Origin of the sequence: Brevibacillus sp. WF146, assembly GCF_001673705.2 — a bacterium.
Classification (GTDB): domain Bacteria; phylum Bacillota; class Bacilli; order Brevibacillales; family Brevibacillaceae; genus Brevibacillus; species Brevibacillus thermoruber.
The window spans coordinates 17,501-71,771 of sequence record NZ_CP109943.1 but is presented as its reverse complement, the minus strand read 5'-3'; the positions used below and the strand labels follow the sequence as shown (position 1 = coordinate 71,771).

General features: G+C 55.9%; 73 protein-coding genes and 1 other annotated feature (2 of these 74 cut by a window edge). Of the genes, 69 read left to right on the top strand and 4 right to left on the bottom strand.

The annotated features are described in order from the left end of the window. A protein-coding gene (gene disA / locus A6764_RS00500; RefSeq protein ID WP_029101100.1) for a DNA integrity scanning diadenylate cyclase DisA crosses the window boundary here: on the top strand, positions 1–816 show its 3' portion. Its footprint begins 261 nt before the window's first position; 816 of the gene's 1,077 nt are visible here — the last part of the coding sequence; the start codon falls outside the window, past its left edge; it ends in the stop codon at positions 814–816. Between the two features lie 107 nt (positions 817–923). Beyond that, positions 924–1,652 (top strand): CDP-diacylglycerol--serine O-phosphatidyltransferase, encoded by a 729-nt coding sequence (gene pssA / locus A6764_RS00495; protein ID WP_035296713.1) that lies wholly within the window; start codon positions 924–926, stop codon positions 1,650–1,652. 157 nt (positions 1,653–1,809) lie between these two features. Here pssA and A6764_RS00490 read toward each other — a convergent pair whose 3' ends face one another. Further along, the gene (locus tag A6764_RS00490) at positions 1,810–2,205 is read right to left on the bottom strand and encodes a nucleoside triphosphate pyrophosphohydrolase family protein (protein WP_029101098.1); all 396 of its coding nucleotides are present in this window, start codon (positions 2,203–2,205) and stop codon (positions 1,810–1,812) included. A gap of 291 nt (positions 2,206–2,496) precedes the next feature. On the opposite strand from A6764_RS00490, the gene A6764_RS00485 reads away from it, so the two are divergent. The 27 genes from A6764_RS00485 (at position 2,497) to A6764_RS00355 (ending at position 29,236) form a co-directional block, all read left to right on the top strand. Next, entirely contained in the window at positions 2,497–3,588 is a 1,092-nt protein-coding gene (locus tag A6764_RS00485; protein ID WP_029101097.1) for a PIN/TRAM domain-containing protein, read from the top strand. Positions 3,589–3,609: 21 nt separating this feature from the next. Beyond that, positions 3,610–4,302 (top strand): 2-C-methyl-D-erythritol 4-phosphate cytidylyltransferase, encoded by a 693-nt coding sequence (gene ispD / locus A6764_RS00480; RefSeq protein ID WP_029101096.1) that lies wholly within the window; start codon positions 3,610–3,612, stop codon positions 4,300–4,302. After that, positions 4,299–4,787 (top strand): 2-C-methyl-D-erythritol 2,4-cyclodiphosphate synthase, encoded by a 489-nt coding sequence (ispF, locus tag A6764_RS00475; protein ID WP_035296714.1) that lies wholly within the window; start codon positions 4,299–4,301, stop codon positions 4,785–4,787. Before ispD ends, ispF begins: the two co-directional genes overlap by 4 nt. Before the next feature lie 113 nt (positions 4,788–4,900). Continuing rightward, positions 4,901–6,367 carry a glutamate--tRNA ligase gene (gene gltX / locus A6764_RS00470; RefSeq protein ID WP_065067630.1) on the top strand — a complete coding sequence of 489 codons (1,467 nt, stop codon included), beginning with the start codon at positions 4,901–4,903 and terminating at the stop codon, positions 6,365–6,367. A 3-nt stretch (positions 6,368–6,370) separates the two neighbouring features. Then, complete coding sequence (locus tag A6764_RS00465; protein WP_156110390.1) at positions 6,371–6,523, top strand: hypothetical protein; 153 nt, start codon at positions 6,371–6,373, stop codon at positions 6,521–6,523. A gap of 189 nt (positions 6,524–6,712) precedes the next feature. Continuing rightward, the gene (gene cysE / locus A6764_RS00460) at positions 6,713–7,378 is read left to right on the top strand and encodes a serine O-acetyltransferase (protein ID WP_029101093.1); all 666 of its coding nucleotides are present in this window, start codon (positions 6,713–6,715) and stop codon (positions 7,376–7,378) included. After that, positions 7,359–8,765: a cysteine--tRNA ligase gene (gene cysS, locus A6764_RS00455; RefSeq protein WP_029101092.1), complete on the top strand. Its 1,407-nt coding sequence runs from the start codon at positions 7,359–7,361 to the stop codon at positions 8,763–8,765. The genes cysE and cysS overlap by 20 nt, the downstream gene beginning before the upstream one ends. 15 nt (positions 8,766–8,780) lie before the next feature. Beyond that, positions 8,781–9,194: a Mini-ribonuclease 3 gene (locus tag A6764_RS00450; RefSeq protein WP_029101091.1), complete on the top strand. Its 414-nt coding sequence runs from the start codon at positions 8,781–8,783 to the stop codon at positions 9,192–9,194. Then, positions 9,187–9,942, top strand: a complete 756-nt coding sequence (rlmB, locus tag A6764_RS00445; protein WP_143864075.1) for a 23S rRNA (guanosine(2251)-2'-O)-methyltransferase RlmB — start codon at positions 9,187–9,189, stop codon at positions 9,940–9,942. The genes A6764_RS00450 and rlmB overlap by 8 nt, the downstream gene beginning before the upstream one ends. A 1-nt stretch (position 9,943) precedes the next feature. Beyond that, entirely contained in the window at positions 9,944–10,468 is a 525-nt protein-coding gene (locus tag A6764_RS00440) for an NYN domain-containing protein (protein ID WP_029101089.1), read from the top strand. A gap of 80 nt (positions 10,469–10,548) precedes the next feature. After that, positions 10,549–11,199 carry an RNA polymerase sporulation sigma factor SigH gene (gene sigH, locus A6764_RS00435; RefSeq protein ID WP_065067631.1) on the top strand — a complete coding sequence of 217 codons (651 nt, stop codon included), beginning with the start codon at positions 10,549–10,551 and terminating at the stop codon, positions 11,197–11,199. A gap of 234 nt (positions 11,200–11,433) precedes the next feature. Then, on the top strand, positions 11,434–11,583 hold the full coding sequence (gene rpmG / locus A6764_RS00430) for a 50S ribosomal protein L33 (protein WP_029101087.1): 150 nt from the start codon (positions 11,434–11,436) through the stop codon (positions 11,581–11,583). Between the two features lie 33 nt (positions 11,584–11,616). Next, positions 11,617–11,832 (top strand): preprotein translocase subunit SecE, encoded by a 216-nt coding sequence (secE, locus tag A6764_RS00425; protein ID WP_029101086.1) that lies wholly within the window; start codon positions 11,617–11,619, stop codon positions 11,830–11,832. A gap of 43 nt (positions 11,833–11,875) precedes the next feature. After that, positions 11,876–12,412, top strand: coding sequence for a transcription termination/antitermination protein NusG (nusG, locus tag A6764_RS00420; RefSeq protein WP_029101085.1), 537 nt, complete (start codon positions 11,876–11,878; stop codon positions 12,410–12,412). Between the two features lie 254 nt (positions 12,413–12,666). Then, a complete protein-coding gene (gene rplK / locus A6764_RS00415) occupies positions 12,667–13,092 on the top strand; it encodes a 50S ribosomal protein L11 (protein WP_029101084.1) in 426 nt (141 codons plus the stop codon). A gap of 89 nt (positions 13,093–13,181) precedes the next feature. Continuing rightward, positions 13,182–13,865, top strand: a complete 684-nt coding sequence (gene rplA, locus A6764_RS00410) for a 50S ribosomal protein L1 (RefSeq protein ID WP_029101083.1) — start codon at positions 13,182–13,184, stop codon at positions 13,863–13,865. Between the two features lie 47 nt (positions 13,866–13,912). Beyond that, positions 13,913–14,081: a sequence feature (ribosomal protein L10 leader region), on the top strand. A gap of 25 nt (positions 14,082–14,106) precedes the next feature. After that, on the top strand, positions 14,107–14,622 hold the full coding sequence (rplJ, locus tag A6764_RS00405; protein ID WP_029101082.1) for a 50S ribosomal protein L10: 516 nt from the start codon (positions 14,107–14,109) through the stop codon (positions 14,620–14,622). A gap of 81 nt (positions 14,623–14,703) precedes the next feature. Then, positions 14,704–15,072, top strand: a complete 369-nt coding sequence (rplL, locus tag A6764_RS00400) for a 50S ribosomal protein L7/L12 (RefSeq protein WP_029101081.1) — start codon at positions 14,704–14,706, stop codon at positions 15,070–15,072. A 95-nt stretch (positions 15,073–15,167) separates the two neighbouring features. Beyond that, positions 15,168–15,764 (top strand): class I SAM-dependent methyltransferase, encoded by a 597-nt coding sequence (locus A6764_RS00395; protein WP_029101080.1) that lies wholly within the window; start codon positions 15,168–15,170, stop codon positions 15,762–15,764. Between the two features lie 244 nt (positions 15,765–16,008). Continuing rightward, positions 16,009–19,548 (top strand): DNA-directed RNA polymerase subunit beta, encoded by a 3,540-nt coding sequence (gene rpoB, locus A6764_RS00390; protein WP_065067632.1) that lies wholly within the window; start codon positions 16,009–16,011, stop codon positions 19,546–19,548. Positions 19,549–19,577: 29 nt separating this feature from the next. After that, positions 19,578–23,204 carry a DNA-directed RNA polymerase subunit beta' gene (gene rpoC, locus A6764_RS00385; protein ID WP_029101078.1) on the top strand — a complete coding sequence of 1,209 codons (3,627 nt, stop codon included), beginning with the start codon at positions 19,578–19,580 and terminating at the stop codon, positions 23,202–23,204. A 149-nt stretch (positions 23,205–23,353) separates the two neighbouring features. Further along, entirely contained in the window at positions 23,354–23,608 is a 255-nt protein-coding gene (locus A6764_RS00380; protein ID WP_029101077.1) for a 50S ribosomal protein L7ae-like protein, read from the top strand. A gap of 117 nt (positions 23,609–23,725) precedes the next feature. Beyond that, entirely contained in the window at positions 23,726–24,160 is a 435-nt protein-coding gene (gene rpsL / locus A6764_RS00375; protein ID WP_029101076.1) for a 30S ribosomal protein S12, read from the top strand. 58 nt (positions 24,161–24,218) lie between these two features. Continuing rightward, complete coding sequence (gene rpsG, locus A6764_RS00370) at positions 24,219–24,689, top strand: 30S ribosomal protein S7 (protein WP_029101075.1); 471 nt, start codon at positions 24,219–24,221, stop codon at positions 24,687–24,689. A 69-nt stretch (positions 24,690–24,758) separates the two neighbouring features. Further along, entirely contained in the window at positions 24,759–26,837 is a 2,079-nt protein-coding gene (fusA, locus tag A6764_RS00365; protein ID WP_029101074.1) for an elongation factor G, read from the top strand. A gap of 122 nt (positions 26,838–26,959) precedes the next feature. Continuing rightward, positions 26,960–28,150, top strand: a complete 1,191-nt coding sequence (gene tuf / locus A6764_RS00360) for an elongation factor Tu (protein ID WP_029101073.1) — start codon at positions 26,960–26,962, stop codon at positions 28,148–28,150. A 165-nt stretch (positions 28,151–28,315) separates the two neighbouring features. Then, a complete protein-coding gene (locus A6764_RS00355) occupies positions 28,316–29,236 on the top strand; it encodes a DMT family transporter (protein ID WP_065067633.1) in 921 nt (306 codons plus the stop codon). Between the two features lie 34 nt (positions 29,237–29,270). On the opposite strand, the gene A6764_RS00350 is transcribed toward A6764_RS00355, so the two are convergent. Then, positions 29,271–29,672 carry a globin domain-containing protein gene (locus tag A6764_RS00350; RefSeq protein WP_065067634.1) on the bottom strand — a complete coding sequence of 134 codons (402 nt, stop codon included), beginning with the start codon at positions 29,670–29,672 and terminating at the stop codon, positions 29,271–29,273. A 435-nt stretch (positions 29,673–30,107) separates the two neighbouring features. On the opposite strand from A6764_RS00350, the gene rpsJ reads away from it, so the two are divergent. The 38 genes from rpsJ to A6764_RS00160 all read left to right on the top strand — a co-directional run bounded on the left by rpsJ (position 30,108) and on the right by A6764_RS00160 (position 51,592). Next, the gene (gene rpsJ / locus A6764_RS00345) at positions 30,108–30,416 is read left to right on the top strand and encodes a 30S ribosomal protein S10 (protein ID WP_029101070.1); all 309 of its coding nucleotides are present in this window, start codon (positions 30,108–30,110) and stop codon (positions 30,414–30,416) included. A gap of 147 nt (positions 30,417–30,563) precedes the next feature. Continuing rightward, positions 30,564–31,196: a 50S ribosomal protein L3 gene (gene rplC, locus A6764_RS00340; RefSeq protein ID WP_029101069.1), complete on the top strand. Its 633-nt coding sequence runs from the start codon at positions 30,564–30,566 to the stop codon at positions 31,194–31,196. A gap of 17 nt (positions 31,197–31,213) precedes the next feature. After that, on the top strand, positions 31,214–31,837 hold the full coding sequence (gene rplD, locus A6764_RS00335; protein ID WP_029101068.1) for a 50S ribosomal protein L4: 624 nt from the start codon (positions 31,214–31,216) through the stop codon (positions 31,835–31,837). Continuing rightward, on the top strand, positions 31,837–32,127 hold the full coding sequence (rplW, locus tag A6764_RS00330; RefSeq protein ID WP_029101067.1) for a 50S ribosomal protein L23: 291 nt from the start codon (positions 31,837–31,839) through the stop codon (positions 32,125–32,127). The genes rplD and rplW overlap by 1 nt, the downstream gene beginning before the upstream one ends. A gap of 32 nt (positions 32,128–32,159) precedes the next feature. Continuing rightward, positions 32,160–32,990, top strand: a complete 831-nt coding sequence (rplB, locus tag A6764_RS00325; protein WP_029101066.1) for a 50S ribosomal protein L2 — start codon at positions 32,160–32,162, stop codon at positions 32,988–32,990. Between the two features lie 51 nt (positions 32,991–33,041). Further along, the gene (gene rpsS, locus A6764_RS00320) at positions 33,042–33,323 is read left to right on the top strand and encodes a 30S ribosomal protein S19 (RefSeq protein ID WP_029101065.1); all 282 of its coding nucleotides are present in this window, start codon (positions 33,042–33,044) and stop codon (positions 33,321–33,323) included. A 29-nt stretch (positions 33,324–33,352) separates the two neighbouring features. After that, entirely contained in the window at positions 33,353–33,685 is a 333-nt protein-coding gene (gene rplV, locus A6764_RS00315) for a 50S ribosomal protein L22 (protein ID WP_029101064.1), read from the top strand. 13 nt (positions 33,686–33,698) lie between these two features. Then, positions 33,699–34,361, top strand: a complete 663-nt coding sequence (gene rpsC / locus A6764_RS00310; RefSeq protein ID WP_029101063.1) for a 30S ribosomal protein S3 — start codon at positions 33,699–33,701, stop codon at positions 34,359–34,361. Positions 34,362–34,363: 2 nt separating this feature from the next. Then, a complete protein-coding gene (gene rplP / locus A6764_RS00305) occupies positions 34,364–34,798 on the top strand; it encodes a 50S ribosomal protein L16 (protein WP_029101062.1) in 435 nt (144 codons plus the stop codon). Then, complete coding sequence (rpmC, locus tag A6764_RS00300) at positions 34,788–34,985, top strand: 50S ribosomal protein L29 (RefSeq protein WP_029101061.1); 198 nt, start codon at positions 34,788–34,790, stop codon at positions 34,983–34,985. The genes rplP and rpmC overlap by 11 nt, the downstream gene beginning before the upstream one ends. 22 nt (positions 34,986–35,007) lie before the next feature. Then, positions 35,008–35,274 (top strand): 30S ribosomal protein S17, encoded by a 267-nt coding sequence (gene rpsQ / locus A6764_RS00295; RefSeq protein WP_029101060.1) that lies wholly within the window; start codon positions 35,008–35,010, stop codon positions 35,272–35,274. Positions 35,275–35,316: 42 nt separating this feature from the next. Then, entirely contained in the window at positions 35,317–35,685 is a 369-nt protein-coding gene (rplN, locus tag A6764_RS00290; protein ID WP_029101059.1) for a 50S ribosomal protein L14, read from the top strand. A 50-nt stretch (positions 35,686–35,735) separates the two neighbouring features. Then, positions 35,736–36,050 carry a 50S ribosomal protein L24 gene (rplX, locus tag A6764_RS00285; protein WP_065067635.1) on the top strand — a complete coding sequence of 105 codons (315 nt, stop codon included), beginning with the start codon at positions 35,736–35,738 and terminating at the stop codon, positions 36,048–36,050. A 26-nt stretch (positions 36,051–36,076) separates the two neighbouring features. Next, positions 36,077–36,619, top strand: a complete 543-nt coding sequence (gene rplE, locus A6764_RS00280; protein ID WP_029101057.1) for a 50S ribosomal protein L5 — start codon at positions 36,077–36,079, stop codon at positions 36,617–36,619. A gap of 24 nt (positions 36,620–36,643) precedes the next feature. Continuing rightward, positions 36,644–36,829, top strand: a complete 186-nt coding sequence (locus A6764_RS00275; RefSeq protein WP_019123526.1) for a type Z 30S ribosomal protein S14 — start codon at positions 36,644–36,646, stop codon at positions 36,827–36,829. Between the two features lie 27 nt (positions 36,830–36,856). Further along, entirely contained in the window at positions 36,857–37,255 is a 399-nt protein-coding gene (gene rpsH / locus A6764_RS00270; protein WP_029101056.1) for a 30S ribosomal protein S8, read from the top strand. A gap of 32 nt (positions 37,256–37,287) precedes the next feature. Further along, entirely contained in the window at positions 37,288–37,824 is a 537-nt protein-coding gene (gene rplF / locus A6764_RS00265) for a 50S ribosomal protein L6 (RefSeq protein ID WP_065067636.1), read from the top strand. Positions 37,825–37,857: 33 nt separating this feature from the next. Beyond that, positions 37,858–38,220 carry a 50S ribosomal protein L18 gene (rplR, locus tag A6764_RS00260; protein WP_065067637.1) on the top strand — a complete coding sequence of 121 codons (363 nt, stop codon included), beginning with the start codon at positions 37,858–37,860 and terminating at the stop codon, positions 38,218–38,220. An 18-nt stretch (positions 38,221–38,238) separates the two neighbouring features. Further along, positions 38,239–38,736 carry a 30S ribosomal protein S5 gene (gene rpsE / locus A6764_RS00255; protein ID WP_065067638.1) on the top strand — a complete coding sequence of 166 codons (498 nt, stop codon included), beginning with the start codon at positions 38,239–38,241 and terminating at the stop codon, positions 38,734–38,736. Between the two features lie 16 nt (positions 38,737–38,752). Continuing rightward, on the top strand, positions 38,753–38,938 hold the full coding sequence (rpmD, locus tag A6764_RS00250; protein ID WP_029101052.1) for a 50S ribosomal protein L30: 186 nt from the start codon (positions 38,753–38,755) through the stop codon (positions 38,936–38,938). 33 nt (positions 38,939–38,971) lie between these two features. Then, positions 38,972–39,412, top strand: coding sequence for a 50S ribosomal protein L15 (rplO, locus tag A6764_RS00245; protein WP_029101051.1), 441 nt, complete (start codon positions 38,972–38,974; stop codon positions 39,410–39,412). Beyond that, a complete protein-coding gene (secY, locus tag A6764_RS00240) occupies positions 39,412–40,707 on the top strand; it encodes a preprotein translocase subunit SecY (RefSeq protein ID WP_029101050.1) in 1,296 nt (431 codons plus the stop codon). The genes rplO and secY overlap by 1 nt, the downstream gene beginning before the upstream one ends. Positions 40,708–40,792: 85 nt before the next feature. Further along, the gene (locus tag A6764_RS00235) at positions 40,793–41,437 is read left to right on the top strand and encodes an adenylate kinase (protein WP_065067644.1); all 645 of its coding nucleotides are present in this window, start codon (positions 40,793–40,795) and stop codon (positions 41,435–41,437) included. A gap of 6 nt (positions 41,438–41,443) precedes the next feature. Continuing rightward, positions 41,444–42,190: a type I methionyl aminopeptidase gene (gene map / locus A6764_RS00230; protein WP_029101048.1), complete on the top strand. Its 747-nt coding sequence runs from the start codon at positions 41,444–41,446 to the stop codon at positions 42,188–42,190. Positions 42,191–42,306: 116 nt separating this feature from the next. Beyond that, positions 42,307–42,525: a translation initiation factor IF-1 gene (infA, locus tag A6764_RS00225; RefSeq protein WP_003333772.1), complete on the top strand. Its 219-nt coding sequence runs from the start codon at positions 42,307–42,309 to the stop codon at positions 42,523–42,525. Between the two features lie 31 nt (positions 42,526–42,556). Then, positions 42,557–42,670: a 50S ribosomal protein L36 gene (gene rpmJ / locus A6764_RS00220; RefSeq protein ID WP_003333770.1), complete on the top strand. Its 114-nt coding sequence runs from the start codon at positions 42,557–42,559 to the stop codon at positions 42,668–42,670. Between the two features lie 21 nt (positions 42,671–42,691). Beyond that, positions 42,692–43,060: a 30S ribosomal protein S13 gene (gene rpsM / locus A6764_RS00215; protein ID WP_029101047.1), complete on the top strand. Its 369-nt coding sequence runs from the start codon at positions 42,692–42,694 to the stop codon at positions 43,058–43,060. 16 nt (positions 43,061–43,076) lie between these two features. Next, positions 43,077–43,478, top strand: coding sequence for a 30S ribosomal protein S11 (rpsK, locus tag A6764_RS00210; RefSeq protein WP_029101046.1), 402 nt, complete (start codon positions 43,077–43,079; stop codon positions 43,476–43,478). A 155-nt stretch (positions 43,479–43,633) separates the two neighbouring features. Next, positions 43,634–44,578, top strand: a complete 945-nt coding sequence (locus A6764_RS00205; protein WP_029101045.1) for a DNA-directed RNA polymerase subunit alpha — start codon at positions 43,634–43,636, stop codon at positions 44,576–44,578. Between the two features lie 121 nt (positions 44,579–44,699). Next, positions 44,700–45,059 carry a 50S ribosomal protein L17 gene (gene rplQ, locus A6764_RS00200; RefSeq protein WP_029101044.1) on the top strand — a complete coding sequence of 120 codons (360 nt, stop codon included), beginning with the start codon at positions 44,700–44,702 and terminating at the stop codon, positions 45,057–45,059. Positions 45,060–45,179: 120 nt separating this feature from the next. Beyond that, complete coding sequence (locus A6764_RS00195) at positions 45,180–46,031, top strand: energy-coupling factor transporter ATPase (protein ID WP_065067645.1); 852 nt, start codon at positions 45,180–45,182, stop codon at positions 46,029–46,031. Beyond that, complete coding sequence (locus tag A6764_RS00190; protein WP_044899137.1) at positions 46,007–46,879, top strand: energy-coupling factor transporter ATPase; 873 nt, start codon at positions 46,007–46,009, stop codon at positions 46,877–46,879. Before A6764_RS00195 ends, A6764_RS00190 begins: the two co-directional genes overlap by 25 nt. A 3-nt stretch (positions 46,880–46,882) precedes the next feature. Then, the gene (locus A6764_RS00185) at positions 46,883–47,680 is read left to right on the top strand and encodes an energy-coupling factor transporter transmembrane component T family protein (RefSeq protein ID WP_065067639.1); all 798 of its coding nucleotides are present in this window, start codon (positions 46,883–46,885) and stop codon (positions 47,678–47,680) included. Then, positions 47,677–48,411 (top strand): tRNA pseudouridine(38-40) synthase TruA, encoded by a 735-nt coding sequence (gene truA, locus A6764_RS00180; protein WP_065067640.1) that lies wholly within the window; start codon positions 47,677–47,679, stop codon positions 48,409–48,411. Before A6764_RS00185 ends, truA begins: the two co-directional genes overlap by 4 nt. A 265-nt stretch (positions 48,412–48,676) precedes the next feature. Then, on the top strand, positions 48,677–49,114 hold the full coding sequence (rplM, locus tag A6764_RS00175; protein ID WP_029101039.1) for a 50S ribosomal protein L13: 438 nt from the start codon (positions 48,677–48,679) through the stop codon (positions 49,112–49,114). Between the two features lie 20 nt (positions 49,115–49,134). Further along, positions 49,135–49,527, top strand: a complete 393-nt coding sequence (rpsI, locus tag A6764_RS00170) for a 30S ribosomal protein S9 (RefSeq protein ID WP_029101038.1) — start codon at positions 49,135–49,137, stop codon at positions 49,525–49,527. 130 nt (positions 49,528–49,657) lie between these two features. After that, on the top strand, positions 49,658–50,374 hold the full coding sequence (gene cwlD / locus A6764_RS00165) for an N-acetylmuramoyl-L-alanine amidase CwlD (RefSeq protein ID WP_319800796.1): 717 nt from the start codon (positions 49,658–49,660) through the stop codon (positions 50,372–50,374). A 114-nt stretch (positions 50,375–50,488) separates the two neighbouring features. Beyond that, complete coding sequence (locus A6764_RS00160; RefSeq protein WP_029101036.1) at positions 50,489–51,592, top strand: Mrp/NBP35 family ATP-binding protein; 1,104 nt, start codon at positions 50,489–50,491, stop codon at positions 51,590–51,592. Positions 51,593–51,638: 46 nt separating this feature from the next. Here the strand turns inward: A6764_RS00160 and gerD are convergent, their stop codons facing one another. Then, positions 51,639–52,262, bottom strand: a complete 624-nt coding sequence (gene gerD / locus A6764_RS00155) for a spore germination lipoprotein GerD (RefSeq protein ID WP_065067641.1) — start codon at positions 52,260–52,262, stop codon at positions 51,639–51,641. Between the two features lie 119 nt (positions 52,263–52,381). Between gerD and A6764_RS00150 the strand changes: the two genes are divergently transcribed. Beyond that, positions 52,382–52,969, top strand: a complete 588-nt coding sequence (locus A6764_RS00150; protein ID WP_065067642.1) for a KinB-signaling pathway activation protein — start codon at positions 52,382–52,384, stop codon at positions 52,967–52,969. 27 nt (positions 52,970–52,996) lie between these two features. Here A6764_RS00150 and pdaB read toward each other — a convergent pair whose 3' ends face one another. Then, the gene (pdaB, locus tag A6764_RS00145) at positions 52,997–53,761 is read right to left on the bottom strand and encodes a polysaccharide deacetylase family sporulation protein PdaB (protein ID WP_065067643.1); all 765 of its coding nucleotides are present in this window, start codon (positions 53,759–53,761) and stop codon (positions 52,997–52,999) included. 124 nt (positions 53,762–53,885) lie between these two features. Here pdaB and A6764_RS00140 point away from each other — a divergent pair, with 124 nt between their 5' ends. Then, positions 53,886–54,271, top strand: partial view of a stage II sporulation protein M gene (locus tag A6764_RS00140; RefSeq protein WP_035296733.1) — the 5' portion only. 268 nt of this gene lie beyond the right edge of the window; the window shows 386 of its 654 coding nt (coding positions 1–386); the start codon lies at positions 53,886–53,888; the stop codon falls past the right edge of the window.

Genomic DNA, 54,271 nt, shown 5'->3' with positions numbered 1-54,271 from the left:
TACGCCAACGCTCAGTTGTTTCCCCCCGCCTCCATCCCTTCGAGCGAGACGGGAACGCGCCATCGCACGGCGCAGCGGACGGCCATTCAGACCAACCACCTGGTCATCGCCATCTCCCAGCGGCGCAACGTGATCACGCTGTATCAAGGCCATTTCCGCTACGTCTTGAACGACATCAGCGTGATTTTGGCCAAGGCCAATCAGGCCCTCTCCACGCTGGAAAAGTACAAGGCCGTGCTGGACCAGACGCTGACCAACCTGGGCGCGATGGAGTTTGAAGAATTGGTGACGCTGCACGAAGTCACCTCCGTTTTGCAGCGGATCGAGATGGTTTTACGCATCAAAGCGGAGATTACCAAGTATATTTATGAACTGGGGACGGAAGGGCGGCTTGTCAGCATGCAGGTGGATGAGCTGGTCGCCAATATCGAAGAGGAAGCCCGCATGCTGATTCGCGATTACAGCCGCGACCCCAACCTGCCGGCGGAACAGGTGCTCAAGGAAATGAAGAAACTGACCGCCGATGAAATGTTGGAAATCAGTTCATTTTTGCGAATTCTTGGCTATCCCGCCAACGCCAGCATGCTGGAGGAGTCGGTGTCGCCGCGCGGATACCGCATCCTCAACAAGATTCCCCGCCTGCCGATGACGATCATATCCAACCTGGTGGATCATTTTCACAATCTGCCGCGGATCATGATGGCCACCATCGAGGAACTGGACGAGGTGGACGGCATCGGCGAAGTGCGGGCGCGGGCGATCAAGGAAGGGTTGAAACGGATCCAGGAGCAGGTGTTCATTGACAGGCACATTTGAGGTAGAATAGGATACAGGCATGATTGCATTGATCTTTGCCAAGGGGACTTGCCGGCAATGGACAGATTTTTCGCGTCTCCTTTGCGAACCAAACCAGGAGGTAGTCTATGTTCGTGAAATCGTTGCCGAACATGCTAACCATAAGTAACTTGTTTTTGGGGATCGTCGCCATCATTCTCGCGTTTCAGGGCGACCAGTACGTGGATTACGCGGCGATTACCGTTATCGTCGGGATGCTGATGGACGGACTGGATGGACGGGTGGCCCGCATGCTGAACGTGCAGAGCGAGTTTGGCAAAGAGCTGGATTCCCTTTCCGACGTCATTACGTTCGGGGTGGCCCCGGCGTTTATCATGTATGTGGTGGCATTGAAGGATCTGCACCTGTTCGGCATTGTGGTGACGGCCATCTTCCCGATTTGCGGGGCGCTCAGGCTGGCGCGCTTCAACGTCCAGGCAGGCGTGCCCGGCTACTTCGTCGGTCTGCCGATCACGGCTGCGGGCGGGGTGCTTGCGACGCTGGCCCTGTACCACCAGGTGTTCAACGTGGCGATGCTGGCGGTCGGCATGCTGCTGCTGGCCTTTTTGATGGTGTCCACCATCAAGTATCCGAACTTCAAAAAGGTGGGCATCCCGAAATCGGCGTTTTGGATCACGCCCCTCATCGTGGCGCTTGTGGTCGTCGTGGCGATCAAGTACCCGCAGCAGTTTCCCAAAATCGTCTTCCTGCCGCTCGCCTTTTACGCCCTGTACGGAATAAAAAAAAACGTTGACCTTTTGGTGAAAAAACTGCGCAAGAAAAAGGAAAGCGAAGAAGAGTCACTGCCGTTTGAATAACGCCTCACGGACGCATGCCGGTACCGTTCGGATGCGGTCCCGCCTGGCCTGTCGGATATCCGGTCCGGCTGTCGAGAGAAAACCCGCTCGCGAAAGCGGGTTTTTTCTTTGAACATGCAACTTTTCTTTGCGTACAATCGTAATACCAAATGGGAGTCTATGACAGGTTGAATACCCCGAGGGTATTGAGGCGCTCCGACTCCTGCCGGATGACGTCTTCCAGCCTGATGTCGGTAATGTTGCACAGCGCGGTGAGGTAGAAGAGGTTTTTGCCCAGCTCCGCCGTCAATACGTCGCGGCAATGTTCGCACAAGGGGCCGGAAAAATGAGTGTCCAAGAGCGATTGGTTTTCCTGCAAACTTTTACGGGGATCGTAGGACTGCTTCTTGGCAACCACTTCGACACAGCCGCATTCGGTGATGGCTTTGGTCAGTGAACGGTTGATACGGGCCGCTGTTTCCTGAATTTTTGACATGACGTCCAGTACGCTGCGGTGTCTGAGCAGCAGCTCCGAGACCTGCGTTTGAAAGTCGTCCACGTTTCGATGGTCCATGTGAGTCACCTCTGCTTCAGGCTGTTGATATCGTCAGAATTTTTCATTCAATTTGCTACTGTCATTATAAGAAGGGAATCCGTCCCCTGTCAATTTGGGAACGGAGGAAAACGGGCGTTCTCCATTGACGGAAATTTAACATGTATGTTAAAATTTTTGGCTATTTGACACTGAGTTTTCATCTTTGATATAGTGGGGGAGAAATGCCGCCATGAAATGTGTGAGCCATGTTAAGGAAGCAGGGTTTTTCCTGCGGACTTCTGTCTATATTAAGTAAGAGGAGGTGAAGGCATGGTTCGCCGATTAGGAAAAAGCTTTTTTGTGCTGGTCGGGGGCGGCCTGGGTTACAAATTTGGTCCCGACCTGTTTGACTTGCTGGATACGCTGCTCAATTTCGGTGACGTGCATTACAAGAGTTATATCGGAGCCGTTTTAGGTGCCGTGATTTTCTTCTTCCTCGCCAACTGGCTGGTCGATTACACGCTGCGCATCGTCCGCTGGGGAGAAGAGACGCTGATCAAGCTGCCGATTGTGGATGTCATGTTCGGCGCGATGGGGTTGATTATTGGTCTAATTGTTGCCTTTTTATTATTCCTTCCCATCAGCAACATCCCGATTCCGGTGATAGGCGATCTGCTGCCGTTGATGGTGTCGTGTCTGCTCGGATACCTGGGCTTCCAGGTGGGCTTCCGCAAACGTGATGAGATCATGGCCGTCTTTTCCATCGGACGCAGGGAAAAGGGCAAAAAGGAAAACAGCGGAACGCCGTCCAACGTGGAGTACAAGATTTTGGACACCAGCGTGATTATTGACGGGCGGATTGCCGACATCTGCCGGACGGGTTTCCTGGAAGGAGTGCTGGTGATTCCCGGCTTCGTGCTGGAAGAGCTGCAGCACATTGCCGACTCGTCCGACGTGTTGAAGCGCAACCGCGGCCGCCGCGGACTGGACATCCTGAACAAGATCCAGAAAGAGATGAAGGTCAAGGTGCAGATCTACGAAGGAGACTTTGAAGAGGTCTCCGAAGTGGACAGCAAGCTGATCAAGCTGGCGAAGGTGATGAACGGCAAGGTCGTCACCAACGATTTCAACCTGAACAAGGTGTGCGAACTGCAGGGCGTGTCGGTGCTGAACATCAACGATTTGGCCAATGCGGTCAAGCCGGTGGTTCTCCCCGGTGAAGAGCTGACCGTCCAGGTGATCAAGGACGGCAAGGAGCACGGCCAAGGGGTGGCGTACCTGGACGACGGCACGATGATCGTCGTCGAAGGGGGACGCGAATACATCGGCAACGACGTCGACGTGCTGGTCACCAGCGTGCTGCAAACCTCGGCGGGGCGGATGATCTTCGCCAAGCCCAAGCTGTTGGAAAAAGCGTTGTAGAGACTGGAGAGGAATGGGGACGTGAACACGGGAGTCGTGATAGTCGCAGCCGGTTCCGGCAGGCGAATGGGAGCGGAGCGCAACAAGGTGTGGCTGCCGCTGGGCGGGGAGCCGATTTTGGCCCATACCGTCCGCCTGTTTGCCGCTCACCCGGAGATCGGTGAAGTGGTTCTGGTGGTCAGCGAGCGCGACCACGCCGATGTGCTCGCCTGGCTCAAACGGGAGAAGCTGAAGCTGACCGTCGCGCTGGGGGGTGCCGAACGGCAGGACAGCGTCCGCAGCGGGCTGGCCGCACTTTCCCCGAACTGCTCGTACGTACTTGTGCACGACGCCGCCCGTCCTTTCGTGACCAGGGAACAGATCAGCGAGTTGATTCGGCAGGTTCGGCGGGATCAGGCGACGATCATGGCCGTTCCTGTCAAGGATACCATCAAAGTGGTAGGGGCGAACGGCAAGGTCCAGTCGACCCCGGCGCGCGAGAGCTTGTGGGCGGTGCAAACCCCACAAGCTTTTCGTGTTTCCTTGTTGCGGGAGGCGCATCAGGCGGCCCTCGAGGCGGGCAAAACGGGGACGGACGACGCCATGTTGGTGGAGTGGCTGGGCCATCCCGTCACCGTCATGCCGGGAAGCTATGAAAACATTAAAATCACCACGCCGGACGATTTGTGGCTGGGCGAGGAGATTTTGCGCAGAAGAAGGGGAGAGCAGCGATGAGAATTGGACAGGGATTTGACGTGCATCAACTGGTGGAAGGCCGCCCCTGCATTATCGGGGGCGTGACCATTCCCTACGAAAAAGGGCTGTTGGGCCACTCCGACGCGGACGTGCTCCTGCACGCGATCAGCGACGCACTGCTCGGGGCGATCGGCGAAGGGGACATCGGCCGCCATTTTCCCGATACCGATCCGGCGTTCAAGGACGCGGACAGCGTCAAGCTGATGGAACACGTCTGGAAGCTGGTCAAGGAGCGGGGATACCGCCTGGGCAACGTAGACGCTACGATTATCGCCCAGGCGCCGAAAATGGCGCCGTACATTCCGCAGATGCGGGAAATCATTGCCCGCGTGCTGGAAGCGGACGAGCTGTCCCAGGTGAACGTGAAGGCAACCACCACCGAAAAGCTGGGCTTTACCGGCCGCGGAGAGGGAATTGCTGCACAGGCCGTCTGCTTGCTTGTCAAGCAGCGGGGAGAGGTGTAAGATAAGACCTTAGAAACGAAAAAGACAGTGATGCAGACCCGGAAACATGGGCGCCGCAGTCCAGCCCTGTTTCCGCCTTTTTTACACCTTCAACGAATAGGATGGTGCTTCTCATGGCGAAAAAAATCCGTACGCGATACGCTCCCAGTCCGACGGGGCATCTACATATCGGCGGCGCGCGCACGGCGCTGTTCAACTATTTGTTTGCCAAGCATATGGGGGGCGAATTCATCGTCCGCATCGAGGATACGGACCAAACACGCAACGTGGAAAACGCTGACGAAGAGCAGATGAAGAATCTCAAATGGCTCGGCATCCAGTGGGAAGAAGGCACCGACATCGGCGGGCCGTACGGGCCGTACCGGCAGATGGACCGGCTGGACATTTACCGCAAATACATCGACCAACTGTTGGCCGAGGGCAAGGCGTACTACTGCTACGCGACCAAGGAAGAACTGGACGCGGAGCGGGAGGAGCAGATCGCCCGCGGCGAGACTCCGCGCATTTCGGAAAAACACCGCAACGTGACGCCGGAACAGCGGGAACAGTACGAGCGGGAGGGCCGCGTTCCGTCCATTCACTTCAAGGTGCCGGACGACAAGGTGTACGTCGTCAACGACCTGATTCGCGGACAGGTGACGTTTGAAACCAAAGAGATGGGCGATTTCGTCATCTGTCGACCGGACGGCATTCCCACCTACAACTTTGCGGTCGTGATCGACGACCACCTGATGGAGATCAGCCACGTCATTCGCGGCGAGGAGCACTTGTCCAACACCCCACGCCAGTTGATGATTTACGAAGCGTTGGGCTGGGAGCCGCCGCAGTTCGCGCACCTGGCGCTGATTCTCAACCAGGAAGGCAAAAAGATGTCGAAGCGCGACGAGAGCATTATCCAGTTTATCGAACAGTACCGTGAACTGGGCTTTTTGCCGGAAGCGATCGTCAACTTCCTGGTGCTGCTCGGATGGTCGCCGGGCGGGGAGGAAGAGATCTTCGCCATGGAGGACATCATCAAGCTGTTCTCCCTGGACCGCGTCAGCAAGTCGCCGGCCGTCTTCGACACGGCCAAGATGAACTGGATGAACAACTACTACCTGAAGCGGCAGCCGCTTGACCTCATCACCGACATGTGCATTCCGCACCTGCAAAAGGCGGGGTTCATCGAGGAGACGCTGTCCGACGAGAAGCGGGCGTGGGTGCGCGAGATCGTCTCGCTCTACCAGGAGCAGATGTCCTACTGTGCGCAGATCGTGCCGCTGGCGGCGCTTTTCTTCCTCGACGAAGTGGTGTACGATGAAGAAGCGAAGGCGGTATTGAAGGAACCGCAATTGCCCGAGGTGCTGGAATCGTTTGTCAAACACCTGTCGGCGCAGGACGAATATAATACGGATACAATCAAAGCGGTGCTGAAAGAGGTGCAAAAAGAAACCGGCCACAAAGGCAAGGCCCTGTTCATGCCGGTGCGCGTGGCGGCTACCGGTCAGGCCCACGGGCGCGATTTGGCCGTGACGCTCTATCTGCTGGGCAAAGACAAGGTGCTGGAACGCGTCAAGCGCGTCCTGACGAACGGCGAATAATGCATGGATAAAGGCAAATGCGAGGAACAGGAGAAGTACGGCAGCCTTCGCGTCTCCAGAGAGGATGGGCAGGTGGGAGCCATCCGGCGCGCGCTGTTTGGAAATGCCCCTGGGAGCAGTGACCTGAACCCGCGTCCGTTTGGGGCGCGGCAGTAGGGCAGACGGTGCCCCGCCGTTACCGGGAGATGAGCGAGATCGTCCGCACGGGCCCAAGGCGCCGTTTCCGGGACGGTCTAAGCAGAGTGGAACCGCGGTTCACACCGTCTCTGCCTCCTTCGCACGCGAAGGAGGCCGGGGCGGTTTTTCTTATTCCAACGAAAACAATCTGGCAGGAGGTGTCACCCTATGTTCAGACAGATGCGAGACGACATTCAAGCGGTATTTGAGCGCGATCCGGCAGCCCGGAGCACGCTGGAGGTGGTCCTGACCTACTCCGGCCTGCACGCCATTTGGGGCCATCGGATTGCCCACAAACTGTGGAAGGCCGGATGGTGTACGCTGGCCCGGGTCGTTTCTCAGTTTGTCCGGTTTATGACCGGCATCGAGATTCACCCGGGAGCGAAGATCGGCAGACGGCTCTTTATCGACCACGGGATGGGCGTCGTCATTGGCGAGACCTGCGAAATCGGCGACAACGTCACCATCTACCAGGGGGTGACGCTGGGCGGTACGGGCAAGGAAAAAGGCAAGCGCCATCCCACCATCGGCAATAATGTGATTATCGCCACCGGAGCGAAAGTGCTCGGCTCGTTCAAGATCGGCGACAACTCCAAAATCGGGGCGGGAGCGGTCGTGCTGCAGGAGGTGCCGCCCAACTCCACCGTGGTCGGGATCAAGGCCCGCATCGTCATTCAGGACGGCAAGCGCGTCACGTGCGACCTGGATCATGTCAATCTGCCCGACCCGCTGGCTGACACGATTCGGCAGATGCAGCGGGAAATCGAGCAGCTGCGCAACGAAGTGAACGCATTGAGGGAGGAAAAGAAAAGCAATGAGCATTCAGTTTACTAATACCCTGACCCGGCGAAAGGAACCGTTCGTTCCGCTTGAGCCGGGCAAGGTGAAGATGTACGTATGCGGACCGACCGTGTACAACTACATTCACATCGGCAACGCCCGCCCGGCGATCGTGTTTGATACCCTGCGCCGGTATTTGCAGTACCGCGGATACCAGGTCACGTTTGTGCAGAACATCACGGATGTGGACGACAAGCTGATTCGCGTCGCCAACGAGGAGGGCACGACCGTCAAGGAAGTGGCCGACCGCTACATGGCGGCCTACAACGAAGACCTGCGGGCCCTCAATGTGCTGCCGCCCGACGTTCAGCCGCGCGTGATGCAGACGATTCCCGAGATCATCCGCTTTATCGAGGGACTGATCGAGAAAGGCTATGCGTATGAGAGCGAAGGGGACGTCTATTTCCGAACCGGCCGGTTCAACGAATACGGCAAGCTCTCCCACCAGCCGCTGGACGATCTGCAGGCGGGTGCCCGCGTGGAGGTAAACGAAAAGAAGGAAAACCCGCTCGACTTCGCGCTGTGGAAAGCGGCCAAGCCGGGCGAAGTGAGCTGGGAAAGTCCGTGGGGCCAGGGGCGGCCGGGCTGGCACATCGAGTGCTCCGCGATGGCGCTCAAATTCCTCGGCGAGCAGATTGACATCCACGCCGGCGGGTCCGACCTGGTGTTTCCCCACCACGAAAACGAAATTGCCCAGTCGGAATGCTACACCGGCAAAGTGTTTGCCCGCTACTGGCTGCACAACGGCATGCTGAACATCAACAACGAAAAGATGTCCAAGTCGCTCGGCAACTTCCTCCTGGCGCGGGAGCTGATCGAGCGGTACGGCGGGCAGTTGATCCGCTTTTTCATGCTGCAGGGCCACTACCGCAACCCGATCAACTTCAGCGACGATCTGCTGGAGCAGGCGGCCAACGGTTTGGAGCGGATCACGACCGCCTACGCCAACCTGCTGCACCGGCTGGAGACGGCCCGTCCGGAGGAGCCAAACGGCCAGGCCGAGGAGCAGGCCCGGATCGTAAGCGAACTGCGGGAGCGGTTTATCGCCGAGATGGACGACGATCTGAACACGGCCAATGCCATTACCGTGCTGTTTGACCTGGTGAAGGAAGCCAACCTGTACATGCGCAACCAAAACGTCGGCCGGGAGCAGCTTGCCGCCTACCGCGACCTGCTGCTGGAGCTGACCGGCGTGCTCGGCCTGAAGCTGGAGCAGGAACAGGAGCTCCTGGACAGCGAAGTGGAGTCGCTCATCGCGGAGCGGACGGAAGCGCGCAAATCGCGCAATTTTGCTCGCGCAGACGAGATTCGCGACCTGCTGGCTGCAAAGGGAATCGTGCTGGAAGACACCCCGCAGGGCGTTCGCTGGCGCCGCAAGTAAAGGGCCGGTGACACGATGCAGAAGGAAGAACTGTCCCGAGACCCCAACCTGATGAATCCGCTGGTGCTGGCCTTTTTGGGCGACGCCACCTACGCCCACTGCGTCCGCTACCATTTGATCGCCAAGGGGCTGGTGAAGCCGCACCAGCTCCACAAGGCGGCCAACCGGTACGTGTCGGCCAGGGCGCAGGCGGGCATCCTGCACGCCCTGCTGCCGTCTCTTTCGGAGGAGGAACAGGCAGTGGTGAGGCGCGGACGCAACGCCAAGTCCGGTTCCAGCGCGAAAAACGCCGACATCATTGACTACCGGCACGCCACCGCGTTCGAAGCCCTGATCGGGTACCTGTATCTGTGCGGAAAAGAAGAGCGGGTCGCTGAAATCGTGCAGCAGGCCTTTGCGATTGTGGAAGGAGCATCTGAACATGAGTGAAGAGTGGATTGTCGGGAAAAACCCGGTCATCGAAGCGCTGCGGTCGGGGCGCGCCATCAACAAGATCTGGATCGCCGAAGGGACGAACAAAAACCTGATGGGGCCGATTTTTTCCCTGGCCAGGGATCAGGGTGTGGTAGTCACCACGGCCAATCGCAAAAAACTGGATCAGCTCAGCGGCACCGACAACCATCAGGGCGTCATCGCGTCGGTGGCGGCTTACGACTACGTCGAGGTGGAGGACATTCTCCGGCGGGCGGAGGAGCGGAACGAACCGCCGTTCCTGCTCTTGTTGGACGAGCTGGAAGACCCGCACAACCTGGGCTCGATCATGCGGACGGCCGATGCGGTCGGAGCGCACGGCATCATCATTCCCAAGCGGCGCTCCGTCGGGCTGACGGCGACCGTGGCCAAAGCGTCTGCGGGGGCGATCAACTACGTGCCCGTCGCCCGGGTAACCAACCTGGTCCGGACCATGGAGGAGCTGAAACAGCGGGGCGTCTGGATTGCCGGCACGGACGCGGGGGCCAAGCAGGACTTCCGCGAGGGCGATTACACCATGCCGCTGGCCGTGGTCATCGGCAGTGAGGGCAAAGGCATGAGCCGCCTGGTCCGGGAGAACTGCGATTTTCTCTACCGTCTGCCGATGGCGGGAAACGTCACCTCGCTCAACGCCTCCGTCGCCGCTGCCCTGCTCATGTACGAAGTCTACCGCGCCAGGAGTCCGCTGCCGGCACGGGTGAAGTGAAATGGCGAAAAGGAAAGCCAAACAACTGTTGATTGTGGACGGCTACAACATCATCGGGGCCTGGCCCGACCTGCGCGCACTCAAGGACCAGGATCGCATGGACGAAGCGCGCGACCTGCTCATCTCCAAGCTGGCCGAGTACCAGAGCTTTACCGGGATCAAGGTGATCATTGTGTTTGACGCCTACAACGTGCCTGGTGCCGGCCGGCAGATGCAGGACTACCGGGTGGACATCTACTACACCAAGCAGAAAGAGACGGCCGACGAAAAAATTGAACAGTTGGTCTTGGAATTTCACGAAAAAAATCGACAAATTTATGTAGCGACGTCCGACTACACCTCCCAGCGCGTCATCTTCGGCCAGGGGGCGCTGCGCAAGTCGGCCAGGGAACTTCTTCTGGACATGGAAAGTGTCGGGAAAGAGATCAAGCAGCAGGTGGACAAAACGCATGAAGAGCGGTTTTCCACCCGCATTTCGCTGGACGGGGAAATAGCGAAAATATTCGAAAAATGGCGAAGGGAATAACTTGGATTCGGTTGACGCTTTTTTATGCCGCATGTATAATAGCCGTATCTGTGAGAAACCGGTTGGCGGAGGGATCATTCGTGAGTGTTGACCTCAAGGAGTTTAAACATGCCCAATATGAGATGATGTCCGACGAAGAGATAGTCGACCTGGTTCGCGAAAATGATGCCGAGGCCCTGGAGTACTTGATCAACAAGTACAAAAATTTCGTGCGGGCCAAAGCGCGTTCCTATTTTCTTATTGGGGCCGACCGCGAAGACATTGTGCAGGAAGGCATGATCGGCCTGTACAAATCGATTCGCGATTTCCGAGGGGACAAACTCACATCGTTCAAAGCGTTTGCCGAACTGTGCATCACCCGCCAGATTATTACCGCCATCAAAACGGCTACCCGCCAAAAACACATTCCGCTCAACTCCTACGTATCGCTGGACAAGCCCATCTACGATGAAGATTCCGACCGTACGCTGCTGGACGTCATCTGCGGCACCAAGGTGACCGATCCGGAAGAGCTGTTCATCAACCGCGAGGAATTTGACGACATCGAGGGAAAGATGAGCGAAATCCTGAGCGACCTGGAACGGCAGGTGCTGATGCTGTATCTGGACGGACGTTCCTACCAGCAGATCGCCGTGGAGCTGAAGCGTCACGTCAAGTCGATCGACAACGCCCTGCAGCGGGTGAAGCGCAAGCTGGAACGGTATCTGGAAGGAAGAGAGATTCATCTGTGATACAGAGAATCTCTTTTTTGCATTCTGGAACAAAATACTTTCCTCTTGTCAAGCCGTTTTGTTGACATGGGTAGACGGGTGTGATAAATTTGTTTAGGTAGCCATAAACGATTTTCTCTCGTGTTTGATGGCTGCTGTCTCACAAATGGTCAGGAAAAGTAGCGGTTTTCCCGTACTATTTTGTTCCCTTTCTATCAGCAGCGAAGGTTTGAAATGAGATGGAGGTGGCAATAAATGCGAGTAAACATCACGTTGGCGTGCACCGAGTGTGGTGAGCGTAACTATATCTCCACCAAAAACAAGCGCACGACTACCGAGCGTGTGGAACTGAAAAAGTACTGCTCCCGTGACAAGAAGCATACCCTTCATCGCGAGACGAAGTAACGCATGGAAGCGACGAAGTCTGGGGGTGGCACTGTGGGTTTCCTAGCACGAATCGGTGCCGGATTTCGCCGGACAGGCGAATTTTTCGGCGACGTCATGTCCGAACTGAAGAAGGTCCGCTGGCCCAACCGGAAAGAACTGACCAGCTACACGATCGTCGTTCTTGTAACGGTGACGCTGCTTGCGCTGTTCTTCTTCGTCATCGACTTGGGTATCTCGCGCGTGATCGATTTGATTTTAGGAAAGTAATTTTGCAAGCCTAGGAGGGACGGACGGAAACGTCCTTGTGGATATGGAAAAAGCATGGTATGTCGTTCATACGTACTCAGGTTATGAAAACAAGGTAAAGACCAATCTGGAGAAACGCGTCGAGTCGATGGGCATGGAAGACAAGATCTTCCGCGTTCTCGTCCCCACCGAAGAAGAGGTGGAGACGAAGGACGGCAAAAAACGCACCGTCACGAAAAAAGTGTTTCCCGGATACGTCCTTGTTGAAATGGTGATGACGGACGACTCGTGGTATGTCGTGCGCAACACCCCTGGGGTTACCGGCTTTGTCGGTTCCACGGGCGCCGGTTCCAAACCGACTCCGCTGCGTCCTGAAGAGGCGGATGCGATCCTCCGTCAGATGGGGATCGAGATTCCCAAGGTCAAAGTCGACTTCGCTCTCCGCGATATGGTGCGGGTGACGGACGGTCCGTTCTCCAACCGGACGGGAGAGATCATCGAGATTCACCCAGACAGACAGAAGGTCCGTGTGCTGGTGGACATCTTCGGGCGTGAAACACCGGTGGAATTGGACTTTACGCAGGTTCAAAAATTGGATTAGGATTGATCTTGAAAAGTATCGCGCTATGTGGTACATTTCATTTTGTTTTAAAAATCGTCTCGGCGATTTTTAAAAAAGATGATGTGCCCCCAAAGGGCAGCAAAAACGGCGACGCCGTCTTTGCAATCCCGCCGCAAACTCTGGGGTTTCTTGCACTCTCACTATAGATGGAAAGTCTACATAGGCTTTCGACAAAACGGTGGGAGGGGGCATGCCCCCGCATTAACCACATGTGAAGTAAGGAGGTGTCTTACGTGGCTAAGAAGGTTATCCGCGTAATTAAGTTACAAATCCCGGCAGGTAAAGCAAATCCTGCACCTCCGGTAGGTCCGGCTCTCGGCCAAGCTGGTGTGAACATCATGGGATTCTGTAAAGAATTTAACGCTCGTACAGAGAGCGAAGCAGGAATGATCATTCCGGTAGAAATTACCGTTTATGAAGACCGTTCCTTCACCTTCATCACGAAGACTCCGCCGGCTGCTGTTCTGCTGAAAAAAGCTGCTGGCATCGAGTCCGGTTCCGGCGTACCGAACAAAACCAAGGTCGCTACCCTGAAGCGTGACAAAGTACGCGAGATCGCGGAACTGAAACGCCCTGACCTGAATGCTGCATCCGTGGAAGCGGCTATGCGCATGATCGAAGGGACGGCTCGTTCCATGGGTATCGTGATCGAAGACTAATGGTGCTGTTGTGAGGGGGTACAGGTAATGTGCCCCCTATTTGTGGGAGGATCAAACCGCTACGACCACATTGAAGGGAGATTTTACACATGGCAAAACGAGGCAAAAAGTATCAAGAAGCTGCCAAGCTGATTGACAAAAACAAGGTATACGAAGTAACCGAAGCGATCGAGCTGGTGAAAAAAGCAGCGTCCGCCAAGTTTGACGAAACGGTGGAAGCGGCGTTTCGCCTGGGGGTAGACCCGAAGCGTGCTGACCAGCAAATCCGCGGTGCGGTGGTACTGCCGCACGGTACTGGTAAAGTACAGCGCGTTCTCGTGTTCGCGAAAGGTGAAAAAGCGAAAGAAGCGGAAGCGGCTGGCGCCGATTACGTGGGCGATGCTGATCTGATCGCCAAAATCCAAGGCGGCTGGTTTGACTTTGACGTTGTGGTAGCCACCCCGGACATGATGGGTGAAGTAGGGAAACTGGGTCGCGTACTCGGTCCGAAAGGCCTCATGCCGAACCCGAAAACCGGCACCGTTACCTTCGACGTAGCCAAAGCCGTCAACGAAATCAAAGCCGGTAAAATCGAGTACCGCGTAGACAAAGCAGGTAACATCCACGCGCCGATCGGCAAAGTGTCCTTTGACGTCGAGAAGCTGGCGGAAAACCTGGCTGCGCTGACCGAAGCGCTCAACCGTGCGAAACCGGCAGCAGCGAAAGGCGTTTACATGAAAAACGTATCCATCAGCTCTACGATGGGTCCGGGCGTACGCGTCGCTGTAAAATAATGACACTTGACTTCCCGTGGGGAAGTTGCTATGATAGTGCCTGTTGATGAAAAGAATATGTCATGCCGTAGACAGAAGGTGCGGAGCTTGGCTTGTCCAAGCGATGCTTAATATCCCTCCGAGGCGTGTAATGGTACGGAAAAAGGAGCCGCTGCGTTCCTTTGACGATAGAACATTATGCCCTCGTGTGTCTACGAGGGCATTCTTCTTTTTCGAGGATAGAGCACGGGAGGTGTAAACATTGGCAGAAATCCGTCCAACCGTTATTCGTGAAGAGAAAGTACAAGCGGTAAATGAGATCGCAACCAAACTGCGCGAAAGCCAAACCACCGTGGTGGCTGACTACCGCGGCCTGACCGTAGCGCAGGTGACCGAACTGCGCAAACAACTGCGCGAAGCAGGCGTTGAGTTCCAAGTGTTGAAAAACACGCTCACCCGCCTTGCGACCGCGAAAGAAAACCTGACTGAACTGGATCAGTATCTGACGGGCCCGAACGCACTGGCGTTTGGCAAGGATGATGCGGTTGCTCCGGCGAAAGTCCTGGTGGAATTCGCGAAGAAAAACGAGCAGCTCGAAATCAAAGGCGGCGTCATCGAGGGCAAAGTGGTAGGTCCGGAGCAAATCAAGGCGCTGGCTTCCCTGCCGTCCCGCGAAGGTCTGCTGTCCATGCTCCTCAGCGTACTGCAGGCGCCGATCCGCAACTTCGCGCTGGCTGTCAAAGCAGTATCCGATCAAAAAGAAGGCCAAGGCGCGTAATAGCGTAAACGGACTTCACATTCGACGGGCCGCGTAAACGGCCGTCGCCAATACAATTTCCTGGAATGGGAGGATTAGAAGATGAGCAAAGAGCAAATCATTGAAGCGATTAAAGGCATGTCCGTTCTGGAACTGAACGAACTGGTTAAAGCAATCGAAGAAGAGTTCGGCGTAACCGCTGCTGCTCCGGTAGCTGTAGTTGCTGGCGGCGCTGGCGCTGCTGATGCTGCTGCTGAGCAAACCGAATTCACCGTAAACCTGGTAAGCGGCGGCGCTTCCAAAATCAACGTGATCAAAGTGGTTCGCGAGCTGACCGGCCTGGGTCTGAAAGAAGCAAAAGACCTGGTAGACAACGCTCCGAAGACACTCAAAGAAGGCGTGTCCAAAGAAGAAGCCGAATCCATCAAAGCAAAACTCGAAGAAGCTGGCGCAACTGTAGAAATCAAGTAAGTTGGCTTCCTGAAACGGAAACATCCCCTTGCCTGCGGCAGGGGGATTTTCTGTACACATGCACCCAGATCGGACGAGGAAAGGTTGGATGAACCGTGGCAGACCATTACTACACCAGCCGCCCCGGCGCCGCGCATGACGAGCGCCAGTTTTCCTTTACCCTGCGCGGGCACGAACTGCGCTTCATTACCGATGCCGGCGTCTTTTCCCGCGACCGGGTGGACTTCGGCAGTGTCCTGTTGATTGAGACGATGCAGGTTGACCGGGACGCGCGCGTGCTTGACGTGGGCTGCGGGTACGGACCGATCGGGCTTGCGGCCGCCAAGCTGGCAGACCAAGGGCGGGTCACGATGATCGACATCAACGAACGGGCCGTGGAACTGGCTCGCCGCAACGCCCAACTGAACGGCATTGGCAATGTGGAGGTCCGGGTCAGCGACGTGTACGCTGCGGTTCAGGGGGAGACGTTCGACGTGATTCTCACCAACCCGCCGATCCGCGCCGGCAAGGAAATCGTTCACCGCATCTTTACCGAAGGGCACGGGCTGCTTCGGGAGGGGGGCGAACTGTGGGTGGTGATCCAAAAGAAGCAGGGAGCGCCATCCGCCTGGAAAAAGCTGCAGGAGACGTACCGCGACGTGGAGGAAGTGGAACGGAGCAAGGGGTACCATATTTTCCGCGCGGTGAAGTAGAAAAAACGCCCTTGACGCGAATATTTCGTTGTGGTAGCATTATAAAATGTCAATATGGGATCAATGTCTATTTTTCAGCAATTCCCGTTTTGTCAACCGTTTTCTTCTTTTTTACATAGAGGAGGAATGTGGGTGTAAAAATATGGGAATTCTTTTAAAATAGAGTTTCTCTGGGTTAAAAATGGTGTTACTGCTTTAACCCATTTTTATTTTGTGTGAAAACACAACCTGAGGGGTGAATAAGTTGGCAGGTAAAGTGATTCAAAGTGGCCGACACCGCCAGCGTCGTACGTACTCACGCATTAACGAAGTGCTGGGCCTTCCCAATCTGATCGAGATTCAGCAGAAGTCCTACCAATGGTTCTTGGACGAAGGACTGCGCGAAATGTTTCAGGATATTTCGCCGATCCAGGATTTCACCGGAAACCTCGTGCTGGAGTTCATCGATTACAGCCTGGGTGAACCGAAATATGACGTGGACGAGTCGAAAGAACGCGACGTCACGTATGCGGCGCCTCTGCGCGTGAAGGTCCGCTTGCTGAACAAAGAGACGGGCGAAGTGAAGGAACAAGAGGTCTTCATGGGGGATTTCCCGCTCATGACGGAAACGGGAACCTTCATTATCAACGGGGCTGAGCGTGTCATCGTAAGCCAGCTTGTTCGTTCCCCCAGTGTATATTACAACACCAAAGTGGACAAAAACGGTAAGCAGACGTTTACCGCGACGGTGATTCCAAACCGCGGCGCATGGCTGGAACTGGAAACCGATGCGAAAGACGTCATTTACGTCCGCATCGACCGTACCCGCAAAATCCCGGTAACGGTCCTTTTGCGTGCGCTCGGCTTTGGCTCCGACATCGAAATTCTCAACCTCCTGGGCGAGGACGAATACATCAAGAACACTCTGGAGAAAGACAACACCGATTCCGTGGAAAAGGCGCTGATCGAAATCTACGAGCGCCTGCGTCCGGGTGAGCCGCCGACAGTGGAAAACGCGAAGAGCCTGCTCATTTCCCGCTTCTTTGATCCGAAGCGCTATGATCTGGCGTCTGTCGGCCGTTACAAGATGAACAAGAAGCTTCACCTGAAAAACCGCCTCTACAATCAACGGCTGGCGGAGACGCTCGTGGACACCCGAACCGGCGAGATCATTGCCGAAGCCGGCCAGGTGATTGACCGCCGTTTGCTGGACCGCATCCTGCCGGCGCTGGAAGAAAGCGTCGGGTTTGTGGAAGTCCGCACCCACGGCGGCGTTCTGGAGGAAGACACGCTGCGCCTGCAGGCAATCAACATCTTCTCTCCGAACGAAGACGGCAAGATCATCAAGGTGATCGGCAACGGCAATGTGGACAAATCCATCAAGCACATTACGCCGGCCGACATCGTGGCTGCGATCAACTACTTTATCAACCTGCTGCACGGCGTGGGTTCGACCGACGACATCGACCACCTGGGCAACCGCCGTCTCCGCTCCGTGGGCGAACTGCTGCAGAACCAGTTCCGCATCGGTCTGTCCCGGATGGAGCGCGTGGTCCGCGAACGCATGTCGATCCAGGATCAGAACCAGATCACGCCGCAGGCCCTGATCAACATTCGTCCGGTGATCGCTGCCATCAAGGAGTTCTTCGGAAGCTCCCAGCTCTCCCAGTTCATGGACCAGACCAACCCGCTAGCGGAGCTGACGCACAAGCGCCGTCTGTCCGCGCTCGGTCCCGGTGGTCTGACCCGCGAACGGGCCGGTTTCGAAGTGCGCGACGTTCACCACTCCCACTACGGCCGGATGTGCCCGATCGAGACGCCGGAGGGTCCGAACATCGGTTTGATCAACTCGCTCTCCACTTACGCCCGCATCAACGACTACGGCTTCATCGAAACGCCGCGCCGCAAAGTGGACCCGGAGACGGGCCGCGTGCTGGACGAAATCGTCTACCTGACGGCGGACGAAGAGGACGTGTACAACGTGGCGCAGGCCAACCAGCCGCTTGACGAGGAAGGCCGCTTCATCAACGAGATGGTCATCTGTCGGCGCAAGGGCGAGATCCTGAGCGTGCCGCGCGACAAGGTTGACTTCATGGACGTTTCGCCGAAGCAGGTCGTATCGGTGGCGACGGCGCTGATTCCGTTCCTGGAAAACGACGACGCCAACCGCGCGCTGATGGGTTCCAACATGCAGCGGCAGGCCGTTCCGCTCCTCGTGCCGCAGGCGCCGTTTGTCGGCACCGGGATGGAGCACAAGGCGGCACAGGACTCCGGCGTGGCGATCGTGGCGAAGCACGACGGCCAGGTGGAGCGCGTGACCGCCCGCGAAATTTGGGTGCGCCACTACAAGGAGATCGACGGCAAGAAGGTGGCGGGCGACCTCGACAAATACAAGCTGCACAAGTTTATCCGTTCCAACCAGGGCACCTGCATCAACCAGCGCCCGATCGTGAGAAAAGGCGACTGGGTGGAGAAGGGCGACATCATCGCTGACGGTCCGTCCACGGAAAAAGGCGAACTGGCGCTGGGCCGCAACGTCATCGTTGCGTTCATGACCTGGGAAGGGTACAACTACGAGGACGCCATCCTTCTGAGCGAAAAACTGGTAAAAGACGACGTCTATACGTCTATCCATATCGAGGAATACGAGTCCGAAGCCCGCGACACCAAGCTGGGTCCGGAAGAAATCACGCGCGACATCCCGAACGTGGGTGAAGACGCGTTGAAAAACCTGGACGAGCGCGGTATCGTGCGCGTCGGTGCGGAAATTCAGGACGGCGACATTCTGGTCGGGAAAGTGACGCCGAAAGGGGTTACCGAGCTGACCGCGGAAGAGCGCCTGCTGCACGCCATCTTCGGGGAAAAGGCGCGTGAAGTGCGCGACACCTCCCTGCGCGTGCCGCACGGCGGTTCCGGTATCGTCGTGGATGTCAAGGTGTTTACGCGCGAAAACGGCGACGAACTGCCGCCGGGCGTCAACCAACTGGTGCGCGTCTACATCGCGCAAAAACGGAAAATCTCCGTGGGTGACAAGATGGCGGGCCGCCACGGTAACAAAGGGGTTATCGCCCGCATCATGCCGGAGGAAGACATGCCGTTCCTGCCGGATGGCTCGCCGGTTGAGATCGTGCTCAACCCGCTGGGCGTACCGTCCCGGATGAACATCGGTCAGGTGCTGGAGACCCACTTGGGGATGGCAGCCAAGATGCTGGGCATCCACGTGGCGACGCCGGTATTCGACGGAGCGCGTCAGGAAGACGTGTTCCAGACCCTGGAAGAAGCCGGGTTGGACCGCGACGGGAAAACCATCCTGTACGACGGCCGCACGGGCGAACCGTTTGACCGCCGCGTCACGGTCGGCTGCGTGTACATGCTGAAGCTGGCGCACCTGGTCGACGACAAGATTCACGCCCGTTCCACCGGTCCGTACTCCCTCGTCACGCAGCAGCCGCTGGGTGGGAAAGCCCAGTTTGGCGGCCAGCGTTTCGGGGAGATGGAGGTGTGGGCGCTGGAAGCGTACGGCGCTGCGTACACCCTGCAGGAAATCCTTACCGTCAAGTCCGACGACGTCGTGGGCCGCGTGAAGACGTACGAAGCGATCGTCAAAGGCGAAAACGTACCGGAGCCGGGTGTTCCTGAGTCCTTCAAGGTTCTCATCAAGGAACTGCAAAGCTTGGGTATGGACGTGAAGATCCTGTCCGAAGACGAGCAGGAAATTGAAATGCGCGAAATGGAAGAAGAGGACGAGGGCACCGGTGAAAAGCTGAACCTCGTGCTTGAAGCTGGAAGCTTGGACGAAGAGTAAGATTCCGGTACAAAGGGAGGTAACGCCCTGTGATAGACGTGAACAACTTCGAATACATGAAGATCGGCTTGGCTTCCCCGGACAAGATTCGTTCCTGGTCGTACGGGGAAGTGAAAAAGCCGGAGACGATCAACTACCGCACATTGAAGCCGGAAAAGGACGGTTTGTTCTGTGAGCGCATTTTCGGTCCGACCAAGGACTGGGAGTGCCACTGCGGCAAGTACAAGCGCGTTCGCTACAAAGGCGTCGTGTGCGACCGCTGCGGCGTGGAAGTGACCCGCGCCAAGGTTCGTCGTGAGCGGATGGGGCACATCGAACTGGCTGCCCCCGTCTCTCACATCTGGTACTTCAAAGGGATCCCGAGCCGCATGGGCCTCGTGCTCGACATGTCGCCGCGCTCCCTGGAGGAAGTTATCTACTTTGCATCCTACGTGGTAACCGATCCGGGCGATACGCCGCTGGACAAAAAACAGCTGCTGTCCGAAAAGGAATACCGCAACTACCGGGAAAAATACGGCTACTCCTTCCAGGCGATGATGGGGGCGGAAGCGATCAAGCGCCTGCTCCAGGAAATCGACCTGGACAAAGAAGTGGAAGCGCTGAAGGAAGAACTGAAGACGGCACAGGGTCAGCGCCGCAACCGCGCGATCAAGCGCCTCGAAGTGCTGGAGGCGTTCCGCAACTCCGGCAACCGTCCGGAGTGGATGGTGCTGGACGTGCTGCCGGTCATTCCGCCGGAGCTGCGTCCGATGGTTCAGTTGGACGGGGGGCGTTTCGCCACCTCCGACCTGAACGACCTGTACCGCCGCGTGATCAACCGTAACAACCGTCTGAAGCGCCTCCTGGAACTGGGCGCTCCCGACATCATCGTGCAAAACGAGAAGCGCATGCTGCAGGAAGCGGTGGACGCGCTCATCGACAACGGCCGCCGCGGCCGTCCGGTGACCGGTCCGGGCAACCGTCCGCTGAAATCCCTCAGCCACATGCTGAAAGGGAAACAGGGCCGTTTCCGCCAAAACCTGCTGGGTAAGCGCGTGGACTACTCCGGCCGTTCCGTAATCGTCGTCGGACCGAACCTGAAGATGTACCAGTGCGGTCTGCCGAAGGAAATGGCGCTGGAACTGTTCAAGCCGTTCGTGATGAAGGAGCTGGTGGCCAAGGGCCTCGCTCACAACATCAAGAGCGCCAAGCGCAAGGTGGAACGCGTGCAGCCTGAGGTGTGGGACGTTCTCGAAGACGTCATCCGCGAACACCCGGTGCTCCTGAACCGCGCCCCCACCCTGCACCGTCTCGGTATCCAGGCGTTCGAACCGGTCCTGGTGGAAGGCCGCGCGATCCGTCTGCACCCGCTCGTATGTACGGCGTACAACGCCGACTTCGACGGCGACCAGATGGCCGTGCACGTGCCGCTCTCCGCAGAGGCGCAGGCGGAAGCCCGCATCCTCATGCTGGCGGCGCAAAACATCCTGAACCCGAAAGACGGAAAACCGGTCGTTACGCCGTCCCAGGACATGGTGCTGGGGTCGTACTATCTGACCCTGGAGCGCGAGGGCGACAAGGGCGAAGGTACGGTATACCGCGATCCGCATGACGCGATCGCCGCGTACCAGCACGGCTACATCAGCCTGCATACGCGCATCGCGCTGCCGACCAAGAGCCTGAACAAAACCAGCTTCACCGAAGAGCAGAAGAACGCGCTCTTGGTCACGACCGTCGGGAAACTGATCTTCAACGAGATCTTCCCGCCGGAACTGCCGTACATCAATGTGCCGACCAAGGCCAACCTGCAAAAAGGCGTGCCGAACGAGTACTTTATCTTTGAAAAAGGCACGAACGTGAAAGAGTTTATCAAGAAGCTGCCGGACCAGGGAGCCGTGAAAAAAGGCTTCCTCGGAACGATCATCTCCGAGTGCTTCCGCCGCTTCGGAACGACGGAAACGTCCAAGATCCTCGACAAGATCAAGGAACTGGGCTTCATGTACTCGACCAAGGCCGGGATCACCATCGCCGTCGCCGACATCGTCGTGCCGGAGAAAAAGAAAGAGATCCTGGAAGAAGCAGACAAAAAGGTACAAACCGTCATGACGCAGTACCGCCGCGGTCTGATTACCGAGGACGAGCGCTACGACCGGGTCATCTCCATCTGGTCCAAGGCCAAGGATGAAGTGACCGACGTCCTGATGAAGTCCATGGACAAATTCAACGCGATCTTCATGATGGCCAACTCCGGTGCCCGCGGTAACGTGTCGCAGATTACGCAGTTGGCCGGGATGCGCGGTCTCATGGCCAACCCGTCCGGCCGGATTATCGAGCTGCCGATCAAGTCCAACTTCCGCGAAGGTCTGACCGTATTGGAGTACTTCATCTCCACGCACGGCGCGCGGAAAGGTCTTGCCGACACGGCGCTGCGGACGGCTGACTCGGGTTACCTGACCCGCCGCCTCGTCGACGTGGCGCAGGACGTGATCGTCCGCGAAGAGGATTGCGGCACCGACAAGGGCATCCGCGTCTCCGCGATCAAGGACGGCAAGGAAGAAATCGAGAAGCTGGCTGACCGCATCATCGGCCGCACCTGCTTCGAGACCCTGCGCCATCCGGAGACCGGCGAGATCATCGTCGGCCGCAATCAGGAGATCACCGAGGAGATCGCCGACAAGATCGAAAAAGCCGGCATCACCGAGGTGTACATCCGCAGCGTGCTGTCCTGCCGCACCAGCCACGGCGTCTGCAAACGCTGCTACGGCCGCAACCTGGCGACCGGGGCCGAAGTGGAGATCGGCGAAGCAGTCGGCATCATCGCCGCTCAGTCCATCGGTGAACCGGGTACCCAGTTGACGATGCGGACGTTCCACACCGGCGGGGTTGCGGGTGACGACATTACCCAAGGTTTGCCGCGGATTCAGGAGCTGTTCGAAGCCCGCAATCCGAAAGGGCAGGCGGTCATCTCCGAGATCGACGGGGAAGTGATCGACATCCGCGAAGGCAAAGACCGCCGCGAGATCGAGGTGCGCGGCGAGGCGGAAAACAAGGTGTATGCCGTGCCGTACGGCTCCCGCATCAAGGTGTCCGTGGGCACCAAGCTGAGTGCCGGCGACGAGCTCACCGAAGGTTCCGTCGACCCGAAAGAAATGCTGAAAGTACGCGGCCAGCGCGGTGTGTCCAACTACATCCTGCAAGAGGTGCAAAAAGTGTACCGGATGCAGGGGGTAGAAATTAACGACAAGCACGTCGAGGTCATGATCCGTCAGATGCTGCGCAAGCTGCGCGTCATCGACAGCGGCGACACCGACCTGCTGCCGGGTTCCTACGTGGAAGTGCACGAGTTCGAGCAGGCAAACGCCAAGGTGCTCATGGAAGGCAAAACGCCTGCCGTGGGTCGTCCGGTCCTCTTGGGGATTACCAAGGCGTCGCTCGAAACCGACTCCTTCCTGTCGGCTGCATCCTTCCAGGAGACGACGCGCGTCCTCACCGACGCCGCGATCAAGGGCAAGGTGGACCGCCTGCTCGGCCTGAAGGAAAACGTCATTATCGGGAAACTGGTTCCGGCCGGCACCGGCATGTCGCGCTACCGCAACATCAAGGTGATGAGCCGCGCCGAACACGAAGCGCAGGCGAACGGAGGTCAGGAACAGCTCGAAGCTGTTTCGGTAGAATAGATCGTGACACAAGCAAGGTGCCCTTCCGCTCGGGAGGGGCACCTTGTCTTGCATAAAAAATTAAGGGTCGCAGGCGTTGACATTCAAGCACCCAACTGATATTATATTCAAGTGTGCCTGACATCTGTACTTTGGAGGATATGATCATCATGTCTTATGAAAAAGTAGAGCGGGCCAAGGAGCTGACAATCGGCATCAAGCAGACGATGAAAGCTGTGGAACACCAGCAGGCGGACACGGTCTTTATCGCCACGGACGCCGATCGCCGACTGACCCAAAAGGTCGAGCTCCTTTGCAAAGAGAAGGGTGTGCCAGTCATCTACGTCGATTCCATGCGCCGTTTGGGCAAAGCGTGCGGAATCGAGGTGGGAGCGGCGACTGCCGCGATCAAGAAAAGTGGTTAACGATGTTTTTGTTGGCGATCCCTACGGGTTGCTTGCAAAGACTTTCTATTTGACCCAAAAATGACTCACCTGGATCTGTGGTCTTGAGATTGGGTAATAAGAAGGGAGGTAACATCCATGCCTACAATGAACCAATTGGTGCGCAAAGGTCGCAAGGACAAGGTTGTGAAGTCGAAGTCCCCTGCTCTGCAAAAGGGGTACAACAGCTTCAAGAAAACCCAAACCAACCAAAGCTCTCCTCAAAAACGCGGTGTCTGCACTCGTGTGGGTACCATGACTCCGAAAAAGCCAAACTCCGCGCTGCGTAAATACGCTCGTGTGCGTTTGACCAACGGTATTGAGGTTACAGCTTACATTGGTGGTATTGGCCACAACCTGCAAGAACACAGCGTGGTGCTGGTTCGCGGCGGCCGTGTAAAAGACCTGCCGGGGGTTCGTTACCACATCGTCCGCGGTGCGCTTGACACTGCCGGTGTGAACAACCGCAAGCAAGGTCGTTCCAAATACGGTACCAAACGTCCGAAACCGGGCCAAGCTGCAGCGAAAAAATAACAACCATCGCCTACGTGAAACGGCGTGAGAAAAATATAAAACAGAAGGAGGGAATACGATGCCTCGTAAAGGTCCTGTAGCCCGTCGTGACGTGCTGCCTGATCCGATCTACAACAGCAAGCTGGTTACCCGACTGATCAACAAGCTGATGTACGACGGCAAGCGCGGTGTTGCGCAAAACATCCTGTACAATGCATTCAAGATTGTTGAGGAGCGTACCGGCCGCAACCCGATGGAAGTATTCGAAGAAGCGCTGAAAAACATCATGCCCGTACTGGAAGTGAAAGCTCGCCGTGTCGGCGGTGCCAACTACCAAGTACCGGTTGAGGTGAAGCCGGAGCGCCGTACCACACTCGGTCTGCGCTGGCTGGTAAACTACGCGCGTACCCGTGGTGAGAAAACCATGGAGCAGCGTCTCGCGGCGGAAATCATCGACGCGGCTAACAACACTGGTGCAGCAGTGAAAAAGCGTGAGGACACGCACAAGATGGCTGAAGCAAACAAAGCGTTTGCACACTATCGCTGGTAGTATCCAAAGCGGGTGTCCGCTTTGGATACCCGTATATTCTCACACTCGAGTATGGAAGGAGCATACCACATGGCTCGCGAGTTCTCTCTGCCGAATACGCGAAACATCGGTATCATGGCTCACATCGATGCCGGTAAGACGACCACTACCGAGCGTATTCTGTTCTACACCGGTCGCGTTCACAAGATTGGTGAAGTGCACGAAGGCGCTGCCACCATGGACTGGATGGAACAAGAGCAAGAGCGCGGTATCACCATCACTTCGGCTGCTACCACTGCTCAATGGAAAGGCCATCGAATCAACATCATCGATACGCCTGGCCACGTAGACTTCACTGTTGAAGTTGAGCGCTCCCTGCGCGTACTCGACGGTGCCGTTACCGTCTTTGACGCAAAGGGTGGCGTTGAGCCGCAGACCGAAACCGTATGGCGTCAAGCTGACCGCTACGGCGTACCGCGTATCTGCTACGTCAACAAAATGGACATCATTGGCGCCAACTTCGACATGTGCGTCGAGCAAATCCGTACGCGCCTCGGTGCGAATCCCGTACCGATTCAATACCCGATCGGCGCAGAGGACAAGTTTGTCGGCATGGTAGACCTGATCGAGATGAAAGCGATCATCTACACCGACGACCTGGGCAAAACCTCTGACGCTACCGAAATCCCGGCCGAACTGAAAGACAAGTGCGAAGAGCTGCGTCTGCAACTGGTCGAAGCGGCTGCGGAACAAGACGAAGAGCTGATGATGAAATACCTGGAAGGCGAAGAGCTGACCAACGACGAAATTCGTGCGGCTCTGCGCAAAGGCACCATCGAGTGCAAAATCACTCCGGTGCTGTGCGGTTCTTCCTACCGCAACAAAGGGGTTCAGCCGATGCTGGACGCGGTAGTAGCCTACCTGCCGTCTCCGGTTGATATCCCGGCGATCAAAGGCGTTCTGCCCGATTCCAATGAAGAAGTGACCCGTCCGGCTGACGACAATGGTCCGTTCGCCGCTCTGGCGTTCAAGATCATGACCGACCCGTACGTGGGTAAACTGACCTTCTTCCGCGTGTACTCCGGTGTGCTGAACTCCGGTTCCTACGTGCTCAACTCCACCAAGGGCAAGCGCGAGCGCATCGGCCGCATCCTGCAGATGCACGCAAACCACCGCGAGGAAATCTCTCAGGTTTACTCCGGTGATATCGCCGCTGCCGTTGGTCTGAAAGACACGACGACCGGCGACACGCTCTGCGACGAAAAGGCACCGGTTATCCTGGAGTCCATGACCTTCCCAGAGCCGGTTATCTCCGTTGCGATCGAGCCGAAGTCCAAGGCAGACCAGGACAAAATGGGTATGGCTCTCGCCAAACTGGCCGAGGAAGACCCGACCTTCAAAACCTATACAAACGAAGAAACCGGTCAAACGATTATTTCCGGTATGGGTGAGCTCCACCTGGAGATCATCGTCGACCGCCTGAAGCGCGAATTCAAAGTGGATGCGAACGTAGGTGCACCTCAGGTTGCTTACCGCGAAACCTTCCGCGGTACCGCGAAGGTGGAAGGGAAATTCGTTCGCCAGTCCGGTGGCCGCGGTCAATACGGTCACGTTTGGGTGGAATTCTCTCCGCTCGAGCCGGGCAAAGGCTTTGAATTCGAGAACAAGATCGTCGGTGGCGTAGTGCCGAAGGAATATATTCCGGCGGTACAAGCAGGTATCGAAGAAGCGATGAAAAACGGTGTTCTCGCCGGCTTCCCGCTCGTCGATATCAAAGCGACGCTGTTTGACGGTAGCTACCACGACGTCGACTCCTCCGAGATGGCGTTCAAAGTGGCTGGTTCTCTCGCGCTGAAAGAAGCGGCGAAGAAATGTAACGCGGTTCTGCTGGAGCCGATCATGAAAGTGGAAGTAACCGTACCGGAAGAGTACATGGGTGACGTAATGGGTGACCTGAACTCCCGCCGCGGCCGCATCGAAGGTATGGAAGCTCGCGCAAACGCGCAAGTCATCCGCGCCATGGTGCCGCTGTCCGAGATGTTCGGCTACTCCACCGTACTGCGTTCCCGTACGCAAGGCCGCGGTACTTACTCCATGGTGATCGACCACTACGAAGAAGTACCGAAGTTCATTGCCGATGAAATCATCAAGAAGTCCAAAGGTGAATAATCGGCTGGACTGACTTTATCTTGAAACGAGAAAGGTTTACAATATTGAGGGGACATCCGTTGATAGGGTAAACCTTTCTTCACCCTATAAAACCCTTATCATTTAAGGAGGCTTCAACTCTCATGGCAAAAGAAAAGTTCGAACGTACGAAACCGCACGTTAACATTGGTACGATCGGTCACGTTGACCACGGTAAAACCACGCTGACTGCTGCCATCACCACCGTTCTGGCTCAACAAGGTAAAGCCAAAGCGATGGCGTACGACAGCATCGACGCTGCTCCGGAAGAAAAAGAGCGCGGTATCACCATCAACACCGCTCACGTTGAGTATGAAACGGAAAACCGTCACTATGCTCACGTTGACTGCCCGGGCCACGCCGACTACGTGAAAAACATGATTACCGGTGCCGCTCAAATGGACGGCGCAATCCTGGTTGTGTCCGCTGCTGACGGTCCGATGCCGCAAACTCGCGAGCACATCCTGCTGTCCCGCCAAGTAGGCGTTCCGTACATCGTCGTATTCATGAACAAATGCGACATGGTTGACGACGAAGAGCTGCTGGAACTGGTTGAAATGGAAATTCGCGACCTGCTCTCCCAATACGAGTTCCCGGGCGACGAAATTCCGGTTATCAAAGGTTCCGCGAAAGAAGCTCTGGACAACCCGACTGGCGAATGGGCTAAGAAAATCATCGAACTGATGGATGCAGTTGACAACTACATCCCGACTCCGGAACGCGCTACCGACAAACCGTTCCTGATGCCGGTAGAGGACGTATTCACCATTACCGGTCGTGGTACCGTTGCTACCGGTCGCGTAGAGCGCGGTACTGTTAAAGTGGGTGACCAAGTAGAAATCGTGGGTCTGGCTGAAGAAACCAAGTCCACTACCGTAACCGGCGTGGAAATGTTCCGCAAGCTGCTGGATCAAGCTGAAGCGGGTGACAACATCGGTGCCCTGCTGCGCGGTGTTGAGCGTAAAGACATCGAGCGCGGCCAAGTTCTGGCTAAGCCGGGTTCCGTTACTCCGCACACCAAATTCAAAGCGGAAGTATACGTTCTGTCCAAAGAAGAGGGCGGCCGTCACACTCCGTTCTTCTCCAACTACCGTCCGCAATTCTACTTCCGCACCACTGACGTTACCGGTATCATCCAACTGCCGGAAGGCGTTGAAATGGTAATGCCGGGCGACAACACCGAGTTCACCGTTGAACTGATCGCACCGGTTGCGATGGAGCAAGGTACTCGCTTCGCTATCCGCGAAGGTGGCCGTACCGTTGGTGCTGGCGTAGTATCCTCCATCATCGAGTAATCGCATTACGATCAAACCCGACAGTGTTGGCTGTCGGGTTTTTTTGTATTTGACAGTTGATGTCTCTTTTGCATCGCATCGATCAAAACATCGAATAAATCGTGCGGTCTGCCTGTGCTACAATGAGGAAATCAGAAGCAACCTCAAGGGGAAGAAGGGCATGGGATGGGAAGAAATGAACGCTGGTTGTACCTCATACTGGCCGGTGTCGTCACGTTATGGGGGCTGAATGTGGTAATGGTGAAGTATTTGACGACGTTTCCACCCCTGTACGTGGCAGCGATTCGGATGACGGTGGCGGGCGTCTGCCTGAGCCCGATTCTGTGGACCTACAGGCGCCAATTGAAGCTGAACGCGATCGACTGGCTGCTGCTCGCCGGAGTGGGCGCAAGTTCGATCGCCCTGCACCAGATTACGCTTGCCGCTGGTGTGCAGTATACGTCCGCCGGCAATGCTTCGCTGATTCTGGGGTTGAATCCGCTGGCCACGGCGCTGCTGGCGAGGGTGTTTCTCGGGGAAGCGATGTCCTGGCGAAAAGCGGAGGGAATCGCAGTCGGGTTCAGCGGCGTTCTGGTCGTCGTGTTGACCCAGCATGGGGCGATTGCCGTGAACGGTTGGGGAGACGTCATCATGTTTGCCTCCATGCTCATGTACGTCACGGGAGGTCTGCTGATCCGCAAGCTGACGACGCGCGGGGTGCCGGTGCTGCTGGTGACCGCCGTCTCGCAGATGTTTGGTGTCGTCTTTCTCTGGGGGGCAGCCCTCTATGCGGAGCCGATCAGCTACTATGTGTCGCTGGAAGTCACACCGTTTCAATGGCTGGTGATTCTGGTGTCCGGCTGTCTGGCCACGGCTCTCGGATCGGTGGGGTGGAATTACGGCATCCGTCACCTGGGGGCCAGCCGCACGGCGGTCTTTCTCAACGGCATGCCGCTTGCCAGCCTCTTTTTTGCTGCGCTGTTTTTGAACGAGAGGCTTCAACTGCTGCATCTGTTCGCTTTGGTGATGATCGTGACAGGGGTCTATCTCGGCTCCCGGCAGGTGTCGAAGCGGCAGCTCTGGGGGGCGGCGAACAAACAAACCTGAACCGGATATGACGACAAAAGCGCAGGAGCAGCTCCTACGCTTTTTCTTCGTCCGGTTCCCATTGATTGACCATATGGTACGCCGTCAGTCTGAGGCGTTCGAATATGTGCCGGCGCACGTCTCCTTCCAGGCCGGTGCGGTCCATCGCTTCGCTCATGCAGGCGAGCCACGCCTCCGCCCGCTTCGGCGTAACGGGAAAGCGCATGTGGCGGGCACGCAGCATCGGATGGCCGTATCGGTCGCTGTACAGCGTCGGGCCGCCGAGAAACTGGGTCAGGAACAGATACTGCCGTTCCTTGACCTCGGTAAAGTCTTCCGGAAACAGGGGAGCCAGATCGGGATGCTCCTTGACCAGGTCGTAAAACGTATCCACCAGGCGGGCCAGCGTTTCCGCTCCGCCGATCAATTCATAGGGTGTCTTCAGGGGTTGGGACATCGGGTAACCTCCTTCGCGTGCCGCTTTTCGGATGGCAGGTACACACAAGCGTGTACCTTCTTTAGTATAGCGCGTTTCCTCTATTATATATAGGGCGGAACATGCCGGATGCCATTGCCAGCCGATCCCGCTTGCGTTCACACGGGGAAATTGGGTAAGATGGTCAAAGTGAGTCGATCTCCGGGCTCATGTTGTACGAGAACGCACCGGCGCGCAAGTGGGCAGCGGGACGGAGGAAAGCAGGAAAATCCCTTGTGCGGCAAGAAAAAACTTGCGTTGCCCAGTGCATTTTAGTACAATATTGAATGTTGGTCATGGACTTGCGATGATGTGGGAGGTTGCTGACACACCCGGCCCCTTTGCCATGACCGGGGTGCAGGATATTTCCACGGAGAAATGTCCGTTTATAAAATGGGCGAAAAAGGAGGGACTAAAATGGCAAAACAAAAGATTCGTATTCGTTTAAAGGCGTACGATCACAAAATCCTCGATCAGTCTGCTGAGAAAATCGTAGACACCGCGAAGCGTTCCGGTGCCAGCGTATCCGGTCCGATTCCGCTTCCGACGGAAAAAGCGGTTTACACGATTCTCCGCGCTGTTCACAAGTACAAGGACTCTCGTGAACAGTTCGAAATGCGTACGCACAAGCGTTTGATCGACATTTTGAACCCGACGCCGCAAACGGTTGACGCTCTGATGCGTCTGGATCTGCCGTCCGGTGTGGACATCGAGATCAAACTGTAAGCTTGTAAAAGTGATACACGCGCGGGCGTTGTCTTAACGAACGCGATATACCAAGTCTTCAAACCCCGTAAACGGCACCCCTGCGCATCGGCAGGGACTTGATACAACACGAATGTTTTTTGGAGATAAGTACAGGAGGTGGCACACATGACCAAAGGAATCTTAGGGAAAAAACTTGGCATGACGCAAGTTTTTAGTCCGAACGGAGCAGCCATCGCTGTTACGGTTATCGAAGCTGGTCCTTGCGTCGTTCTGCAAAAGAAGGATCAAGAGAACGATGGCTATGAAGCGATCCAACTCGGCTTCGAAGACAAGAAAGAACAGCGTGCAAACAAACCGGAAAAAGGACACGCAGCGAAAGCAAACACTGCACCTAAGCGCTTCATTCGCGAAATTCGCGGAGTAAACCTCGCAGATTACGAGGTTGGTCAAGAACTGAAAGCTGACATTTTTGCCGAAGGAGAATTCGTAGACGTTGCCGGAGTAACCAAGGGGAAAGGTTTCCAAGGTGCCATCAAGCGCCACAACCAAGCCCGCGGTCCGATGGCTCACGGTTCCCGTTACCATCGCGGACCTGGTTCTCTCGGTGCGATCGCTCCGAACCGCGTATTCAAGGGTCAAACCCTGCCGGGTCAAATGGGTGGCGACAACGTAACCATCCAAAACCTGGAGATCATCAAGGTAGATGCGGATCGCAACCTGATTCTGGTAAAAGGCTCCGTGCCTGGCCCGAAAAACAGCTACGTTGTAGTATCCACGGCAGTCAAGAAGAACAAGTAAGGAAAGGAGGAACTGACATGCCAAAAGTAGCTCTTTACAACCAAGCCGGTTCTCAAGTGGGCGAAATCGAGCTGGCTGACAGCGTATTCGGCATCGAACCCAACAACGCTGTGCTCTTCGACGCAATCGTGATGCAGCAAGCTTCCCAACGTCAGGGCACTCACGATGTAAAGAACCGTTCTGAAGTAAGTGGTGGTGGCCGCAAACCGTGGCGCCAAAAAGGTACGGGTCGTGCCCGCCAAGGTTCCATTCGCGCTCCGCAATGGAAAGGCGGCGGTGTCGTATTTGGTCCGACTCCGCGTAAATACGGATACAAACTGAACCGCAAAGTTCGTCGTCTGGCGCTGAAATCCGCGCTGTCCGCGAAAGTGCAAAACAACGAACTGCTGGTTCTGGACGCGCTGAATATCCCGGCTCCGAAAACCAAGGATATGAAGGCTGTCCTGAACAACCTGAAAGTAGATCGCAAAGTGCTGATCGTAACGTCCGAATTCGATCAAAACGTAGCGCTCTCTTCCCGCAACATCCCGGGTGCGAAGTTCGTAGATGCTGCCGGCATTAACGTTCTCGACCTGGTGGCGCACGACAAAGTAATCGTAACGAAAGATGCGGTTGCGAAAGTAGAGGAGGTGCTCGCCTAATGAAGAGCCTTCACGACATCATCAAGCGCCCTGTCATTACGGAGCGCACCACTGACATGATGGCAGAGAAGAAGTACGTGTTTGAAGTACCTCTCAAAGCGAACAAAACCGAGATCAAGCAAGCGGTTGAGAAAGTGTTCGGCGTGAAAGTGGCGGCAGTCAACACCATGCGTGTTCCTGCGAAACCGAAGCGCTACGGCAAATACTCCGGTTACACCTCCGAGTGGAAAAAGGCGATCGTTAAGCTGACTGAAGACAGCAAAGAGCTGACGTTCTACGAAGGTGTATAACCCCGACGGCTACAGAAAAGGAGGGAATTTACATGGGTATCAAAAAGTTTAAACCGACTTCTCCTGGTCGTCGCCAAATGACGGTTTCTACTTTCGAGGAGATCACCAAGTCGACTCCTGAAAAATCCCTGTTGGCGCCCCTGACCAAAAAAGCAGGCCGCAACAACCAAGGGAAAATCACCGTTCGTCATCAAGGTGGCGGTCATAAACGCAAATATCGCATCATCGACTTCAAACGCAACAAAGACGGCATCGTAGGCCGCGTAGCTTCCATCGAGTACGACCCGAACCGTTCCGCCAACATCGCGCTGATCAACTACGTGGACGGCGAAAAGCGCTACATCATCGCGCCGCTGGGTCTGAAAGTAGGCGACGAGATCATCTCCGGTCCGAATGCCGACATCAAAATCGGTAACGCTCTGCCGCTGGAAAACATCCCGGTTGGTACGACGATCCACAACATCGAGCTGAAACCTGGCAAAGGCGGCCAACTGGTTCGCGCAGCCGGCGCATCCGCTCAACTGCTCGGCCGTGACGGCGATTTCGTTATCGTACGTCTCTCTTCCGGTGAGACTCGCCGCATTCACAACAACTGCCGCGCAACCATCGGTCAAGTCGGCAACCTCGACCACGAGCTGATCAACATCGGTAAAGCAGGTCGTTCCCGCTGGCTGGGTATCCGTCCGACTGTTCGCGGTAGCGTAATGAACCCGAACGATCACCCGCACGGTGGTGGTGAAGGCCGTGCTCCGATCGGTCGCAAAGCGCCTGTTACACCTTGGGGTAAACCTACTCTGGGTCTCAAAACCCGTAAGAAGAAAAACAAATCCGATCAGTACATTATTCGCCGCCGCAAGAAGTAAGGCCGGCTTTAGACAATTAACCGAACGCCTTTGGCGAAGGGAGGTTCACTTATGGGACGCAGCTTGAAGAAAGGTCCTTTCGTGGATGACCACTTGATGAAAAAAGTTGTTGAGCTGAACGAAAAAAACGAGAAGCGCGTGATTAAAACCTGGTCTCGCCGTTCGACCATCTTCCCGGAATTCGTCGGACACACGTTTGCCGTGTACGATGGCCGCAAGCATGTACCGGTATACGTAACGGAAGACATGGTTGGTCATAAACTGGGTGAATTTGCACCAACTCGTACCTTCAAGGGTCACGTCGACAACGACAAGAAATCCAAGAAGCGCTAATTTTCTCTTGACAGAGAGGAGGTACAAAGATGGAAGCTAAAGCAGTTGCTCGCTATATTCGCATCGCTCCTCGTAAAGTTCGCCTGGTGGTTGACTTGATTCGAGGCAAGCAGGTGGGTGAAGCGCTGGCGATCCTGAAGCACACGCCGAAAGCGGCTTCTCCCGTTGTTGAGAAACTCCTGAAATCGGCTATCGCTAACGCTGAGCACAACTACGAGATGGATCCGAACAACCTCGTGGTGAGCAAAATCTTCGTCGACCAAGGTCCGACGCTGAAGCGTTTCCGTCCGCGCGCTATGGGTCGCGCTAGCCGCATCCATAAACGCACCAGCCACATCACCGTGGTATTAAACGAGAAATAAGGAGGGATTACGTGTGGGTCAAAAGGTAAGCCCGGTTGGTCTTCGCATTGGCATTATCCGCGACTGGGAGTCCAAATGGTACGCTGACAAGGACTTCGCTACGCTCTTGCACGAAGACCTGAAAATCCGCAAATTCATCAAAGGGCGTCTGAAAGATGCTGCTGTATCCACCATTGAAATCGAACGCGCAGCGAACCGCGTGAACGTAACGATTCACACCGCTAAGCCTGGTATGGTAATCGGTAAGGGCGGTGCAGAAGTTGAGGTTCTGCGCAAATCGCTGACGGAGCTGACCGGCAAGCGCGTTCACATCAACATCAACGAAGTGAAAAAACCGGATCTGGATGCTACCCTGGTAGCTGAAAATATCGCTCGTCAACTGGAAAACCGCATTTCTTTCCGTCGTGCGCAAAAGCAAGCCATCTCCCGTACCATGCGTGCAGGCGCGAAAGGGATCAAAACACTGGTCAGCGGTCGTCTCGGCGGTGCTGACATCGCACGTTCCGAAGGTTACAGCGAAGGTACGGTTCCGCTTCACACGCTGCGCGCTGACATCGACTACGGCACGGCTGAAGCTCACACCACCTATGGTCGTATCGGCGTAAAAGTGTGGATCTACCGCGGAGAAGTCCTTCCGACGAAAAAGAACGTCGCTACTGAGGAAGGAGGCAAGTAATCATGTTGATGCCGAAACGCGTGAAACACCGCAAACAACATCGTGGCAAAATGCACGGTAACGCAAAAGGCGGCACCACTGTTGCATTCGGTGAATACGGTCTGCAAGCACTGGAGCCGGCATGGGTGACCAACCGTCAAATCGAGGCTGCCCGTATTGCGATGACCCGTTACATCCGCCGTGGCGGTAAAGTATGGATCAAAATCTTCCCTGACAAGCCAGTTACGCAAAAGCCGCTGGAAGTACGGATGGGTTCCGGTAAAGGTTCTCCTGAGCACTGGGTAGCGGTAGTGAAGCCTGGCAAGATCATGTTCGAACTTGCCGGCGTACCTGAAGAAACCGCTCGCGAAGCTATGCGCTTGGCCATGCACAAACTGCCGATCAAGTGCAAGTTCGTGAAGCGTGAAGAAGTGGGTGGTGACGCACATGAAGGCTAATGAGTTCCGCAATTTGACCACTGCCGAGATCGAACAAAACATCGCCTCTTTGAAAGAAGAGTTGTTCAACCTTCGTTTCCAGTTGGCTACCGGTCAACTCGAAAACACGGCTCGCATCAAGCAAGTACGTAAGGATATCGCACGTGCGAAAACCATCCTGCGCCAAAGAGAATTGGGGATCGGCTAATTAAAGGAAGGAGGTTGGAACAATGACCGCACAACGCAATATGCGTAGAACGATGGTAGGTCGTGTCGTTTCCGACAAAATGGACAAAACCATTGTGGTTTTGGTTGAGACCTACAAAAAGCACCCGCTGTACGGCAAGCGCGTGAAGTACTCCAAGAAGTTCAAGGCTCACGACGAGAACAACACGGCAAAAGTGGGCGACATCGTGGAAATCATGGAAACTCGTCCGCTGTCCAAAGACAAGCGCTTCCGCTTGGTACGCATCGTCGAAGAGGCAGTAATCGTATAAGCTAGATTTTCGGGTAAACACATCCGAAAGGAGGAACAGTAAATGATCCAAACTCAGACGAGATTGGCTGTTGCTGACAACTCCGGTGCAAAAGAACTTATGTGCATCAAGGTTCTGGGTGGTTCCGGTCGCAAAACGGCGAACATCGGTGACGTAATCGTGTGCTCCGTTAAATCCGCAACACCCGGCGGCGTTGTCAAGAAAGGTCAAGTAGTAAAAGCGGTTGTGGTACGCAGCGTACGTGGCGTTCGCCGCCCGGACGGTTCCTACATCCGTTTTGACGAAAACGCAGCGGTTATCATCCGTGAAGACAAATCTCCTCGCGGTACCCGTATCTTTGGACCGGTGGCTCGTGAACTCCGCGAGAAAGATTTCATGAAGATCATCTCTCTGGCTCCAGAGGTTATCTAATCTGTACGGAAATACTCAGGTAGTTTGTTCGATAGGAGGTGCACCAAGCGATGCACGTAAAGAAAGGCGACACTGTCATCGTAATTGCGGGCAAAGACAAAGGCAAAAAAGGTCGCGTTCTCGCTGCATATCCGAAGAAAGAGCGCGTTCTGGTTGAAGGTATCAACCTTGTGAAAAAACACACCCGTCCGTCTCAAACCAATCCGCAAGGCGGCATTGTAACTCAAGAAGCTCCGATTCACGTTTCCAACGTATCCTTGATCGATCCGAAGACCGGCAAACCTACTCGCATCGGTTACAAGGTACTGGAAAACGGTAAAAAAGTTCGGTACGCGAAAAAATCTGGCGAAGTTATCGACAAGTAGTCAGATCGGAAAGGAGGATGTCCTAGATGGCAGCAAGATTGAAAGAAAAATACCTGAAAGAAATCGTGCCTAGCCTGATGAGCAAGTTTAACTACTCTTCCATCATGCAGGTTCCGAAAGTGGAAAAAGTAATCATCAACATGGGCGTGGGTGAAGCGGTAGGCAACGCCAAAGCGCTGGATTCCGCAGTGGAAGATCTGCAAACCATCGCTGGCCAAAAGCCGGTCGTAACCCGTGCGAAAAAATCCATCGCTGGTTTCAAACTGCGTGAAGGCATGGCAATCGGCGCGAAAGTAACCCTGCGCGGCGAACGCATGTATCACTTCCTCGACAAACTGATGAACGTTGCGCTTCCGCGCGTGCGCGACTTCCGCGGCGTTTCTTCCAAGGCGTTTGACGGTCGCGGCAACTACACGCTCGGTCTGAAGGAACAACTGATCTTCCCGGAGATCGAGTACGATAAGATCGACAAGGTTCGCGGTATGGACATCGTCATCGTCACTTCCGCAAAAACGGATGAAGAGGCACGTGAACTGCTGACTCAAATGGGTATGCCATTCCGTAAATAAACCCCATCGTAAGGAGGGAAGAATGTGGCAAAGAAATCGATGATCGTCAAGCAACAACGGAAACCGAAATTTGCGGTTCGCGCTTACACCCGCTGCGAGCGCTGCGGCCGTCCTCACTCCGTGTTGCGTAAATTCAAGCTCTGCCGTATTTGCTTCCGTGAACTTGCTTATAAAGGCCAAATCCCTGGCGTGAAAAAAGCAAGCTGGTAATTTGAAACGGGAAGGAGGTTCTCTCTCATGGTTATGACTGATCCAATCGCAGATATGCTTACCCGCATTCGCAATGCCAACATGGTTCGCCACGAGAAAGTGGAAATTCCGGCGTCCACCATCAAGAAGGAAATCGCTCGCATCCTGAAGGAAGAAGGTTTCATTCGCGATGCGGAATTCGTGGAAGACAACAAACAAGGGATTATCCGTGTGTTCCTGAAATACGGCCCGAACAACGAGCGCGTTATCACCGGTCTGAAGCGTATCTCCAAACCGGGTCTGCGCGTGTACGCGAAAAGCACCGAGATCCCGAAAGTTCTCGGCGGTCTGGGCATTGCCCTGATCTCCACGTCTGCCGGCGTGATGACCGACAAACAAGCACGCCAAGCACACGTGGGCGGCGAGGTTCTCGCTTACGTTTGGTAATTACAGATTGAAAAGCACAGGAGGTGCACCACATGTCTCGTGTCGGTAAAAAACCGATCGTGGTCCCTGCAGGCGTTACCCTCACTCTGAACGGTACCGAGCTGACGGTAAAGGGCCCTAAGGGTACACTTGTTCGTAAATTCCATCCGGATATGAAAATTAACATCAACGATAACGAGGTTATCGTTGAACGTCCTAGCGACAACAAACTGCACCGTTCCCTGCACGGTACGACCCGTGCACTGATCGCCAACATGGTAACGGGCGTATCCGAAGGCTTCTCCCGTACGCTGGAGCTGGTGGGTGTCGGTTACCGTGCCGCCAAGTCCGGCAAGGGCGTAACGCTTTCTCTCGGTTTCTCCCATCCGGTAGAGATCACTCCTGAAGAGGGGATCGAAATCGAAGTACCGAACCAAACCACGCTGGTGGTAAAAGGCATCGACAAGGAGCGCGTAGGCCAAGTTGCTGCCGAAATCCGCTCGATCCGCAAACCTGAACCGTACAAAGGCAAAGGGATCAAGTACAGCGATGAAGTGGTTCGCCGCAAAGAAGGCAAAAAGGGTAAATAAGCTTCGTAGTTTCATGAGAAGGGAGGCCGCGTAATGTTTACGAAACCTGATAAAAACAAAGCTCGGAAAAAACGTCATCTGCGTATCCGCAAGCGCGTCGTAGGTTCTGCCGCACGTCCGCGTCTGAACGTATTCCGTTCTTCCAAGCACATCTATGCTCAACTGATTGACGATGTGGCCGGCCACACACTGGCAGCCGCATCCTCGCTGGATAAAGAGCTGGGCCTGAAAAACGGCGCAAACGTGGAAGCCGCTGCAGCAGTTGGCGCGCTGATCGCAAAACGCGCGAAGGAAAAAGGCCTGACCGAAGTGGTCTTTGACCGTGGCGGTTACATCTATCATGGACGCATCAAAGCACTGGCAGAAGCAGCTCGCGAAGCTGGCCTGCAATTCTAACAACAAGGAGGGTAAGGAATGCGTATCGACCCTAGCAAATTAGAGCTGGAAGAAAAAGTAGTCGCCGTTAACCGCGTTGCGAAAACGGTTAAGGGTGGCCGTCGCATGAGCTTCAGCGCCCTGGTTGTTGTCGGCGACCGCAACGGTCATGTAGGCGCCGGTATGGGGAAAGCGCAGGAAGTTCCGGACGCCATTCGCAAGGCGATTGAAGACGCTAAGAAAAAACTGATCCGCGTACCGCTGAAAGGAACGACGATTCCGCACGAAGTCCTGTGCCATTTCGGCTCCGGCAAAGTGCTGATCAAGCCGGCTTCCGAAGGTACCGGTGTCATCGCCGGCGGTCCTGTCCGCGCGGTACTGGAGCTTGCTGGTGTAGGCGACGTATTGAGCAAGTCTCTCGGTTCCAACAACCCCATCAACATGGTCAACGCTACGCTGGAAGGCCTCAGCCGCCTGAAAACAGCGGAAGAAGTCGCGAAACTGCGCGGTAAGACTGTTGACGAGTTGCTGGGTTAATAAGGAGGGAATGAACATGGCAAAACTGCAAATCACCCTCAAGCGCAGTCTGATCGGCCGCACCGTCGATCAAAAGGATACCGTCAAAGCACTGGGTCTCCGTAAAATTCACCAAACCGTTGTGAAAGAAGACAATCCGGCAATCCGCGGGATGATCTTCAAAGTGAAGCACCTGGTTGAAGTAAAAGAAGTAGAAGCGTAATCACCATTTCCATAAGGTTAGGAGGTGCAAGGAATGAAATTGCATGAACTGAAACCTGCAGAAGGATCCCGTCACACTCGTAAGCGCGTCGGTCGCGGTATCGGTAGCGGTACCGGCAAAACCGCCGGCAAAGGTCACAAAGGTCAAAACGCCCGTTCCGGCGGCGGTGTTCGCCCTGGTTTCGAGGGTGGTCAAAACCCGCTGTACCGTCGTCTGCCTAAGCGCGGTTTCACCAACATCTCTCGCAAGGAATACGCGATTGTGAGCCTGGACGCGCTGAACCGTTTTGAAGAAGGCACCGTGGTGACGCCTGAACTGCTGAAAGAAACCGGCGTTATTTCCGCTCTGCGTGACGGTGTAAAAGTTCTTGCCAACGGCGAACTGAACGTGAAGCTGACCGTAAAAGCTCACAAGTTCTCCGCTGCTGCTGCTGAGAAGATCGCTCAAGTCGGTGGAACAGCCGAGGTGATCTAATGTTAGCCTCGCTCACTAACATTTTTAAGATAGGCGACCTGCGTCGTAAGGTTTTGTTTACACTGATGATGCTGGTCGTCTTCCGAATCGGGAGCTTCGTCCCTGTCCCCAACGTGAATGTCGAGTTGTTTCAGCAGAACACGAACCATCTGCTGGGGTTGTTGAACACCTTCTCCGGCGGGGCGCTGCAAAACTTCTCGATTTTTGCGATGGGGATCATGCCGTACATCACGGCATCGATCATCATGCAGCTCCTGTCCATGGATGTGGTGCCGAAGTTTACGCAGTGGGCCCGTGAAGGGGAAGTGGGACGCCGCAAGATCGCGACGGTGACCCGTTACTTCACGGTGGTCCTCGCCCTCATCCAGTCGGTGGGGATGACTATCGGCTTCAACAACATGGCGCCTGGTTTGCTGAAAGACACGTCCATTGGCAGTTACGCATTGATTGCCATCACCCTTACAGCAGGGACCTCGTTCCTGATGTGGATGGGCGAACAAATTACGGAGAAAGGGATCGGCAACGGGATTTCGATTATCATCGTGGCCGGGATCGTGGCCAACATCCCGACCGGCATCGCGACGATTTACACGTCCCAGTTCAGCGATCCGAGCCAGAATTTGTTCTTCAGTATCGTGAAGGTACTGCTCATTCTGCTGGTGATCATCGCCATTATTGTCGGGGTCATTTTCATGCAGCAAGGTGTGCGCAAGATTCCGGTACAGTACGCCAAACGCGTGGTTGGCCGCAAAATGTACGGTGGTCAATCCACGCACATCCCGCTGAAGATTAACTCGGCGGGTGTGATTCCGGTCATCTTCGCCGTCTCGCTGGTGATTTTCCCCTCAACCATTGCACAGTTCTGGGTGGATCCATCCGGAACGGGAATCGCCAACTGGATTTACACGCATTTCCAACCCAGCGCACCGTTTGGGATGACGCTTTACGCGTTCTTGATTATCGGGTTCACCTACTTCTACACCTTTGTACAGATCAACCCTGTACAACTGGCGGAGAACATGAAGAAAAATGGCGGTTACATTCCTGGTATCCGACCCGGTAAAAACACCGAGGTGTACATTACCCGTACGTTGAACCGTCTGACACTGGCGGGCGCTCTGTTCCTGATGGTAATTTCCATCATGCCATTCTTCTTCAGCAAGCTGGCGAACCTGCCGCAGTCGATTTACATCGGCGGTACGTCGCTTTTGATCGTGATCGGGGTTGCGCTCGATACGATGAAGCAGATCGAAAGCCAGATGATCAAGCGCCACTACCAAGGGTTCATCAAGTAACCGAGGTGTTGAAAAGCTTTCTTCAGCCGACCGGAGGCTGCGCGATGCGCGGTGAAGCTTTTCGCACGGGACGGAGGGAATGGACGTGAATATAATTTTGATGGGTTTGCCTGGGGCCGGCAAAGGTACGCAGGCGGAACGAATCGTAAAAGAGTTTGACATCCCGCACATCTCGACTGGCGACATGTTCCGGGCAGCGGTCAAAAACGAGACGCCGCTCGGACTTGAAGCCAAGTCCTACATGGATAAAGGGCTGCTCGTCCCCGATGAGATCGTCATCGGGATCGTGCGGGAGCGCCTGGCGATGGATGATTGCGCAAAGGGATTCCTGCTCGACGGGTTTCCGCGCACGGTGCCGCAGGCGGAGGCATTGACGGCTACCTTGAAGGAGCTGGGCCGCGAGATCGACCATGTGATCAATATCAACGTTCGCCGGGAGTTCCTGATCGAACGTCTGACCGGTCGCTGGATCTGCCCGATTTGCGGAGCGAGCTACCACACGCTGTTCAATCCGCCGAAAGAGGAAGGCGTGTGCGACAAGGATGGCGGCAAGCTGTTCCAGCGCGATGACGACAAGCCGGAAGTGGTGGCGCAGCGCCTCGATGTCAACATCGCCCAAGCACAACCGCTCATCGACTACTACGCTGAGCAAGGCCTCCTGCGAAACATCAATGGTGAACAGGATATCCAGGTCGTATTCGCGGAAATCACGTCTGTGTTGCGAGGGTAAGGGAGCATGATCATCCTGAAGTCGAAAGCAGAGCTTGAGGTTATGCGCGAAGCTGGTCGGATCGTCGCACTCACCCATCAAGAGCTTGCCAAGGCCATCAAGCCTGGCGTGACGACAAAGCAACTGGACGAACTCGCCGAAACCTTTATCCGCAGCATGGGAGCCATTCCATCGTTCAAAGGCTACGGTGGCTTTCCAGGAAGTATCTGTACTTCAGTCAATGAAGAACTCGTACACGGGATCCCAGGAAAACGGACGTTGCAAGAAGGAGACATCATCAGCATCGACATCGGTGCCCAGTTCCAAGGGTATCATGGAGACTCCGCTTGGACGTATCCGGTCGGCAACATTTCGGAAGAAGATCAGCGTTTGCTGCGAGTGACGGAAGAGTCGCTGTACAAGGGGCTGGAGAAAGCCATGCCCGGTGCGCGGCTGTCTGACATTTCCCACGCGATTCAGATCCACGCAGAGGCTGCCGGCTTCACGCTCGTTCGCGAGTATGTGGGGCATGGGATCGGGCAAAACTTGCACGAAGACCCCCAGGTTCCCAACTACGGCCCGCCTGGACGCGGTCCACGGTTGAAACCGGGAATGGTGTTGGCAGTCGAACCAATGGTCAATGCCGGCGAACGTTATGTCCGCACTTTGGAGGACAATTGGACGGTTGTGACAGTGGATCGAAAAAAATGTGCTCATTTTGAACACACCATCGCGATTACGGAAGAGGGCTATGAGATTTTAACGCGGGCGTAGCCGAAGCCCCGGGTTCGCTTCGGAATTGTCGTCCAACGTGTCGACGTTAAGTTCGTTGTGTGAGCCAAACGCAAAACTCATGGTCTGACTGAAGACAGAGGAAAGGAGAGCTTGCCATGGCAAAAGACGATGTGATTGAAGTGGAAGGTACGGTAATCGAGCCTTTGCCGAATGCGATGTTTCGGGTAGAATTAGAGAATGGGCACAAGGTGCTCGCTCACGTCTCCGGAAAGATCCGCATGCACTTTATCCGCATTCTGCCTGGGGATAAGGTAACGGTTGAGCTGTCGCCGTACGACTTGACACGCGGACGCATTACGTACCGCTACAAATAAGCGAAACCCCTAGAAGAGGGAGGCAAGAACCATGAAAGTGAGACCTTCGGTTAAACCGATTTGCGAAAAGTGCAAGGTTATCCGTCGGAAAGGTAACGTAATGGTTATTTGTGAAAATCCTAAGCATAAGCAAAAACAAGGGTAATCAAGGAGGTGCTTTTGACACATGGCACGTATTGCAGGCGTTGACTTGCCTCGCGAAAAGCGCGTGGAAATCGCTCTTACCTACATCTTTGGTATCGGCCGTCCCACGTCCCAAAAAATTCTGTCCGCTACCGGCGTAAATCCGGATACTCGCGTTCGTGACCTGACAGAAGAAGAAGTCAGCAAACTGCGCGATTACATCGACAAAAACCTGAAGGTGGAAGGCGATCTTCGTCGTGAGATCTCCCTGAACATCAAGCGTCTGATGGAAATCGGCTGCTACCGCGGCATCCGTCACCGCCGTGGCCTGCCGGTTCGCGGTCAACGCACGAAAACCAACGCTCGTACGCGCAAAGGCCCGCGCCGTACTGTAGCGAACAAGAAGAAGTAAAGGAGGGTAATTGGACATGGCGAAAAGAAAACAAGCGACTGCTACTCGTACCCGTCGTCGTGATCGCAAAAACGTGGAAGTCGGCGTAGCTCACATCCGCTCCACGTTTAACAACACGATCGTAACCATCACTGATCCGCACGGCAACGCAATTTCCTGGTCCAGTGCAGGTGCCCTCGGCTTCAAGGGCTCCCGCAAGAGCACGCCGTTCGCTGCGCAAATGGCTGCCGAAGCCGCTGCGCGCGTGGCAATGGAACATGGCATGCGTTCTTGCGAAGTGCTGGTAAAAGGACCGGGCGCTGGCCGTGAAGCCGCGATCCGTTCCCTGCAAGCAGCAGGTCTGGAAGTAAACATGATCAAAGACGTGACGCCGATTCCGCACAACGGTTGCCGTCCGCCAAAACGTCGCCGCGTGTAACGGGTTTATATCGTTCAGAACATGTCCATACTAGAATGGTAAATTCTGATTCAATAGCTTGTCATGCACGCAAACGGTAAACCGCCGGGGAAATTCCTGAGTGGGCTGAATCGGCCCACCCAAGAATTTCGACGTTTTGAAGGAGGGTTTGTTTAATGATAGAAATAGAAAAACCGAAAATCGAGGTTGTGGAAGTAAGCGACGACAACTCGTACGGGAAGTTCGTTGTTGAACCTCTGGAGCGCGGATACGGCACCACTCTTGGCAACTCGCTGAGACGGATTCTCCTCTCGTCTTTGCCAGGCGCGGCAGTGCGCACCGTTCAAATTGACGGGGTCCTTCACGAGTTCTCTACGGTTGAAGGCGTTGTGGAAGATGTGACGGAAATCATCCTGAACATCAAGGGCCTGGCGCTGAAGATTCATTCCGATGAAGAAAAAGTCATCGAGATTGACGCAGAGGGCGAAGGCGTCGTCAAGGCGGGAGATATCCGCGCCGACAGCGATGTGGAGATCTTGAACCCTGATCTTCATATCGCAACGTTAGCAAATGGCGGTCGTCTGCACATTCGTATGACAGCTGGACGTGGACGTGGATATGTTCAAGCAGATGGTAACAAATCGGAAGACCAACCGATCGGTGTGATTCCGATTGATTCGATTTATACGCCGATCAAGCGCGTCAACTATCAAGTGGAAAATACCCGTGTCGGGCAAATGACCAACTATGACAAGTTGACGCTTGAAGTATGGACCAACGGCAGCATCAGTCCGGAAGAAGCCGTTAGTCTCGGCGCCAAAATCATGACAGAGCATCTCAACCTGTTTGTCGGCCTGACGGATGAGGCGAAAGATGCGGAAATCATGGTGGAAAAAGAAGAGGACAAGAAAGAGAAAGTGCTCGAGATGACCATCGAAGAGCTCGATCTCTCTGTCCGTTCCTACAACTGCTTGAAGCGTGCCGGTATCAATACCGTGCAAGAGCTGACGCAGAAGACCGAAGAGGACATGATGAAAGTGCGCAACTTGGGCCGCAAATCCCTGGAAGAAGTGCAGGAAAAGCTGGCTGAGTTGGGCTTGTCCCTGCGCAGCGACGACTAGGGAAGGCTGACAGCGCCTGGACTCCGTCCTCACGGAACATTCCCTCCGGAGAGGGGATTTCAGATCTGGCTTCGCTCCAGCCATGGCTGAGCGGTGCCAGCGTGAAAAAGGAGGTAAGAACATGGCATACCGTAAATTGGGTCGTCGTAGCGCGGCGCGCAAAGCGCTGTTCCGCGACTTGGTAACCGACCTGATCATCAACGAGCGCATTGAAACCACCGAGATGAAGGCAAAAGAACTGCGCTCCATCGCTGAACAAATGATTACGCTGGCCAAGCGCGGTGACCTGCATGCTCGCCGTCAAGTCGCTGCTTTCGTTCGCAAGGAAGTGGCGAATGAAGAAGGCCGCGATGCGGTTCAAAAGCTGTTCGATGAGATCGCGCCTCGTTACAAAGAGCGCAACGGCGGTTACACCCGTATCCTGAAGACAGGTCCTCGCCGCGGCGACGCAGCACCGATGGCGTACATCGAATTAGTGTAATAGCACACGCAGATTGTGAAAAAGGGTGGGGACAGACTCTGGTCTTAGGCTGGACTCTGATTCATGCCCTTTTTTCTTTGTTCAAATCCCTGTCCAAGGCTGGGAGGATGTGAGCGCCTCATGAAGGAGGAACAACTGCTGGCTTTCCAGGGCGTCTCTTTTGCCTACGAGGGCGAGGGAGGGGCGGCCGTACCGGTGCTGAACGGGATCGACTTGGAGATTGCCAAAGGAACCTTTGTCTCCATCCTCGGTCCCAACGGATCGGGCAAGTCGACGCTGGCCAAACTGTCGAACGGCCTGCTGCTCCCGAACGAGGGAGCCGTCATCGTCAGCGGCATGGACACCAGGAACGGCGAGCTGCTCTGGGAAGTGCGCCGCCACGTCGGCATGGTGTTTCAAAATCCGGACAATCAGATCGTGGGGGCCACTGTGGAGGACGATGTGGCATTCGGCCTGGAGAACATGGGCGTGCCGCCGGACGAGATGCGCCGCCGTGTGGACGAAGCGCTGGCGGCCGTCGGGATGGAGCGCCACCTGCACGACCAACCCCACCACCTGTCGGGCGGTCAGAAGCAGCGCGTGGCGATCGCCGGCATCATGGCGATGCGCCCATCCGTGCTCATTCTGGACGAGGCGACAGCGATGCTGGATCCCCAGGGACGGCGTGACGTGTTGGCGTTGGCCCGCCGGCTCAACCGGGAAGAGGGAATCACGGTGGTGAATATCACCCATTTTCCCGAAGAAGCCGTCTTTTCCGATCGGGTCATCGTCATGAGCGGCGGGCGGATCGAGCTGGACGGTTCCCCTTCCGAGGTGTTTGCCCGGCCGGAGCGCCTGCAGGAACTGGGCCTGGACGTGCCGTTTGCCGTCCGGCTTCGCCGCGCGCTGGCGGACGAGGGAGTACAGCTTCCGTTTGTACTGCACCAAGAGGAGCTGGTGGAGCACTTATGCAGATTACTTTTGACCAGGTAAGCCACATCTACGGCAGAGGAACGCCGTTTGAACGGACGGCGCTGCGCGACGTCTCGCTGACCATTCCGGCGGGCTCGTTTGTGGGCATCATCGGCCAAACGGGATCGGGCAAGTCCACGCTGATCCAGCACCTCAACGGTCTGCTGCAGCCGACGTCGGGTACGATCACCCTGGGGGACGTAAAGGTGACCCCGCGGGAAAAAATGCCCCATGCCCGCCGGCGCGACATCGGCCTCGTCTTTCAGTACCCGGAACACCAGTTGTTTGAAGAGACGGTCGCCAAGGATGTGGCGTTTGGGCCGCTCAACTTTGACATGCCGCCGGAGATGGCGGAGGTTCGGGTCCGGGAGGCGCTCGAGATCGTCGGCCTTGACTATGAAGCGGTCAAGGACCGCTCCCCGTTTCATCTGAGCGGCGGGCAGATGCGGCGCGTGGCGATTGCCGGCGTATTGGCGATGCAGCCCAAGGTGCTGATTTTGGACGAACCGACGGCAGGGCTTGATCCCGCCGGACGCAAGGCGATTTTGGAAGCCATTTACCGGATTCATCGCGAACAGCGGCTCACCACCGTGCTGGTCACGCACAGCATGGAAGAAGCGGCCCGCTACGCCGACCGGCTGATTGTCATGGCACAGGGACGGGCGGTGCTGGAAGGCAGCCCGGATGAGGTGTTCGCGCACGCCGACCGACTGCGGGAGCTGGCGCTGGACGTGCCGGAGACAGTGGCGCTGGTCACGCAATTGAATCAACGGCTGCCGGAAACGGAACGGCTGCCTTCGTCCCTGTATCGGGAAGAAGCGCTGATCGAACATCTGTTGGCGCGGCTGTCCGTGGCAAAGGAGCGATAGGCCATGCTGCAGCACATTGCGATCGGCCAGTACGTGCCGGGACAATCGTTTCTCCACCAGACCGATCCCCGCAGCAAACTGCTGTTTGTCATCCTGTTCGCCGCGCTTGTCTTTTGGGCCAACAACGCGGCCACCTATGCCGTCCTGGTGGGTTTCATGCTGGCAGGCATCCTGTTGTCCCGCCTGTCGCTGTCGTACATTTTGAAAAGCCTGCGCCCTGTCTGGCTGCTGATCCTCTTTACCGTGGTCCTGCACCTCGTGATCACCAAGGGGGGAGAGGTCTACTTCCGCTGGGGATGGCTGAGCGTGGAGGAAATGGGGGTCCGCCAGGCGGTGTTCATCTCGCTCCGCCTGACGCTGCTCGTGCTGATCAGCTCCCTCTTGACGCTGACGACGTCCCCGATTGACCTGACGGAAGGATTGGAGAGGCTGCTCGGTCCCACCGGCCGGATCGGCGTTCCCGTGCACGAGATCGCCCTGATGATGTCGATCGCGCTTCGCTTCATCCCCACGCTGATGGAGGAGACGGACAAGATCATCAAGGCGCAGACGGCCCGGGGGGCCAATTTGACCGAGGGCAGCCTCGTCCGCCGCGCCCGCAGTCTGATGCCGATCGTCATTCCGCTGTTTGTCGGCGCATTCCGCCGGGCAGAAGAGCTGGCTTTGGCGATGGAGGCGCGCGGCTATCGCGGGGGAGTGGGGCGCACGCGTCTGCGCAGGCTGAAGTGGAGCTGGCGGGACGGCTGCGTGGCCGCGGCGGCTTGTGCACTTACGTTTGTGATAGGATGGTGGCGCACATGAGGCGTTTGAAGTGCGTCGTGGCCTACGACGGCACGGATTACAGCGGGTTTCAGGTACAGCCCGATCAGATTACGGTTCAGGGCGAGATCGAAGCCGCGCTGCGGCGGATCACCGGAGAGGAGATCCAGATTGTCGGTTCCGGCCGGACCGACGCCGGCGTCCACGCCCGCGGCCAGGTTTTCCACTTCGATACCGCCAGCGGCATTCCGATCGACAAGTGGGCGTTTGTGCTGAACAATCAGCTCCCCGATTCCATCGTCATCCGCTCGGTGGAGGAGGCGGATCCGGCGTTTCACGCCCGTTTCGACGTCAAGGTCAAGGAGTACCGCTACTGCATCGACAACGGACCGGTCCCCGACGTCTTCCGCCATCGCTACGCCGACCATATCCGCCACCCGCTCGATCTGGAGGCGATGCGGTGTGCTGCCGCTCACCTGATCGGCGAGCACGACTTCACGTCGTTTTGTTCGGCCAAAACCTTTGTCGAGGACAAGGTGCGGACTGTGTACGACCTGCGCGTGGAGCGGACGGGCAGCGAGATTTGGGTCGTCTGCCGGGGCAACGGGTTTTTGTACAACATGGTGCGGATCATCGTCGGCACCCTGGTGGAAGTGGGCCAGGGCAAGCGCCACCCGGACGAGGTAAAGGAGATTCTGCGGGCGAGGGACCGGGAACAGGCCGGAAAAACGGCGCCCGCGAAAGGGCTGACGATGTGGGAGGTCATCTATTGACGCTCGGCGACCGGCTCAAGACCGGACAGTCCTTTTTCCAGCCGTTGGGGAGGAAGTCGGCTCTTGACTCAGCCTCTCCGATGTAGTACGATATTCCTTGGTATTTTCATACCCCGCTAGCCCCACTCTAGCCCCGGGATTGAAAAACAAGAACGTGGTTTCAATGAAACACCTGGAGAAGTTGCTCACCCGTTACAGGCAGCATTCTCCACTTCATGATTTCCATGATTCCAGATGGAACGGTAACAATTTAGGAGGGACAAACATGCGTACCACATATATGGCGAAACCGCTCGAAGTCGAGCGCAAATGGTACATCGTTGACGCAGAAGGTCAAACGCTCGGGCGTCTGGCTAGCGAAGTCGCTTCCATTCTGCGCGGCAAATACAAACCGGAATTCACCCCGCACGTTGACACCGGCGATTTCGTAATCGTGATCAACGCGGACAAAGTAAAACTGACCGGGAAAAAACTGCAGGACAAAATCTACTACTCCCACTCCCTCTACCCGGGTGGTCTGAAAAAGACGACAGCAGGCGACATGCTGAAAAACAAACCTGTAAAAATGTTTGAACTGGCTGTAAAAGGCATGCTGCCGAAAAACAGCCTGGGACGTCAAATCTTCACCAAGCTGAAAGTATATGCTGGTCCGGAACATCCGCACGCAGCACAAAAACCGGAAGTTTGGCAAATCCGCGGATAAGGTAAAGGGAGGAAAGACTCGTGGCACAAGTACAATACTACGGTACAGGTCGTCGTAAGCACTCCGTAGCACGCGTTCGCCTGGTTCCTGGCGAAGGTCGCATTGTGATCAACAAGCGTGACATGGATAACTACTTTGGGTTGGAAACCCTGAAACTGATTGTGAAACAACCGCTCGTACTGACCGAAACGCTGGGTCGCTACGATGTATTGGTCAACGTCAAAGGTGGCGGTACCACCGGTCAAGCTGGTGCCATCCGTCACGGTGTGGCTCGTGCGCTGCTGAAAGCAGATCCGGAACTGCGCGGCGCCCTGAAACGCGCCGGCTTCCTGACTCGCGATCCGCGCATGAAAGAGCGTAAAAAATACGGTCTCAAAGCAGCTCGCCGCGCTCCGCAATTCTCCAAGCGCTAATCGGCTGTTCGATGCAAAACCCCTTGTCTGGCTTACAGACAGGGGTTTTTGTTTTTCCCGCGAGCCGTCATAATTGTCCGGTTTTGTCCATATGATGGGAAAGAGAATGGGACAAAGGGGACGGTGCAAGGTGGCTCGAAAAGTAGTCGGCTGGGTGCTAGCCTTCTTTTTGCTGCTGGTGTTGTTCACCTACGAAGCGCCGGAACGCTCCTCCTGGACGGCCTGGTCGCTGCCGCTGGCCGGTACGGTGATCGCCATTGATCCGGGGCACGGCGGGCCGGACGGCGGGGCCGTTTCCGCGGACGGCACGGTCGTGGAAAAAGAGGTGACCCTGGCCATCAGCATGTATTTGCGCGATTTCCTGCAGCAGTCGGGAGCTTACGTGATCATGACCCGGGAGGAAGACAAGGACCTCGCTTCCCCGGAGGTGCAGAAGCTGCGGCAGCGCAAGTCGGAAGACATTCGCAACCGGGTCAAGCTGGTCAACGACAACACGCCCGATTTTCTCGTCAGCATTCACGTCAATGCCATTCCCTCGCCGCGGTGGTCCGGCGCGCAGACCTTCTACTATCCGGCCTACAAGAAGAGCGCGGAAATGTCCTACCTGATCCAGAACGAAATCAAGCGGGTGCTGAACAACACCGATCGCCTGCCGCTCAAGACGGATGACGTCTTTCTGATCCGCGAAGTGAGCTGCCCGGCCGTGCTGGTGGAGGTGGGCTTTGCCAGCAACCCGGAGGAGGCGAAACGGCTCCGTTCCGTCGAGTATCAGAAAGCGCTGGCCAACGCCATTTACCAGGGCATTTTGCGCCATTATTCGGGCGAAAAGGTGCCAAACCTGCCGTAAGCGCGCCTGCAAACGTGTCCAGCCCTTTTGGATATGCTATAATGGACGCGCGTACGACTGTAGGACAAATGGCTGAGACACGTTTGACAAATATTGATGCCTGGGGTGGACGATATGTTGACGAAAGAACAAGTGCTGGAAGCGCTGCGTGACGTAAAAGACCCGGAAATTAACCGCAGCCTGGTGGAATTAAACATGATTCGCGACATCCGCATCGACGGAGAAACAGTCAGCCTGACCGTCGTGCTGACGATTACCGGCTGTCCGCTGAAGGCGAAGATCGAGCAGGACGTCATCGACGCGCTCAAGCAATTGGGGGCCAAAGAGGTACGCCTCCAATTTGGAGCGATGACAGACGAGGAGCGGGCCGCCCTAAGCGCCCAATTGCGCGGGGGGCAGACACCGGCTGCTCCTGCGGGACAAGCGCCGCTGTTGAACCCGATTCTGGCCAAAGACTCCCACACCACCTTTATCGCCATCACCTCCGGAAAAGGCGGCGTCGGCAAGTCCACCGTCACCGTCAATCTGGCCGTCTCGCTGGCCCGCATGGGAAAACGCGTCGGCATTATCGACGCAGACATTTACGGGTTCAGCGTACCGGACATGATGAACATCGAACAGCGTCCGACGGTGATCGGCGAAACGATTTTGCCGGTGGAACAATTCGGCGTGAAAGTGATGTCCATGGGCTTTTTCGTGGAGGACAACTCGCCGGTGATCTGGCGCGGTCCGATGCTGGGCAAGATGCTGCGCAACTTCTTTACGGAAGTGCACTGGGGCGATGATCTCGACTATTTGCTGCTCGACCTGCCGCCGGGAACGGGGGACATGGCCCTGGACGTGCACACGATGATTCCGCAGAGCAAGGAAATCATTGTGACGACGCCGCACCCGACAGCCTCGTTTGTAGCCGCCCGGGCGGGGGCGATGGCCAAGCGGACCGGACACGAGATCCTCGGGGTCGTGGAAAACATGGCCTGGTACGAGGCGAAGGATGGCTCCAAGGAGTACGTGTTTGGCAAAGGAGGCGGGGCGAAACTGGCCGAGGTGCTCAGCACCGAGCTGCTGGCCCAGATTCCGCTCGGTCAGCCGGACAACCATCCGGCCGAGCCGGACTATTCGCCGTCCGTCTACCGGGCCGATTCGCCGATCGGCAAGCTGTATCTGGATATGGCCAAGCGCGTCGCCGAAAAGTGCGAAGCAGCCATCGGCCAATAAGCGAAAAACAAAAAGGTGGGCTCTTGATGGGAGCTCACCTTTCTCTTTAGGATTGGCTGTTTCCGCCGCCTTCCCCGCTGCCGCTTTTTTTCTTGCCTTTTTTCATGGTTTTCGGCTTCATCATGTCTTCCGTGGCCTTGGTCATCAACGTCATCATCTCGGCCTGGAACAGGGGGCTTTGCATCGCTTCCTTCATGATTTGCATGGTTTGTTTCCGGTAGGCGGAGCTTCTCATCAGTTCCATCATATTTTTTTCAAACTCCGGGTCCCGCATGATGCTGATCATCATTTTCTGGTACTCGGGATCCTTCATCAGGTCTTTCATCAGCGCCTTGTGCTCGTTCTTCATCGATTTGGCCAGCGTGCTGGTGAATTTCGGGTCCTTGAACGCTTCTTTGATTTGCGGATTGTCCGGCTTGGAAATGCTCTGGATCAGCGCGGTACGTACCGTGGACTCGTCCATGATGAGGCTTCGCTTGAACGATTCGTCCTTCATCATGTTGATTACGGATTTTTTGGCTTCGTCCGTCTTCAAAATGTCCAGGACCATGTCCTTCATGCTTCTATAATCAGGGTGTGTCGTGTTCTGAGCTGTTCCGCCGACGCCGCAGCTTGTCATGACCAGGCTGACCGCCAGCAACAACCAAAACGATACGGTTCGCTTCCTCATGGGCGGTGACCTCCTTTACCCGGCTACCTTTAACGTGCACCGATTGTTTTGTTCTTACGCTAGTATTTTCTTGCACGGGTTGGTACAATCATTATCGATGTGGATAGGAGGGACGTACGGTGAGTCTGCGCAAGTACGGCTGGCTGTTTTTTACCACCCTGCTGCTTGGCGGGTTGGGCGGGATTCTGGTCGGCATGATTTTCGCATCGGACAAATTGCTGGAAGGCGGCATGGCCAATTTTTTTATGGGCACGTTCATGCAAATGCTGTATGGGATGACCATCAGCATTGTGGCGCAAATGGGTTTTTTTGCCTACATGACGATCAATTACCTTGCGCGGGGGCTGTTCAAAAACCCCTCGTTGTGGAAGAGCATCCAGGTATTTTTGGTGTTGTTTGTATTTTTTGACATGGTGTACCTGCGTTACACCCTGTTGGGCGAAGACGGCTCCGTCTGGCCGTTTTTCGTGGAGCCGATCCTGCTCCTGCTGGTCGCCGTGGTCACCGCCTACGGGAAAGCGCGCCTGACCAACCAGACGGCATGGGTGCCCACGCTGTTTTTCATGTTCGTGTTTTCGGCCATCGAATGGATTCCCGCGTTGAAACAATACAACGTGCACGCCACCTTGTCGATGCTGGTGCCGCTCTTGTTTTGCAACGTCTGGCAAGTCATGCATTTGCATCGTCTGGTCAAACGGGAAAGCTGACCGCTGTCAACGGTCAGCTTTTTTCGCTTACTTGACTTCCTGGCTTTGTACCTGGGAACCGGCAATCAGTTCCGAGACGGTGACGAACTCGTAGCCATCGGCCCGCAGCTTGTCGATAATCTGGGGCAGGGCGAGGTGGGTCTGCTTGCATGAATCACTGGCGTGGAGCAGCACGATGTCGCCCGGATGGGCTTTGGACAGGACGTTGTTTACAATCGTGTCGACGCCGGGATTGATCCAGTCCTTGGAGTCGGTGTCCCACTGGATGACCGTGTAGCCCATTTCATCGGCAATCCGCAGCACGCGCTTGTCGAAGTCTCCGTTCGGCATGCGGATCAGCTTGGGCTTTTTCCCCGTCAGTTCGGTCAGAATCGTGTGGGCCCTGCCGATCTGGGCGCGAATTTCCTCGTCCGTATATTTGCTGTAATAGTCGTGTTTATGCCCATGGGAACCGATTTCAAATCCGTCGTCGACGATCCGCTTGACGATCTCCGGATGACGCTGGCTCCAGGGGGAAGACAGGAAAAAGGTCGCTTTGTTTACCTTTTTTTCCTTCAGGATGTCCAAAATGGGCACGGCTCTCGTCTCTCCCCAGCTAATGTCGAAGGTCAGGGCGATTTTTTTCTCGTTGGTATCCACCTTGTAAATGGCTTGGGGAGCTTTGCTGCTGTCCGAGATGACGGTGATGGCGTCCCGTTCGGCATAGGCGATGCCAGCCGCCATCAGGAGAGCGGTGAGGATGATCAGCACCTGTTTCAAGCGTTGCGCGCTCAAGACGAACATGAATTTCATGACGGCACCTCCTTTGTCCCCTTACAGTTTATGCCGGATTGAGGAGGATATTCTTTGTCCGGGTGGGTATTGTTGCGGTACAATGCATATAGTGTACTAACCAGGCTGTAAAGGAGCGTACTTCATGAACACTCGGTTTCGACGCCTGTGGACGGACAACAAGTGGTACATTGTGACCGCCTGCCTGCTGTTTTTGGGTGGAGCCATGGTCGGCTTTCTGCAGTCCCATGCCGTGCACGATATGGTCAGCGGCCTGATGGACGAATTGAAGGACATGACCCAGCGCATCAGGGATAGCGGCCAAGGGGTGACGGCTTTGTTTTGGGCGATCTTTGTCAACAACGTCACCAGTTCGCTGATGATGATGGCGTTGGGGCTGTTTTTTGCCGTTTTCCCCGTGATCGGGATGGTGGCCAACGGCGTGCTGTTCGGCTATATCCTGGCGCAGTACAGCGCGGCGGGAATAAGCCCGTGGCTCATCTTCGCGGTCGGCATTTTGCCGCATGGCAT

Bases quoted from the DNA above. Each gene is read 5' to 3' on its own strand.
- gerD (WP_065067641.1), bottom strand. From the start codon at position 52,262: ATGAGGAAGCGAACCGTATCGTTTTGGTTGTTGCTGGCGGTCAGCCTG.
- rpsH (WP_029101056.1), top strand. From the start codon at position 36,857: ATGGTTATGACTGATCCAATCGCAGATATGCTTACCCGCATTCGCAAT.
- rpmC (WP_029101061.1), top strand. From the start codon at position 34,788: ATGAAGGCTAATGAGTTCCGCAATTTGACCACTGCCGAGATCGAACAA.
- A6764_RS00350 (WP_065067634.1), bottom strand. From the start codon at position 29,672: ATGTCCCAACCCCTGAAGACACCCTATGAATTGATCGGCGGAGCGGAA.
- infA (WP_003333772.1), top strand. From the start codon at position 42,307: ATGGCAAAAGACGATGTGATTGAAGTGGAAGGTACGGTAATCGAGCCT.
- rplO (WP_029101051.1), top strand. From the start codon at position 38,972: ATGAAATTGCATGAACTGAAACCTGCAGAAGGATCCCGTCACACTCGT.
- rplN (WP_029101059.1), top strand. From the start codon at position 35,317: ATGATCCAAACTCAGACGAGATTGGCTGTTGCTGACAACTCCGGTGCA.
- rplQ (WP_029101044.1), top strand. From the start codon at position 44,700: ATGGCATACCGTAAATTGGGTCGTCGTAGCGCGGCGCGCAAAGCGCTG.
- rplF (WP_065067636.1), top strand. From the start codon at position 37,288: ATGTCTCGTGTCGGTAAAAAACCGATCGTGGTCCCTGCAGGCGTTACC.
- rplX (WP_065067635.1), top strand. From the start codon at position 35,736: ATGCACGTAAAGAAAGGCGACACTGTCATCGTAATTGCGGGCAAAGAC.
- rplW (WP_029101067.1), top strand. From the start codon at position 31,837: ATGAAGAGCCTTCACGACATCATCAAGCGCCCTGTCATTACGGAGCGC.
- rpsG (WP_029101075.1), top strand. From the start codon at position 24,219: ATGCCTCGTAAAGGTCCTGTAGCCCGTCGTGACGTGCTGCCTGATCCG.
- secY (WP_029101050.1), top strand. From the start codon at position 39,412: ATGTTAGCCTCGCTCACTAACATTTTTAAGATAGGCGACCTGCGTCGT.
- rpsJ (WP_029101070.1), top strand. From the start codon at position 30,108: ATGGCAAAACAAAAGATTCGTATTCGTTTAAAGGCGTACGATCACAAA.
- A6764_RS00465 (WP_156110390.1), top strand. From the start codon at position 6,371: ATGGATAAAGGCAAATGCGAGGAACAGGAGAAGTACGGCAGCCTTCGC.
- pssA (WP_035296713.1), top strand. From the start codon at position 924: ATGTTCGTGAAATCGTTGCCGAACATGCTAACCATAAGTAACTTGTTT.
- A6764_RS00450 (WP_029101091.1), top strand. From the start codon at position 8,781: ATGCAGAAGGAAGAACTGTCCCGAGACCCCAACCTGATGAATCCGCTG.
- nusG (WP_029101085.1), top strand. From the start codon at position 11,876: ATGGAAAAAGCATGGTATGTCGTTCATACGTACTCAGGTTATGAAAAC.
- rlmB (WP_143864075.1), top strand. From the start codon at position 9,187: ATGAGTGAAGAGTGGATTGTCGGGAAAAACCCGGTCATCGAAGCGCTG.
- rplD (WP_029101068.1), top strand. From the start codon at position 31,214: ATGCCAAAAGTAGCTCTTTACAACCAAGCCGGTTCTCAAGTGGGCGAA.
- A6764_RS00190 (WP_044899137.1), top strand. From the start codon at position 46,007: ATGCAGATTACTTTTGACCAGGTAAGCCACATCTACGGCAGAGGAACG.
- A6764_RS00355 (WP_065067633.1), top strand. From the start codon at position 28,316: ATGGGAAGAAATGAACGCTGGTTGTACCTCATACTGGCCGGTGTCGTC.
- map (WP_029101048.1), top strand. From the start codon at position 41,444: ATGATCATCCTGAAGTCGAAAGCAGAGCTTGAGGTTATGCGCGAAGCT.
- gltX (WP_065067630.1), top strand. From the start codon at position 4,901: ATGGCGAAAAAAATCCGTACGCGATACGCTCCCAGTCCGACGGGGCAT.
- rplL (WP_029101081.1), top strand. From the start codon at position 14,704: ATGAGCAAAGAGCAAATCATTGAAGCGATTAAAGGCATGTCCGTTCTG.
- fusA (WP_029101074.1), top strand. From the start codon at position 24,759: ATGGCTCGCGAGTTCTCTCTGCCGAATACGCGAAACATCGGTATCATG.
- rplP (WP_029101062.1), top strand. From the start codon at position 34,364: ATGTTGATGCCGAAACGCGTGAAACACCGCAAACAACATCGTGGCAAA.
- rpsL (WP_029101076.1), top strand. From the start codon at position 23,726: ATGCCTACAATGAACCAATTGGTGCGCAAAGGTCGCAAGGACAAGGTT.
- cysE (WP_029101093.1), top strand. From the start codon at position 6,713: ATGTTCAGACAGATGCGAGACGACATTCAAGCGGTATTTGAGCGCGAT.
- A6764_RS00205 (WP_029101045.1), top strand. From the start codon at position 43,634: ATGATAGAAATAGAAAAACCGAAAATCGAGGTTGTGGAAGTAAGCGAC.
- rplA (WP_029101083.1), top strand. From the start codon at position 13,182: ATGGCAAAACGAGGCAAAAAGTATCAAGAAGCTGCCAAGCTGATTGAC.
- ispF (WP_035296714.1), top strand. From the start codon at position 4,299: ATGAGAATTGGACAGGGATTTGACGTGCATCAACTGGTGGAAGGCCGC.
- rpmJ (WP_003333770.1), top strand. From the start codon at position 42,557: ATGAAAGTGAGACCTTCGGTTAAACCGATTTGCGAAAAGTGCAAGGTT.
- A6764_RS00185 (WP_065067639.1), top strand. From the start codon at position 46,883: ATGCTGCAGCACATTGCGATCGGCCAGTACGTGCCGGGACAATCGTTT.
- pdaB (WP_065067643.1), bottom strand. From the start codon at position 53,761: ATGAAATTCATGTTCGTCTTGAGCGCGCAACGCTTGAAACAGGTGCTG.
- rpsK (WP_029101046.1), top strand. From the start codon at position 43,077: ATGGCGAAAAGAAAACAAGCGACTGCTACTCGTACCCGTCGTCGTGAT.
- A6764_RS00440 (WP_029101089.1), top strand. From the start codon at position 9,944: ATGGCGAAAAGGAAAGCCAAACAACTGTTGATTGTGGACGGCTACAAC.
- rplC (WP_029101069.1), top strand. From the start codon at position 30,564: ATGACCAAAGGAATCTTAGGGAAAAAACTTGGCATGACGCAAGTTTTT.
- A6764_RS00195 (WP_065067645.1), top strand. From the start codon at position 45,180: ATGAAGGAGGAACAACTGCTGGCTTTCCAGGGCGTCTCTTTTGCCTAC.
- rplV (WP_029101064.1), top strand. From the start codon at position 33,353: ATGGAAGCTAAAGCAGTTGCTCGCTATATTCGCATCGCTCCTCGTAAA.
- rpsM (WP_029101047.1), top strand. From the start codon at position 42,692: ATGGCACGTATTGCAGGCGTTGACTTGCCTCGCGAAAAGCGCGTGGAA.
- rplR (WP_065067637.1), top strand. From the start codon at position 37,858: ATGTTTACGAAACCTGATAAAAACAAAGCTCGGAAAAAACGTCATCTG.
- rplE (WP_029101057.1), top strand. From the start codon at position 36,077: ATGGCAGCAAGATTGAAAGAAAAATACCTGAAAGAAATCGTGCCTAGC.
- A6764_RS00160 (WP_029101036.1), top strand. From the start codon at position 50,489: ATGTTGACGAAAGAACAAGTGCTGGAAGCGCTGCGTGACGTAAAAGAC.
- rpsQ (WP_029101060.1), top strand. From the start codon at position 35,008: ATGACCGCACAACGCAATATGCGTAGAACGATGGTAGGTCGTGTCGTT.
- tuf (WP_029101073.1), top strand. From the start codon at position 26,960: ATGGCAAAAGAAAAGTTCGAACGTACGAAACCGCACGTTAACATTGGT.
- rplM (WP_029101039.1), top strand. From the start codon at position 48,677: ATGCGTACCACATATATGGCGAAACCGCTCGAAGTCGAGCGCAAATGG.
- A6764_RS00485 (WP_029101097.1), top strand. From the start codon at position 2,497: ATGGTTCGCCGATTAGGAAAAAGCTTTTTTGTGCTGGTCGGGGGCGGC.
- A6764_RS00490 (WP_029101098.1), bottom strand. From the start codon at position 2,205: ATGGACCATCGAAACGTGGACGACTTTCAAACGCAGGTCTCGGAGCTG.
- rpmG (WP_029101087.1), top strand. From the start codon at position 11,434: ATGCGAGTAAACATCACGTTGGCGTGCACCGAGTGTGGTGAGCGTAAC.
- rpsE (WP_065067638.1), top strand. From the start codon at position 38,239: ATGCGTATCGACCCTAGCAAATTAGAGCTGGAAGAAAAAGTAGTCGCC.
- cysS (WP_029101092.1), top strand. From the start codon at position 7,359: ATGAGCATTCAGTTTACTAATACCCTGACCCGGCGAAAGGAACCGTTC.
- A6764_RS00380 (WP_029101077.1), top strand. From the start codon at position 23,354: ATGTCTTATGAAAAAGTAGAGCGGGCCAAGGAGCTGACAATCGGCATC.
- rpmD (WP_029101052.1), top strand. From the start codon at position 38,753: ATGGCAAAACTGCAAATCACCCTCAAGCGCAGTCTGATCGGCCGCACC.
- truA (WP_065067640.1), top strand. From the start codon at position 47,677: ATGAGGCGTTTGAAGTGCGTCGTGGCCTACGACGGCACGGATTACAGC.
- rplB (WP_029101066.1), top strand. From the start codon at position 32,160: ATGGGTATCAAAAAGTTTAAACCGACTTCTCCTGGTCGTCGCCAAATG.
- rpsS (WP_029101065.1), top strand. From the start codon at position 33,042: ATGGGACGCAGCTTGAAGAAAGGTCCTTTCGTGGATGACCACTTGATG.